Raw genomic sequence first — 57,671 nt, 5'->3', positions numbered from 1 at the left:
CATGACGCGCTGCCAGCGCGGCGTCACCTTGATCGAACTGTTGATCGCCGTGGCGATCGTGAGCCTTCTTGCCGCGATCGCCTATCCGCCCCTTTCCCGCCATCTCGAACGTTCCCTTCGCGCTGATGCCCACGCCGGGCTTTTGAGCGCGGCGAGCGAACTCGAACGCTGTCATGCTCGTCACCTGAGCTACGCGGCATGCGCCATCAGTGCGCGCTCACCTGCTGGTCACTACCAAATACGCTTGGAGCATACGTCTACCGTGCCGCGCGTGGTCGCCACGACCGCCCGCGAAGATGGCTGTCACGATGCCATCGTGCTGACGCTAACGGGCGAGCGCCTGCCCCAGGCGTGCTGGCCATGAACGTTTTTATTGAACGTCAGCGTGGTTTTACCCTGATCGAAGCGCTCGTTGCTTTGACGCTGCTGGCCGTTGGCCTTTTGGGTGTGGCCGCCATGCAGTTGAAGGCGTTCAACGCGGCCGAGCAGGGCTATCGCGATGCCCACGCTCATCTGGCGGCCATCGATGCTCAAGAGCGGCTGTGGGCGGCCTTTGCCGAGCATGGCGGCTGCTACACCATTGCCCTCAGCGCGCTAGAAGCCGATTGGCAGCGGGCTTGGTTCTATGGCAACCGTAATGGGAGTGGCGAGGAGAGTAACGCCCCCGCCGCCTTGGCCAACGGCAGTGGCGCAATGACTCGCCAAGGCTGCCGCTTCGATATCAGTATCATGCCGCAGGCGTCCAACGTAGAGCCGAGCACTCCCTTAAGCTACAGCGTCTTTTTACCCGATCAACTGCCGTTACCGGGGGCCCCATGAGACGGGCATCGCAGGGCTTTACGCTTTTGGAGCTGCTTATCGCCTTAGCGATTGGTACGGTGATCGTACTGGGCGCGGGGCAGCTGCTGCTCGCCTCGCTCAAAGCGTACCGTCACGTGGGCGAAGTCAATCGGCAGCAGGAGGCGCTGGTCTACGTCGCCTCGGTAGTGGTCGACGACTACCGCCGCCACGGCGCATACGCAAGTGTTGACCCGCGTTACTCGCTGGAGTGCAAGCCCGTGCATGAGACGCAAGATTTAAACGAGGAGTGCAGCTGCACGCTGCGCGACCATCAAACGGGCACTAATCCTGAGCCGGTGGTGACGTTCAAAAGCTCGCCCAAGCACTTTGGTGGGCAGTGCGCCTACGACGACGACCTGGTTACCACGGCGACGCCAACCTACCTGACGCTCTTTTTACCCGTAGGCGAGCAGGCGCTAACGCTTCACGTAAGCCATCGCCAGGCGGCACTCGATGCCTGGACGACAAGGCCATGAAGACGCCGAGTATGCGTACGCACAATGCCTTCAACGCACCCTCTCGCGAGCGGGGTGCGGCGCTGCTGCTGGTGTTAATCCTGCTGGTGGGCGCCTTGGCGCTGGGGCTTGCGACCCTACAGGCCGCGATGGTCACCAGCCGGCTGGCGGGGAGTCACGGCGCGCTAGTCCAGGCCCAGGCGCGCGCCGAGCGCGCCGCCTACTATGCGCAGGCGAATTTCGGTACCTTCTCTTGGGACGGAGCGATAGAGATAGATAAGGATGACGACGCTCCAACCTGGCGCGAGGCCATCGCCGAGCCCAAGTCGCAGCGGCCGCCTTCGCTTTGCGAACAGAGTGGGTGCTTGCTGCTCCCGATTCGCATCGATGGAGACGCCTGGATCATGACGCTGGGGGCGGTGGCGGAGGAGGATAGCGCGGGCGTCATCGCAGCCAGCGCGCCGATTTTCGTGCGCGTCGAAGACGTTGTCGAAGGCGAACGTGAGTACAGGCGGGCAGTTTGGCAATAGCGGTACAATAGCGTATTGTTTTTGGCCGTTTATCGTCGATCTACTCCAGCCGGATTCCCTCTCATGCAAGCAACTCAAAAAACCCGCGTTCTCACGGGGATCACCACCACCGGCACGCCCCACCTGGGTAACTATGTCGGTGCCATCAAGCCCGCCATCGAGGCAAGCCAGGATCCCAACGTGCAGTCGTTCTACTTCCTGGCCGACTACCACGCCCTGATCAAGTGCCAGGACCCCGAACGCGTGCAGGCCTCCCGGCTGGAGATCGCCGCGACCTGGCTGGCGCTGGGGCTTGATACCGACAACGCCATCTTCTATCGCCAGTCGGATCTCATCGAGGTGCAGGAGCTTGCCTGGTTTCTCTCCTGTGTTTGCGCCAAGGGGCTGATGAATCGCGCCCACGCCTACAAGGCGGCGGTGGCGGAGAACGAAGAGGCGGGCAATCAGGATCCGGATCGCGGCATCACCATGGGGCTCTTTGGCTACCCCGTGCTCATGGCCGCTGATATTCTGATGTTCAATGCCCATAAAGTGCCGGTCGGACGCGATCAGATTCAGCACATCGAGATGGCGCGGGACATGGCGGGGCGCTTCAACCATCTGTTCAAAGGTGAGTATTTCACTCTGCCTGAAGCGGTCGTCGATCAAAAAGTCGAAGTGCTCAAAGGGCTCGATGGACGCAAGATGTCCAAGAGCTATAACAACACCATTCCGCTGTTTACCCCCGAGAAGAAACTGCTGAAGCTGGTGCGCAAGATCAAGACCAACTCCCTGGAGCCCGGCGAGCCAAAAGACCCGGACGGTTGCACCCTGTTCCAGATCTACTCTGCTTTCGCCAGCGACCAGGACGTGGCCGCGATGCGCCAGCAGTACGCCGACGGCATCGGCTGGGGCGATGCCAAGAACCAGTTGTTCGACTACCTCAATACTCACCTCGAAGCGCCGCGCGAGCGCTACAACGCCCTCATGGAAGACCCAGGCTACATCGAGAGCGTGCTGCAAAAAGGCGCCGAGCGCGCCCGCGAACAGGCCGCTGCCAGCATGGAAAAGCTGCGGGCTGCCGTAGGGCTTGGGCGTTTCGTCTAGCGCCTAACGCCTATCGCTGGCACGACACAGGCGTTCTTACAGGTCCTCTTGCAAGCACTCCAGAGCGTGCGCCACTAAAAAAGCCTTCCCGCTATGGCGAGAAGGCTTTTTCGTAGCTGGATGGCGTAGGCCCTGATGGAGGGCGCGGGCCATTAGCTCTCGATGGGGGCGCGCCAGTCGTCGGAGCCCGAGGTGCCCGCAACGGTGTGTTCCCAGTCGATCTTGCGGTAGGCCAGGGAAACGTCCATCAGCTGAGTGAACTCGGCTTTGGTGATGTCCTGAGCGTGCGGCATACGCAGGTTGATGTCGACGATGGTGGCATCGGTCAGAGTGGTCGTGAAGAAGTGCTCCTGCTTGCCCTCGACCGAGGTGCGATACCACTTCAGCTCGACGTTGGGCAGCATTTCACCGGACGCCAAGGCGTTGTACATCAGCGGCACGGCCTTGTTCAGCGCTACGGTGAAGACGAACGGCTTGTGCGCCCGTTGGCCAGAGGGCTGGCCGGATTGCGGGTCGGTCGGTACCGTTACGACGTGCTTGAATTCCTGCACCAGCATTTGGTCTTCATGACCTTCGACGTAGATGTTGCCCACCGAGTCGGGGGTGAAGGCACCGGCGGTGATGTTGCCCTGCGTCTGGCCTTCGATGCTGATATAGCATGGTGTTGGCATGATCTGCTCCTTGACGAGAAGTGAAAGATGTCACGATGACACCTGACATAGGGCAATCGTCGTGCCAATTAAAAATTAATATATTATTTCAATCGGTTGCGATTTTTATGCGCCAATGGGGTATAGGCGGTGGGCAAAGCATTGCCTGAACCTAAGCAACTCTTTGCTCGACTGGGCAAAGAGTTGCTTAGGTTTATTTCGTTTTAGCATAAGTAAATGCTCGATCTTTAGTTGGCGTAACAAAAAATTTTGTTTTTTATATTTTTGTGTAGTAGTGAATCAAGTGAAACATTGTGTTAAAGAAAATCTGATCAAATCATCAGCAGCGATGTTCTGATTTGACGTTAGAAGTGGTTTCACTTGGAGCTGATGTAAGCAAAAGGCAAAATTTTTTATAAGAGATTGACCATAGTTTTTGTAAGATATTTCTTACAAATTAAAATTAGGTTTTTTTCGTGCGACTAAATGTAGCTAAATGCTATTAAGTTGAGGCTAAATGGTGATTTTATGTTGACTTAGCTGCTTGGCGCTATTTGACCCAGGGTTTCTCTCTGCTACGCCGCATTGGCATCATGTCCTCATCTCGTTTACCTTTTTGTGATCGCTAAAGTCTCTCACTTTACTTGGTTGATCTTTCCGAGGTGTTGCATTATGGCAAAACAAGGGACCGTCGCGCCTAAAGAGCGCATCAATATTAAATACGTGCCCGCGGCCGGCAATCAGAAGGGCGAAACCGAACTTCCGCTCAAGCTGTTGGTGGTAGGTGATTTCAAAGGCGGTGAAGAAGAAACCCCCATCGAAGAGCGCCAAGCGGTATCGGTGGATAAGAACAACTTCCAGTCGGTGATGCGCGAAGCGGGACTTGGCCTGCAGGCGAGCGTTCCCAATCGGCTGCGCGAAGAGAACGACAGCGATGCGCCGGAAGACATCGTCGTCGATCTTAACTTCAAGTCTCTTAACGACTTCTCTCCCGATGCGGTGGCGAAGCAGGTTCCCGAACTACGCAAGCTAGTCGAGCTACGTGAAGCGCTGGTCGCGCTAAAAGGGCCGCTGGGCAACGTTCCGGCCTTTCGTGAACGCTTGCAGAAGCTGCTCGAAAGCGACGAAGCGCGCCAGCAACTGCTCGATGAGCTGGCCCTACTCGACGGCGACGGCGCAAAAGGCCAGTAGGCGTTACGCAAACTTCTTACCCTCAACGTTGATGCTCGATGATGAGGCCGCACCTTTGGTGCAGGCCCATAGGCGCGTCATACGTTGGAAATCGCACATTCTCGGGATGTCACCATGAGCAAGACGGCACAGCAAAAAAACGCAGCGGTCGAGACCGAATCAGAAGTTTCGTTACTCGATCAGGTCATGGCGCAGACGCGTATGGCGCCCGCCGATGAAGGTTACGATGTTGCCAAGCAGGGTGTTGCGGCGTTCATCAGCGAACTCCTCAACGACGACTCGGCGGCGCCTAAGGTCAACAAAGGGCTGGTCGACAGCATGATCGTCGAGCTCGATCGCAAGATCAGCCATCAGGTCGATGAAATTCTTCACCATGAAGACTTCCAGAAGATGGAGTCCTCCTGGCGCGGTTTGAAGCTTCTGGTCGACCGCACTGACTTTCGTGAGAACATCAAGCTCGACGTGCTCCACGCCACCAAAGAGGAGCTGCTGGATGACTTCGAGTTCGCTCCGGAGATCAGCCAAAGCGGGCTCTATCATCACGTTTACAACTCGGGCTATGGCCAGTTCGGCGGCGAACCCATTGCCGGGATCGTAGGTAACTACGACTTCTCGCCCTCCACGCCGGACATGAAACTCTTGCAGTACACCGCTGCCGTCGGCGCCATGGCGCACGCCCCGTTTCTCTCCTCGGTGGCACCCTCGTTCTTTGGTATCGACAGCTTCGAAGAGCTGCCCAACATCAAAGACTTCAAGGCGATCTTCGAGGGGCCCAAGTACGCCCGCTGGCGCTCGCTACGCGAATCCGACGACGCGCGCTACCTTGGCCTGACGGCGCCGCGCTTTTTGCTACGCACGCCCTACGATCCGGAAGAGAACCCGGTCAAGACGTTCAACTACCGCGAAAACGTCAGCGACGATCATAGCCGCTACCTGTGGGGCAATACCGCCTACCTGCTAGCCGAGCGCTTGACCGAGAGCTTCGCCAAGTACCGCTGGTGCCCGAACATCATCGGCCCCCAAAGCGGCGGCGCCGTCGAGAACCTGCCGGTGCACACCTATGAAGCCTTTGGCCAGCTCCAGGCCAAGATTCCGACCGAGGTGCTGATCACCGATCGACGCGAGTTCGAAATGGCCGAGGAGGGGTTCATCTCCCTGACCATGCGCAAGGGCAGCGACAACGCCGCCTTCTTCTCGGCAAACTCGGTGCAAAAGCCCAAGGTGTTTCCCAACACCGCCGAAGGCAAAGCCGCCGAGACCAACTTCAAGCTCGGCACCCAACTGCCCTACATGTTCATCATCAACCGCTTGGCGCACTACGTGAAGGTGCTTCAACGCGAACAGATCGGCTCGTGGAAAGAGCGTCAAGATCTCGAGCGCGAGCTCAACACCTGGATTCGTCAGTACGTCGCCGATCAGGAGAACCCGCCGGCCGACGTGCGCAGCCGCCGTCCGCTGCGCGCGGCCTCCATCCAGGTCTCCGATGTCGAGGGCGATCCCGGCTGGTACCAGGTCTCCATGGCGGTGCGCCCGCACTTCAAGTACATGGGAGCCAACTTCGAGCTCTCGCTGGTCGGTCGTCTCGATAAGGAATAACGGGCGGGCACACGGATGGCAACTGGCAGTAGTGATCTCCTCGGTCGTCGACTGTTCGAGCGCCTGGCGCTGTCGCCCGAGGCGGCCGTGAACGACGCCTCGCGCGCGTTCGATGACCGCCTCGCCGACGCCGTGGAGTCGATCAAACGGCATCTTGTCGATCTTTTGAATAGCCACCCTGGCAACAGCGCCTGCGCGCCGGAGCTTGGGTTGCTGGACTTCAACGACGCCACCATTGGCGTATTGGATCTGAAGTTGAATATCCAAAACGCCATTCGCCAGTGCATCGAGCGTTTCGAACCGCGCGTCCAGCGCGCCGAAGTCGAGCCGCTACCTAACGATGGTGACCCCTTGCAGTTGCGCTTTCAGGTGCACGTCACTATTGCTCTGGGCCGCGATAGCGCGCAAACGACCATCGATCTGCTGCTCAACAACAAGCGCTACCGCTGCGTGAACTGAGCGCATATCGATGGCATGAGTTGCACTAAGCACCAAGGTTCGTGCACCAAGGTTCGTGCAACAAGATTCGTGAGGCCTTCATGCTCAATCGCTACTACCGCGATGAACTCAACTTTCTCAAACGCCAGGGGCGCGAGTTTGCCCAGGCGAACCCAGGGTTGAGTCGTTTTCTCTCCGAGCGCAGCACCGACCCGGACGTCGAGCGCTTGCTCGAAGGCTTTGCGTTTCTCACCGGACGCATGCGCGAAAAAGTCGAGGACGAGTTTCCCGAGCTTACCCACTCGCTGATCGGCACGCTTTGGCCCAACTACCTGCGCCCGGTCCCGAGCATGACCATCATGCAGTTCACCCCGACCTGGCACTCCTTGAGTCAGCGCCAGCGGGTGGAGCGGGGTGCAAAGCTTGCCAGTACCCCGGTCGAGGGAACCGCGTGTCAGTTTCGTACCTGCCATGCGGTCGATCTTCTGCCGCTAGAGCACGCCGGGGTCGACGCGCGCCATACCCGCGAGTCCTCGGTCGTCGAGCTCGCCATGGCGGTGCACGGTGACCAGCCGCTCTCGCTGATCGGGCTCGATACGCTGCGCCTTTACCTGGGGGGAGATGGCTACACTGCGCGTACGCTCTATTTGTGGCTCAACCACTACCTGGAACGGCTCGAACTCGAGATCGACGGACGGTGCGAGCAACTGCCCAAGCGCCTGCTACAAACCGTAGGGTTCGAGCACGACGAGGCGCTTTTGCCCTATCCGCGCAACGTCCACCAGGGCTATCGCATTTTGCAGGAGTACCTCTGCTTTCCTGAGGCCTTTCACTTCTTCGATCTCAAGGGCTTGGGAGAGTATCTGCCGAACTCAACGGGCGAGCGCATGACGCTGCGCTTCACGTTTTCGCGCATGCTGCCCGCCGATGCTCGCGTGCAAGACGAGCATTTGGCGCTCTACTGCACGCCAGCCATCAATCTCTTCGAGCACGATGGCGAGCCCATCGATTTGAACGGTGAGCGTAGCGAATACCGCATTCGTCCCAATAGCCGCAGGCCAGGGCATTTCGAGGTGTTCAGCGTGGATCGCGTCGAAGGACGGCTCGAGAACGCGACGGGCAGCGCCCAGGATGCGCCGCGCGCTTACGTGCCCTTCGAGAGTTTTCAGCACCAGATCGAGCACGACCGCGGTCACGAGTCGCGCTTCTACCGCGTGCGGGTGAAGGATAGCCTGCGCAGCGACGGCTTTGATCACGACATCGCCTTCATTCGCGGCGACGAGCGTGATTACCTCGATCGCCGGGAAACCATTTCGCTGCAGCTAACCTGCAGCAACCGCGAGCTTCCTGAGCAGTTGACCATCGGTGATATCTGCGAGCCGTCGGAGGAGAGCCCCTCCTTCGCCGATTTTCGCAATATCACTCGGCCTACCCCCGTCCTGCGACCGGCGCTCGATGATCGGCTGCTATGGACGCTGATCTCGAACCTGTCGCTCAACTATCTATCGCTGCTTCACCGCGATGCGCTCTGCTCGGTTCTCAGAGCCTACGATTTTCGCGCGCGCATCGACCGTCAGGCCGAGCGCATCGCCCAGAATCGCCTGGCCGGCATTGTCGCCATCGAAACCCAGCCCGTCGACCGCCTGCGGCGTGGTTTGCCGATTCGTGGGCTGCGCTCGGTGATGACCCTGGATCAAGACGCCTTTGGCGACGAAGGCAGTTTGTACCTGTTCGGCAGCGTGCTGGCGCGCTTTTTCTCGCTCTACGCCAGCATCAACTCGTTTCACGAACTGCATGTCGTCAATCGGCATAACCAAGAGCGCTACGCATGGACCTTGCAGCCGGGCCAACAGCCCCTGATGTAGCGCTCGCGCCGGTCATTCACCGCGCCCGACGCTACGACTTTTTTCATCTGGTCGAGCTGCTGCACCGTCATCACGGCGATGATTTGGAGCAGCGGCCTGGCGGTAGCGTGCCCGCGCTTTCGCGTGTGCGCTACCGGGCCTCGGCGTCGCTGGGCTTTCCCGGCAGTGACGTTATTTCGCTACGCGCCGCCGCGCAAAGCCAGCACGAGACCCAGTACGAGATGGAGGTCAGCTTTCTTGGCCTGCAGGGGTCGCAGTCGCCGCTGCCGGGCTATTACCTCGAAGCGCTGGCTCACGAAGCCGCGCACAACGAAGGCGCCACCGGCGACTTTCTCGACTTCTTCAACCACCGCCTGCTTGGGCTCTTGCATCAGGGCTGGCGCAAGTACCGCCACTACGTGCGCTACCGTGACAGCGCCAGCGACGGTTTTTCGGCGGCGGTCTTCGCCCTGGTGGGCCTCGCCGATGACGAGCTACGCGGTGAAACGCCGATCAACTGGAGCAAGATGCTGGCCTATGCCGGGCTTCTGGCCGGGCGTTCGCGCTCGCCCGAGGTGGTCAGCAGCATCGTTAGCCACTGCTTCGACATCGCCAGGGTCGACATCGACCAGTGGCAGCACCGCTGGGTGGAGATTCCTCTCGACCAGCGCAGCCGAGCAGGGACCAGCAGCATGACGCTGGGCGAGGATATGGTCTCCGGGTCACGCGTGGCCGACATTCAAGGCAAGTTCGCGATCTGCCTGCGCGGCTTGAGTCTCGAGCGTTTTCGCGACTTTCTTCCCGACGGCTGCGAACACGCGGCGTTCAAGACCCTGGTGAGCTTCGTGTTGCGCGAACCCATGGCCTACGACCTGGAACTCGAACTGCTCGAAAGCGAAGTCAAACCCATGCGCCTCGGCGACGAGGGCTCCTGCCAGTTGGGGTGGACCACCTTCGTGGACCCTCACGGCGAAGGCAGCTCGCGACGCCGCTGCGTCCGTATTCAGATGGCGAGTTGAACCATGCATCCCACGCAACAGACGGCGATCACCCTGGTGGTGGTCAACAGTGACCGGCTAGAAGGGCGCTCGACCAGTAGCCACGTCTTCTTCGATGAAGGGGGCACACTTGGCAGCAGCCCTTATGACGATTGGCTCTTACAGGATCACGCCGGGCGCATTCGGCCAAGCCACGCCGAGCTTATCCGCATCGATGGGCGTTTCTGCCTGATCGACCGCAGCGGTCATACCTTCATCAATCACGCCACTCTGCCGCTTGGGCGTGACCGCAAAGTAGCGCTGCGCGACAGCGACGAGCTCCTCATCGGCGAGTACCGTCTTCGCGTGCACCTGGGCGATCGCCAGGCGCAAACGCCCGGCATCCACCCCCTCGGCACGCTGATGGGCGAAGAGAACGACGTGGTAGTCGATGACATGCGGCCAAGGGTCGGCGAGCACGAGATCGAACTCAACCCTGCCCCGGTTCAGGACGACCCTATGGACGCGCTCGGCGGGGTGACGCCAGGCGCCGCTCAGCACGACCCGATGACGGCCTTGAACCGCGGTGATGCCGTTCACAGCAGCATCGAAACGCTCGACGATATGCCCTACGCCCGCCCGAACCAGGGAGTGCAGTGGCACCAGCAAGCGCGCCGCGATACCGCCGTGGAACTGCCCGACATCCAGGGAGAGCGCGTCGAGCACGCCACTTTTACCCCAGACGATTCACTGCGACCGCCGTCCTACGCCCGCGCACGGCCGCAGGCGAGCGCGGCGGCAGCGTCTTCACCTTCTTACCCCACTATCGAGACCCACACGCGCGTCGGCACGACGCCCGCCAGCAAGAGGAGCAGTGGCATGGATGAACAGCAATTGAACGATTTGGAGCGCTCCGTCGGTGAGCAGCTCGAAGACCGTTGGCAAAAACCCGCTGGTCGCTCGCTGGGGCACGTCGGTGCCGACCCGCTGCTACGCGGTTTGGGGTTGGACCTGCCGTTTCGCGATAGCGAAGAGCAGCAGGCGTTTCTCGAAGAGGCAGGGCTTACGCTGCGCGCCGCCCTCGAAGGTCTGATCACGCTGCACCATGCTCAAAGCGACAGCCGCTATCCGCTGCGTGATCGTCGCTTGCAGCCCATCGAAGACAACCCGCTGCGGTTGGGCCAGGGCGTCGAGGCGACCGCCGAAACGCTGTTCTCCGCCCAGCGTAGCCCCGTGCATCTCTCGGCACCCGAAGCCGTGGCCGAGTGCCTGCGCCATCAGGGCCAGCATCAGGTGGCGGTCGAAGAGGCCATCGACCAGGCGCTAGAAACCATTCTCGATGCCTTCTCGCCCGAGGCGCTGAGCAAGCGTTTTCACGCCTATCGCGGCGCCAGCAGCCGGATCGACAACGAGAACGAGAACGGCTGGGCCTGGGAGATGTATCACCACTACTACCGTGAGTTGAGCTCCGGGCGCCAGCAGGGCTTCAAGAAGCTTTTCTGGGAAGTCTTCGAGCAGTCCTACGACCACTCCGTGCGGCGTCAGCAGCGGGAGGGCCTATGACCCCCGAGTTGCTTACCGTGAAGGCGACACCTTCGTTGCAGATGCCCACAAGGCTTCTGCGCCTGCTGGCGTTAGCGTTGCTGGCGCTACTGCTGGCGGGCTGTACCACGGCGGGCAAGACCTGGCAGGTCATTCGCGATCCGTCGATTCCGGTCGGCTATCCCGAAGAGCGCCCGACGCTTGTCGACTTGAGCATGATCGCCGAGCCCAACGCCAACCCTAACCTCGAAGGCGAGGGCACGCCGGTGCGCTTTCAGGTGCTGCAGCTCAAGGACGACTCGATGCTGATGGCGGCCGATCTCGATCAGCTCAAGCGCGATCTAGAAGAGGCTCTGGGCACCAACTACCTCACTCACGACGACTTCACCCTGCTGCCAGGGCAGTGGAAGTTCTACGAGCCCTTCGAGATCGATCCAGAGACGCGCTACATCGGCGTCATCGCCTTCTACGCCACGCCTAACGAAGCCGAGTGGAAAAAGGTGGTGCGCGTGCGCAGCCAAGCCGAGCACTACCATCTGCTGCTGCATCTGCGTGAAAACGAAGTGGAGCTTCGAACCGAAGGTGTTAGCACCGCAGACGTTAGAACCGGGGGCGTTAGAACCGGAGACGCTACAGCCGGAGATGCTAGCGCCGAAGGCGTTAGCACCGAAGACGTTAGCACCGAAGACGTTAGTACCGAAGACGTTAGTACCGAAGAAATTGAATCGCAGGCGCGCTCGGAGTCAGCGCTTTCGGCCGCACTAGGGATGAATGAACGATGAGCAGCCGTAATCGCGTCGTTTGGAGCGAGGGGCTGTTCATCAAGCCCCAGCACTTCCAGCAGCAGCAACGCAGCTTGGAGGCGCTATTGGATACGCGCCTCAAAGGCGTAAGCCACTACCTCTATGGCTTTCTCAGTCTCGAGCTCAATCACGAGTTTCTGAGCTTTGGACGCATTGCCCTGGGCCGCGCCAGCGGCGTGATGCCCGATGGCACGGCGTTCAACCTGCCGGAGGACGATCTCGAACCCAAGGCGCTCGAAATCGCTGATGCCAGCGTTACCAATCAGGTCGTCTATCTGGGCATTCCGCTGGCGACCGACGGCGTTGGTGAAGTGCGCTGGCCCGGCGACGAGTTGCCTGCGCGCTACCGGCTAAGCGCCCGCAGCGTGCGAGATTTGCACTCGCGCGAGGGCGATTCGGCCGATCTCGACGTGGCGCGGGTATCGCCGCAGCTGTTGCTCGAAAGCGAGGACCGCAGCGGCTACGCCTGCCTGTCGGTGGCGCGCATCATCGAGCGCCGCCCGGATGGCAGCCTGGTGCTCGACGAGCACTTTCTCCCCACGCTGCTGAACGTTCAGGCCGCTCCCGGGCTGCAGCGCTTCGTGGGTGAGATGGCTGGGCTCATGCGGGAGCGCGCGCGCAATATCGCCCAGCGCTTGGCCACGCCCAACCAGGCTGGCGTCGCCGATGTCGCCGACTTCATGCTGCTGCAGCTACTCAATCGCGCCCAGCCGCGCTTTCAGCACCTGGCCCGGTTGGGGCATCTGCACCCCGAGCGGCTCTACGACACCATGCACGAAGTCGCCTGCGAGCTGGTCACCTTTACCGACGAGTCGCGCCTGCCGCCGGAGTGTCCGACCTACGATCACGACCATCCCGAGCGGGCCTTCCAGCCGCTGATGAAGATGTTGCGCCAGGCGCTCTCGACCGTACTCGAACCGCGCGCGGTGGCGATCCAGCTGCAATCACGCCGTTTTGGCCTGCTGGTGGCGCCGCTTTCCGATGTCAGCCTGATCGGCAGTGCCGAGTTCATTTTGGCGGTGCGCGCCGATATGCCCAACGAACGGCTGCGCAAACTGTTCCAGCAGCAGACCAAGGTGGCCAGCGTCGAGCGCATTCGCGATCTCATCAGCCTGCAGCTACCCGGTGTACCGCTCGAACCGCTACCGGTGGCCCCGCGTGAGCTGCCGTATCACGCCGGTTACACCTACTTCCAACTCGACCGTCAGAGCGAGGCGTGGAGCATGCTCGACGGCGCCAGCGGCTTCGCTTTCCACGTCGCCGGAGAGTTCCCGGGGCTGGAAATGCAGTTCTGGGCCATCAGGAGTTAAGCCATGCAGTATTTGACCTCCGAAGAGACCGCCGCCACCTTTCCCCGCGTTCAGCGCGACAAGGGGCGCCACGAGGACCTGATCAACGAGCGGGGCCTCGAACACCTGATCCATAGCCACGCCGAGCAGCTCAATGCCGACGAGGACTACTGGTTTCGCCTACGCGGCCACAACCTGAACCCCTTGGTCGATGCGGCCAGCAGCCTCTTGGGCATGGTCGTGCGCGTGCGTCAACTCGAAAGCGCCCGCGACATCGAGCGCCTCTACCGCCAGGTAGTCGATGAGATCGCTGCCATCGAGATCGAGCTGACCGAACAGGGCTACGACCGGCCGACGCTGCTGGCTTACCGCTATGTGCTCTGCTCGTTCATCGATGAGGCGGTGATGGGCATGCCCTGGGGGCGCCAGAGCAAGTGGGCCGAGCACTCGCTGCTGACCCGCTTTCACAACGAAACCTGGGGCGGCGAGAAGGTGTTCTCGATCCTTTCCCGCTTGCAGCAAGAGCCCGAGCGCTACCGCGACATGCTGGCGTTCATCTACCTCTGCCTGTGTTTGGGCTTCGAGGGGCGCTACCGCGTGATGAGCCACGGGCGCGATGAGTATGACCAGATCGTGCGCGCCTTGGGTGACCAGCTCGCCGCGCTTGACGATGCCCCCGACGAAGCCCTTACGCACCCGCTCGCCAATGTCGTCAAAGGCCAGCACGGGCGCCGTTCGCGCTTTCCCAACTGGGGCATCTTCGCGCTCTTCGCCGGGCTCATGCTCGCCGTCTACCTCGGGCTCTCCTGGTCGCTCGACCAGCAGGCCGAGCAGATCACCACGCTTCTCAACCAGATTTACCGTTAGGAGAGACCATGCTCAGGGTAGAGCTTTCGGCACTGATTCATCGCCTCAACGCCATCTCCCGCCAGGGGTTGGAGCAGGCTGCACTGCTGTGCGCTCAGCAGCAGGCCCCTGAAGTCACCGCTACCCATCTGCTGGCAGCGCTGCTCGATCAGCCGTTGTGCGACGTGCGCGTACTGTGCGACGGCGTCCATATCGACGCCGCCGAGCTACGCGCGCAGCTAGCCGAAGAGAGTCGCCCGCCGCGCGATCTCGACGTCGCCACACCAAGCTTCTCGCCGCTGCTGATCGAGCTTCTGCAGGACGCTTGGCTGTTGGCCACCACCGAGTACCAGCATGAAGCGCTGCGCAGCGGGGTGATTTTCACGGCCCTGCTGCACAACGCCGAGCGTTATCTTGGCCGTGGCTCGGTGCGCCTGCTTGCCGAGATCAACCGCGAGGATGTGCGCCGGCGCCTGATAACGCTGACGCAGGGCTCCGCCGAAGCGGTACCCGAGCGCGGCGCGGCGCGAGCCGATAACGCGCCTGCCCGCGATGGCGACAGCGCCCTGACGCGCTTTGCGACCTCGCTGACGGCCCAGGCGCGTGCGGGGGAGCTAGATCCCGTGCTCGGACGCGACCCTGAAATCGACCAGATGCTCGATATCCTTGGCCGTCGACGCAAGAACAATCCCATCGTCATCGGCGACGCGGGCGTGGGCAAGAGCGCGGTCGTTGAAGGGCTCGCCGCGCGCATCGTCGCCGGTCAGGTGCCGACGGCGCTCAAGAACGTGGAACTGTTGACGCTCGATCTGGGCGCGCTGCAGGCCGGTGCGGCGGTCAAGGGCGAGTTCGAAAAACGCCTCAAGGCCGTGATCGACGAGGTCAAGAATGCGCCGCGCCCAACGCTTTTGTTCATCGACGAAGCGCATACGCTGATCGGTGCGGGCAACCAGGAGGGCGGTGGCGACGCGGCCAATCTGCTCAAGCCTGCGCTGGCGCGCGGCGAGTTGCGCACCATCGCCGCGACCACCTGGCGCGAGTACAAGAAGTATTTCGAGAAGGACCCGGCGCTGTCACGGCGCTTTCAGCCCGTGGCGCTGAGCGAGCCCAGCGTCGAGCAGGCGCTGGTGATTTTACGTGGGCTGCGCGACGTCTACGAGCGAGCCCATAAGGTACTGATCGGCGATAGCGCCCTGCGCGCGGCCGCCGCCCTCTCGGCGCGCTATCTGGCGGGGCGCCAGTTGCCCGACAAAGCGATCGACGTGCTCGATACCGCCTGCACCCGCCTGGCCCAGGCGCTGGAGACACCGCCGCGTCGGCTGAGCCATCTGCAAAGCGAACATACCGCGGCGCTGCGCGAGCGCGACCAGTTGGCGCGCGAGGCGTTGCTCGGCCGTGAACTCGATCCGGCACGCCGCGACGCGCTCGACACGCGCCTGGCGGCCCTCGAAGAGGAGCTTGCCCAACTCGAAGGCGCCTGGAGCGAGCAGCGCGACTGCGTAGAAGCGATCGTCACGCTGCACCGCCAACTGCTCGAGGATGACAGCACGCTCGACGCCGAGGCGGCAACGACGCTACGCCAAACGCTGGCCGAGCGTGAAAGCACGCTGACAGCGCTGCAGCGCGAGTTTGCCTTGATCAATCCAAGCGTCGAGGAGGCGCAAATCGCCCAAGTGATCGGCGATTGGACCGGCGTGCCGGTCGAGCGCATGACCAGCGACGAACTGACCCGCTTGACTGAGCTACCCGCGCATCTGGGCGCGTCGATCAAGGGCCAGGACATCGCCATCGAGCGCGTGCACCGCCATCTGCTCACCGCGCGCGCCGATCTGCGTCGGCCCGGGCGCCCCCTGGGTGCCTTCTTGCTGGTGGGGCCAAGCGGGGTGGGCAAGACCGAGACCGTGGTACAGATCGCCGAGCAGCTCTATGGCGGGCGCCAATTTCTCACCACCATCAACATGTCCGAATACCAGGAGAAACACACCGTCTCAAGGCTGATCGGCTCGCCTCCGGGCTACGTCGGCTTCGGCGAAGGCGGGCTTTTGACCGAAGCGATTCGCCAGCGCCCCTACTCGGTGGTGCTGCTCGATGAGGTCGAAAAGGCCCATCCGGACGTGCTCAACCTCTTCTATCAAGCCTTCGATAAGGGTGAGCTGGCCGATGGGGAGGGGCGCCTGATCGACTGCAAGAACGTGCTCTTCTTCTTGACCTCCAACCTCGGCTTCGAGGCCATCGTGGCCCACGCCGACGACCCGGCGGCGCTGGACGAAGCGCTCTACCCAACGCTTGCCGCTTTCTTCAAGCCTGCGCTGCTGGCGCGTATGGAGGTCGTGCCCTATCTACCGCTCTCCAGCGATACCCTTGCCGATATCGTCGCCGCTAAGCTCGCGACGCTCACCAAGCGCATCGAGGCGCGTCATCGCAAGGCCGAGGTCGTGCTCGATGAGGGCCTGCAAGCGGCGATTTGCGCGCGCGCCACGCGCAGCGAGAACGGCGCGCGGATGCTCGAATCGATCATCGACGGCGAGGTGCTGCCACCGCTATCGCGTGCGTTGCTCGAACGTATGGCGCGCCGCGAAGCGGTCACCCGGGTAGCGGTAGGCGTCGACGCGGCCCAAGGCCACTTTACGGCGACGGTGGAGTAACGTATGAGGAACGGTGCATGACGGCTCGCGCGTTCGCTTCTCCTGACAAGGGCTTGGAAAAAGCCTCGGTCGACCCGCAGGTGCTCGACTGGGCGCAGTGCCTGGCGGCCATGCCCGCTGCACGGCATCTGGTCGAAAGCACCACGCCCAAGGCGCTGCGCGAGCGGCTGATAGCGCTTTTGTGCCAGGGGCCGGGGCTCGTCTGGGCGAACTGCCTCTATCTTGACGGCAGTGGCCGCTGGCTAGGGCTCGATGGCAGCGACGCGCAGTTCGACTGCAGCGATTTCGGTCACCCTTACGCTCACGTGATTCGTAGCGGTAAGTCGCTATCGCTGAGCGTGCGCGATGCTAGGGCACGTTTGGACTGCCCGGCGTTTCAGGCGCAGGTCGCCGCGCTCGATGGCCAGCTTCGGCTGCAGGTGCGTCCATTGCGGGCCGCCAACGGCGCGCGCACCTGGTTAGGCGCTTTGGCCCTGGTCGGGGAGAGCGAAAGCGTGCGCGCGCTGGCCCACGACGAGGGCTTGGCGGCGCTCGAGGCGCTGACCTGCCAGCTTTGGCACCGCCTGACCCAGCAGCAGGGCGAGCGTCAGCGCTCCCAAGTGCTCAAGGATTCACTCGCCAAGCTCAACGAAGGCGCGCGTCGTCAGGCGCTCGCCGAGCGCTTGGCCGGTGACCTGCTAGGCGGATCAGCGGCCATGCAGCTTTTACGCAAGCAGATGGTACGCGCCGCCGAGACCAATCTCGCCGTGCTCGTCCAAGGTGAAACCGGCACGGGAAAAGATCGCGTGGCGCGGGCCATTCATGGCGCCTCGCAGCGTGCCCAAGGCCCGTTCATGGCGATCAACTGCGCCGCGATTCCCGAAACGCTGCTCGAATCGGAGCTGTTCGGCCATGAGAAAGGCGCGTTTTCCGGCGCCGATCAGGCGCGCGATGGGCTCATCAGCCAGGCCGATGGCGGCACCCTGTTTCTCGACGAGATCGGCGATATGCCCATGGCGCTGCAGGCCAAGCTGCTGCGCGTGCTGGAGAGTGGGCGCTACCGCCCGCTGGGGGCAAGCGAAGAGCGCCGTGCCGACCTGCGCCTTATCGCGGCCACGCACCAGCCGCTACGCGAGCGTATTCAGGAGAAGCGCTTTCGCGCCGACCTCTACTACCGGCTGGGGCAGTTTCCGCTGCAGGTACCGACACTTGCTGAGCGGCGTGACGACATCGCCTTGCTTACCGACGCCTTCATTGCCGATTTCTGTAGCCGCGAAGCGCGTCCGCCAATGGGCATCACTCCTGCAGCGCTGCGCCAACTCAAGGCGCGCCACTACCCTGGTAACGTCCGCGAACTCAAGAACCTGATCGACTACGCCTGCGCCATGACCCCAAGCGGCGGCGACATCGAAGCCTACGCTCTACCGGGCGAGCAAGCACCGCTTGGGGAAGCCCTGGCCGATGGAGCACCGGTTGTGGGAGAGGCCGCGCTGGCGCTGACGGACGACGTGATCGATCTGCGCCAAACGCTGCGCGAGGTCGAGGCCGCGATCATTCGCCAGCGCCTGCAGCGCTTCGACGGTAACCGCACCCAGGCCGCCGAAAGTTTGGGCTTACCCAAGCGCACCCTGGCGCATAAATGCCGATTGCTGGAGCTGGATAGCAAATGAAACGACTGTGGAAACGACTCCTCCTGCCCGTGGCGCTGCTGGCGGCCACGAGTGCCGCCGCCGACGACCAAGCGCTGGTCGAGGCCGCGCGCCAGTGCAGCGACGAGCCTTCGCGGCTCGACCGGCTGGGCTGCTACGACGCGCTGTTCGACACCCGTGCGGCTTTGGAGACCACTGACACCGAACTGCCCGCGCTGTGGCACGCCATCGCCCGGCAGGAGAGCGAACGCGGTGAAACCGAGGGCGGGCTTCTTGTCAGTACGCCCGGCGAAGACGTCCTGCTGAGTACGCCCGCCTTGGGCACTACGCCACCGCGCCCGGTGCTGGTCATGGCCTGCGAGAAGGTCATCACGCGTTTTCAGCTCCATATGCCCACGCCCATCGACGCCACACGGGTGCCGCTCGAACTCGTGGCCGATGGCCAAAGCGTGCCACTCGACTGGCGCGCCCGCGACGACGGCTACGTGATCAGCGGCGGGCGTGGCCTGCCCGCGATCGATACGCTGCGCCCGCTTTTGGGGGCCAGTGAATTTACCCTGCGCAGCGACCTGCCCGAGCTCGATGGCCTGCGCTTCGATGTCACCGACCTGCGCCAGCGTATCCAGCCGCTGCGCAGTGCCTGTCGCTGGTAACCAGGAGGCTCCATGCGTATCACCGCTGAAACGCAGCTGGCGCCTATTCTCGCGCCGCTTGAACCTAACGACGTGGGACAGCCGGTCGAGGAGAGCGCCGACTATCTAGCGCTCGACGAAGAGATGATGAAGGTCGGCTCGCTACAGCACGGCAGCGTCGACTGGGAACGCGCCGAAGGTCTCGCCGTGACCATGCTAAGCGAGCGCGGCAAGGATTTGCGCGTGCTGGCGCACCTGCTGCACTGCCTGCAACAGGAGAGCAACGGGGTGCGCTTTGCCCTCTCGCTGCACCTTTTAGCCCAGTGCCTTCAGGCGCCCTGGTGGGAGAGCGCTTACCCGTTCGCAGGCAAGCGCGGGGCCAAAATGCGCCCACGGCTTTTCCACCAACTCGTTCAGCGCGCGGTGAAGCTTGCCGCAGGGCTCGACTTCGACCACGCCGAGGAGGAGTTCGAGGCCTGCCAGGCGGCGCTGGACGCACTGCAAGCACAAACCGAACGCCAGCAGCTTCCGGGCGAAGCGCTGGGAGAATTGGCCAAACAGCTGATCGCCAAGCGCCCGGCAATGTCGGCACCGGGCACGCCAGCGACGAGCACGACTGCGACGAGCGCGCCTGCGCCTGGGGCCGTCGCACCCGCAAAAGAAGCGGCCTCGACCGCCGCGCCTGACAAGGCGGCGCTCAAGGCGCCGGAAGTGCGCCTGGAAGCGGGCAACGAGCGCGCCAACCGCCAAGTGCTGCTCACCATGGCCGATTTTCTCGCCGAACAGTCACCGGGCGAGCCGCTGGTCTATCGCCTGCGCCGCTACGCGATCTGGCAGGCCATTCAGGCACTACCGGCCGCACGCGATAGCGGCAAGACCGAGCTTGCGCCGGTCTCCGCCGACCGCGTGGCGGATTATCGCGAATCGCTGAGCAAGGGCGCCGACGACGCCCTATGGCAGCGTATCGAGCGTAGCCTGGCGTTGAGCCCCTACTGGCTCGAAGGCCATCGTTTGAGCGCCACCGCTGCGCGCCAGCTGGGCCATGGGCGCTGCGCCGAGGCGATCCGCGAGGAGGCGCTGCGCTTCGTCGAGCGGTTGGCCGGTATCGAGGCGCTGAGCTTCAACAACGGCACTGCCTTCGTCGATGAAGAGACCCAGCGCTGGCTGCACAGTAGCGATACCGCCTCGGGCGCGGCGAGCCCCAGCGGTAACGATGCCTGGCAGGCGGGGCTCGAGGAGGCGCGCGAGCACCTGGACAACGGCGACATGGCCAGCGCCCTCAGCGTGATGGATCAGGGCCTTGCCGCCGCGCGCTCCCCGCGTGAAAGCACCTACTGGCGCCTGGCTAGCGCCGATCTGCTCAACGAGGCAGGGCTTTCGAGCCTCGCCCAGCAGCACTACCGCACCTTACATGAAACGGTCACGGCGCTGGCGCTGGAGCACTGGGAACCCGCGCTCGCCTCCCGGCTGGGCGCGGCGCTAAAGGAGAGCGCCAGCGCATGAATACTGCCATGACCGAGACCGCCGCCAAGGCGGGTCATACCACGCCCATCACCATTACGAACGAGGAATAAAGGCTCATGTGGTCAACGTTGAAATCGAGGTTGAGCCGTTGGGTACCGGGGCTTTCACGTGCCCAGGCTCAGCATAATCGCGCCAAGGGGCAGGTCAATCGGGCCAAGGGGCTCTCGCGAGTTTCGCTGGTGTTATGGGGCGTGCTGGCGCTGCTGTTGCTAGCGGCCATCTGGTGGCTGGGGCCGGGCTGGGAAGTGCGCGGCTATCGGCCACTGGCGCCGCTGGTCAACCGCTGGCTGGCCACGCTTGCCGTGGTGGCGGTGGTAGCCATCGTCTGGGGGGTGCATTTGGCGCGTCGGTTGCGAGCGCTCAACGAGGAGCGTGCCCTTGAAGAGGCGCGCCACGTCGACCCGGCCCTGGCCCATGTCGAACAGCAAGAGCGCGCGCTCAACGGCGTTTTAGAAGAGCTCACCGTAAGCCTTGGCGCCGGGCACGATAGCCGCTACCGGCTGCCCTGGTACCTGGTGATGGGGATCGAAAACGCGGGCAAGACCAGCCTGGTCAACCGCTCGGGGCAAAACTTCGCGCTGACCCACGTCATGAAGGCCTCTGGCCAGAGCGCCAAGCAGGGTCAGCTAGGCTTTGACTGGTGGATCGGCGACAAGGCGGTGCTCATCGACCCCGATGGCGAGCTTTTGACCCAGGGCGCACTAGGCGGCGGCGAGCCCCAAGAGCTGCACCAACGGTTGTGGAATCACTTCGTCGACTGGCTCGAACGCAACCGTTCGCAGCGGCCGTTGGATGGCGTGGTGCTGGTACTCGATCTGGCCCGTTTGAGCCACGCCGAAGTGGCCGTGCGCAAGGCCTATGCGGCGCTGCTGCGCAGTCGTCTGCGCGAACTGATGGAGCAGCACGGTACGCGCCTGCCGGTCTACGTCACCTTTAGCAAGATGGATCTGCTCCACGGCTTCGACGACTTCTTCCGCCACTATTCGCGCTCGGCCCGCCGCGCGCCGCTGGGGTTCACCTTCACGCCTGCCTCGATGCACGCCGCTGGCCAGTGGGAGCGCGAGTTCATCGCCGAGTACGACGCCATGCTCGAGCGTCTCAACCGCCATCTGCCGGGCATGTTGGCGGAAAGCCGCGACCGCGAGGAGCGCGAATCGGTGTTTCGCTTCGTGCGTCAGCTCGCTGGCCTGCGCGACGTTCTGTTTGGCTTTTTGACCGAAGCGCTCTCTAGCGACCGCTTCTCGACCGCCGCCATGGTGCGGGGTACCTACTTCACCTCGGTCTATCAGCAGGGCGTGCCCGACGACCCCTTCGTCGACGCTGCCGCGCGCCGCTACGGCATGGAGGAGGGCGTGCAGTCTGCCCACCGCGCCACCCGCAGTGCGCTCTACTTCACCGAGGAGCTGTTCGATAAGGTCATCTATCCCGAAGCGGGCATCGCCGGAGACAACGCGCGCGTGGCCCAGCGCCACCGGCGCAATCGCCAGCTCACGTTGGCCGCCTGCGCCGTCATGGGGGTGGGGCTGCTCGGCGGCTGGGCGCACTTCTACCAGAAGAACAGCGTCTCGCTTGCTGCCGTCGAGTCGCGGGCCGAGACCTTCCTGGCCACCCAGCCCGAAGCGTTCAGAAGCGACGACCCCTCTGGGCAGGAGTTTCTCGATCCGCTGGATCGCCTGCGCGATGCCTGGCAAACCTTCGCCGAGTACCGCAGCCATACGCCCTATTTCGCCGACATGGGCCTCTATCAAGGGCACGTGATCGGTGAGCAGGTCGAGCGCGCCTATCTGGCCATGCTGGAACATCAGTTCTTGCCTGCGCTGATGATCGGCATCATGGACGACATGAACCGCGCCGAGCCCGGCAGCAACGCCAAGCTCGCCGAGCTGCGTATTCTGCGCATGATGTCGGATGCCAGTGGCCGCCAGCCCGAGCGCGTGCACCGCTACATGGCCGAGCGCTGGCAGGGGTATTTCCCTCAGCAGGGCGACGTGCAGCAGCGCCTGCTCGATCATCTCGATTACGCCATGGCGCATAGCGATCTCGCTGGCAAGGTGGCCGAGGGGCATCAGCGCGCGCAGCAGTCCATGGCGCCGCTCGAGGGCAGCATTGCAGCGGCCCAGGAAGAGCTTTCGCGTCAGCCCATCGACGAGCGCGTGTATGCCACGCTGCGCGAGGCCAGCCGCCGCCAGGGCCAAGACCTGGATCTGCGCCGTGGCGTCGGCACGCTCTTCGATACCGTCTTCATGGCGCGTAACGACGACCCCGAACGGGTACAGCTGCCTTACCTAGTGACCCGCGATGGCTTCGAGAACTACTTCCTGCCCGAACAGGAGCAGGCCGTGGAGCTCGCACTGATCGACATTTGGGTGCTCGGCCAGCGTGACGACATCGACTTCAGCGAGGCCGACAAGGCCCAGCTGCAGGCGGCCCTGCGCGAGCACTACGTGAGCGACTACCACGTCAGCTGGCGCGATGCCCTGCGCGACACCTTCCTGGTGCCGCTGCCGGACATCCATCAGGCCATCGTCGTTGCCGATGCGCTGGTCGGCGCTCAGCGCCCGCTCGAACGCCTGCTCGACGAGGTCGAACGCAACACCAGCCTCTATCCCGAGCTTCCCGCCGACGACGACCAAGCCCGTGAAGCGCTGCGTAGCTCTCCGCGCTACCAGTTGGCCTTTGATATCGAGCAGCCGTTTACGCCGATCAACCAGCTCCGTCAGGCGCAGAACGGCAACCCCTCGTCGCTGGACGAGATCAAGCGTGCGGTGACCGAGCTTCGCGACTACCTGCTCGAAATCGAAGAGTCGAGCAATGCCAGTCAAGCGGCTTTCGTCACCGTGCGTGATCGGCTCTCGCTGCGGGGCAACGATCCAATCGAGAACCTCAAGCGTATCGCCGATAACACCCCGCAGCCGGTTAGCCGCATGCTGCACAGCCTGGCCGACCAGAGCTGGGAGCTGATGGTCGCCAGCGCCACCCGACATTTGGAGTCGCTGTGGCTCGATGACGTTGTCGAGCCCTACCAGCAGAGCCTTGCCGGGCGCTATCCGCTAGTGCCTTCGGCCAGCCAAGAGGTGGCACTGAGCGACTTCGAGGCGTTCTTCGGCCCGGCAGGCATTCTGGACGCCTTCTATGCCGATAACCTCAAACCCTTCATCGAAGGCGCACCGGAGTACCTGGTCGATGCCGACGGCAACTCGCTGCTGCGCGAAAGCCTCTACACCGCCATGGATCAAGCCGAGCAGATTCGCGCGGCGTACTTCAGCCGTGACGGCGCCCTTGACGTCGAGTTCGCGCTGGAGCCGATCAGTCTCAGCGCCGATAAGCGGCGCAGCGTTATCAGCGTGGATGGGCAACTGATCGAGTATGCCCACAGCGCCAGCCAGCGGGTCTCGATGATTTGGCCCAACAGCCTGCGCGGCGGTACCGAAAGCCGCATGACCATGGTGCCGAGCGAGGTGAACCGCTCGCCGCGTAGCGTTTCACGTAACGGCGCCTGGGCCTGGTTTCGCCTGCTCGAAGATGCCGATGTCACCAGCGTTAGCGAACGCGAGCTAGAACTGCGCTTTGCGGTGGATGGCGGCTCCATGCGCTACCGTCTCTACGCCAATGGCGCCCCCAACCCGTTCACCCGGCCGCTGGTCGCCGGGTTCCAACTGCCCACGGCGCTGTACGCAGAGCGAGGTAGCCATGCTGACCCGTCTTAAGCGCCTGTTCACCCCGCAGACCGCAGCGCCCAGGGCGGGCACCCTGCGCCAGCCCGACCGCCGGGCACGGCCGCTGGAAGCCGCCCGCGAAGAGGATATCGACACTTTTATTCAGGCCGTCCGCCAGGCGGATGCCAAAGGGCATTCGCCCTGGGTGCTGCGCAACGCCCAAGCGCTGGAAACTCTGCGCCGCGCGCTGGAGTTCACCCAGCACCGTGGGCTATGGCTGCAGCGAGAGGCGGGTGCCATCGCCCACTGGCAGGGCCGCCTGCTGGCCCTGCGCCACGGCGAAGGGCCGCCGCTGGGCATGGTGCTGGCATGCCGCCCCGACGACGAAGCCGCCTGGCAGCTGCGATTTTTCTATATCAGCCAGGAGTGGAAGGGCAGCGGGCACGGCACGCGGCTGCTGCGCGCGGTACGCCGTAGCCTGAGCGGCGTACCCATCGAGGTGCGCCTACCGCTGGTGTGCACCTCCGCCATCGACAGCCTGGTGGCCGCTGGCTTCACCCGCCAGCACGTGGACGCCTTCGAGGTAGCTAGCTACGCCGCCCCCGCCAAATGGGATGAATAGGCACAAAAGGCAGCAAAGGTAGAAAGACGCGATCAAGGAGCACGACATGGGACAAACATTCGTACTGGTAGGTGATATCGGCACCGATCACGACGGTTTTCCGCCCACCCCGGTCATCGCGGGCAGCCCCAGCGTCATCATGGACGGCAAGCCCATGGCACGCCTCGGCGACCCCCTGGAGCCCCACGACAAACCCAACCACCCGCCACACCCACGCGCCATCGCTGAAGGGTCCGGCACCATCCTGATCGACGGCAAACCCGCCGCGCTCACCGGCCACGCAGTCGACTGCGGCGGCGTGGTCATTGGCTCGGCGAGTGGGGAGGGAAGCTGACATGGCGGCAACCGGCCTACAGTTCACCTTGATCTTACCCGGCGTCGAGGACGCGGCGGTGATCGATTTCACTCACACCGAGGCACTCTCCACGCCCTTCGAGACCCGCATCGCCTTCGCCAGCCGCGAGGGCGGCCTCGATGCCGCGCGTTTGCTCGAACGCGATGCTACTCTCACCATCTGGCAGGCGGGCGAGGCCCTGCGCGCCATCCACGGCGTGGTCAGCGAGTTCGCCCAGGGCGATCGCGGTCACCGGCGCACCTTTTATTCGCTGACCCTACGCCCCGCCCTCTGGCGGCTCTCGCTGCGCCAGAACGCGCGCATCTTCCAGCAGGTCTCGCCGCTCACCATCCTCAACACCCTCTGCCAAGAGCGCGGTATCGAGGACGTTACCTTCGCCGTTACGCGCGAACCCGAGACCCGCGAGTACTGCGTTCAATACCGTGAGAGCGACCTCGCTTTCTTCGAGCGCCTGGCCGCCGAAGAGGGGCTTTTTTACTACCACACCTTCAGTGATGAGGCTCACCGCCTGGTCGTCACCGACGACCCCCGCGCCCAAGGCCACCTGGGCGCGCGCCCCTACCACAGCCGCGCGGGCGGCACGGCCCCCGAGCGTCACGTCCGCGCACTGCGCCAGGTCGCCCGCGTTGCCACCGCCTCGACCACGCTCAAGGACTACAGCTTTAAAAACCCCGCCTATGCGCAGTTGCACGCCCACGAAGGCCCCGACGTCGAAGCCCACGGCCAGCGCAGCGACTACGAACACTTCGACTACCCCGGACGCTACAAACGCGACGCCTCCGGCCAACCGTTCACCCGCGTGCGCCTAGAGCACCTGCGCCGCGAGGCCCTGACCGCCGAGGCCCACACCGATCTCCCCGAACTCGCCCCCGGCGTGCGCTTTCAGCTCACCGATCACGACAACGCCGCGCTCAACCGCGACTGGCAGCCTATCCGCATCACCCACCACGGCGAACAGCCCCAAGCCCTGGAAGAGGACGGCATTCTCCAAACGGACGGCGACAGCACCACGGGCGGCATGACCCGCTACCACAACCAAGTTACCCTCATCCCCGGCGATACCCCCTGGCGCGCCACCCCGACCCCCAAGCCCCGCGTCGACGGCCCGCAAATCGCCTTCGTGGTCGGCCCCGAGGGCGAAGAGATCCACTGTGACGAGCACGGCCGGGTCAAGGTCCAGTTCCCCTGGGACCGCTACGCCGAACCGGATGACACCGCCAGCTGCTGGATCCGCGTCTCCCAAGGCTGGGCCGGGGGCGGCTACGGCAGCGTAGCGCTTCCCCGCATCGGCCACGAAGTCGTCGTCTCCTTTCTCGAAGGTGACCCGGACCAGCCGCTGATCACCGGGCGGACCTACCACGCCGTCAACACGCCCCCATACCCGCTGCCCGAGCACAAGACCCGCACCACCATCCGCACCCAAAGCCACAAGGCCGAGGGCTTCAACGAACTGCGCTTCGAAGACGAAGCCGGGGAAGAGCAGATTTGGCTGCACGCCCAAAAAGACCTGGAGCTACTGACCCTCAACGACCGCACCGAAGAAATCCAAAACGACAGTCATCTCAAAGTGCACAACGACCGCATCAGCGAGATCGACAGCGACGATCATCTGACGGTGCAGGGCCAGCGCTTCACCCAGATCAAAGGCAACGACCACTGCCTCGTCGATGGCACCCACCACGAAAAATTCGGTCAGGCGCAGCTCATCGAAGCAGGGCAAGAGATTCACCACAAAGCGGGGATGAAGATCGTTATCGAGGCCGGTGCCGAAATCACCCTAAAAGCCGGCGGCAGCTTTCTGAAAATCGACCCCAGCGGCGTCACCATCGTTGGCCCACAGGTACGCATCAACTCCGGCGGCAGCCCAGGGAATGGCACGGGGCAGGCAGCGCAGCCTCCTCGGCTGCCGGGAGAGGCCGAAGCTGCGCCCGTATTTAGCCCTATTCCAGCAACGCAGCATGCAGCGCTCTTGAAGGAATCTGCTTTGTGTCCGATTTGTGAGGCGAGTGCTGAATGAGCCGATGGACCTTGAAGACATTGCCCGAAGGTGAGGAAACCCGCTGGCCGACAGAGGCACAGCGGTTTTTGATCTTGGACGGTGTGCGCGTCGAGAAATTAGCCAAGCACTTGTACGCCTGGGCGGGTGATAACGCCTGGGAAGGCGATCTTCTCTATGCGGGCACTCCATGGGCTGCCATGAGTGATATATCCCCTTGGCTCATTGCGCTTTCCGGCCCTCAAGATCCCATTTTAACGCGCTACTTGGATGAAGGTTTGGAAGCCGAATGGGGATATCTGATCGATAGTTCGGCCAGTTTAATGACGTTAAGTCATCATTTACGTCGTCTCCTTCAGGTAAGAAGTGCAGCGGGTACGCCCGTACTCCTACGCTTGGCTGACCCCGCCGTTATGGCGAGCCTTCTCGCTGACGGGAGTGATCCGACTGTCACACCATGGGGTCCTATCGAGCAATTACTTCTACCTGACGACGTGCAAGAGTGCTGGTTGCGCTCTTCCCCGCGAGAGGACACACGCCCCTGCGATAACATCCCGCCAACGGGGTATAGGCTCAATGATACTCAGGAGCAGCAGCTCAAAGCCTGTGATCAACGGCGAGATTTGCGTGCCCTATACCGCTTTACTGATCGTTACTGCCCAGATTGGCTCCCTTCGAATCGATTGGCACGCTATGAGGTACTAAGCGCCATCCTTGGAGAGGCACGCCAGTACGGCTACCTAACCCCTCGAGAATGGGGCGTACTCTGCACGCTCTTTGCGCAGCGACAGTGTCTTTCCTGGGAGGCCCTGAAAACTCAGTGGCCTGCCGTGTATCGTCAATTGACAGCCAATCTTGAAGGTGGCGCCATGGCGCGGCTTGAGCAAGCGCGCTTACTTTCTCACTCTTTTACCAAGACGACATAGGGAGCTCGTCACATGTCCGTATTCGAACGACCCGCCGATGATCGTGAAGATGGTGCGCTTGCTGCCTATGAGCTCTCTTGTCGCGATAGCGAAGAAGGAGCCACGTGTCCCTTGCTTCAAGGGCGGGTGCAATTGTTACCACTTCGCTATGGGCTGGTCGAAGCACTCCAGCCCGGCATATCCACACCGTATGAACTAAGCGCCCGCCCACTTGGCATCCGGATGATACGTAACGGGTATCTCTACGTGCTAGATGGGGAGACGAACGAGCTTGCAGAGTATCGGTTCAGCGATGAGGGGAGTAGCGTTAGTGGGGGCAAGCTTGAGTATGAGACGGATCGTACGCTTTATATCTGCTTTTCCGAGGTCGAGTGGACCGAAGCCAAGCGCTCTCAAGTCATCGATAGCGAAGAAGACCGCAATGCCTTCATGCAGGCTGTCGATTTGGCCGGTGCCAACCCGCTAACCGGCGGTGGCGAGCATCTTATAACGACGGCCCAAGCCGAAGAATGGGTAGCCGAGTTTGCTGAAGACATACAGCTGGAAGTCCCCGAAGGCGGGAACGAGCAGGAAGGTGAAGCCTATCACTGGGAAAACGATCACTATTACCATAAAACGCGTTTAGGCAAGTTGCTCGCGCAGCATGAAGTCGAGGATCGTGACGAATGCCTGTGCTTGATTGTGCGCGATGATATTGGCGTTATGCGTGATCTGGCGCAGTTTCAAGACAATGTCGTGGGTTGGCATGAAGCTTGGGAAACGGAAAACGAGGGAAAAACAAAGCGAGATTATGTACTAGGAAGCTACATAGATTCATTTATCTCCACTAATGAAGATCAGTTATTAACGCGAGCTCAAGCCGGGGATGAAAAGGCCACTGCTCTGTTTGAAGACACGAGTGAGACTCAACGCCAAGCGATTTATGACCACCTAGCTGTCAAACGAGACCATCGTGGAGCGATACCTACGGGCACGGAAGAGCATTGGCGGGAAAGTCGTTATGCAGATAATGAATATGTGCAAACCTATCTGGCAATGAGAGATACCTTGGGCGATGAGCTTTATACAAAACATCGTGAGTTCATCACTCAGTTGAACCTTGAAACGTTCCATACATTGAATGGGCGCAGTCTTGGTCAGCGGGGTATCGATCAACTAATTGATCGAAGCGATATGGAACAAACGCTAGTGGCAGAAGGTACGAAACTGGCAAGATGGAGCAGCCTCCTAGACCAGATTAGTGATGACCGTGCCGATATGCTGTGCCAAAGTCGTTTTCATAAAGCTGCTTGGTATTTCGATGCACAGGAAGAAGAGCAGCAGATTCTTGCTTTTGAAGCCGAGTACGCCTGCACGCGTGATATTTGCCGTAATGACGCAACGATCGATGCTATTAGCAGCTGGTTGGAACAGTATCCTGAGTTTGATCGCCCACTTTTCCATACGCTGACTCTACAAGAACAGGTAGAAATGGCTAATGAGTTGGCTAGTTTGGTGTCTGCCAGCTACGGAATGGGAACCCAGACTGTTCAGCTGCTGGAGGGTTTAAGTGAATGGGCGGATAAGTTATACACATTGGAGCAGGGCAAGCTGCCTGATATTCGCGATTTGCCTGATGAGGCAAACTCGGCGGCGATATTGGCCCGTGAAAACCTGACGCCTGCCGTGGGCCGTGGAATAGCTGTTGCGATGGAAACGATAGCAACGGCAATGGAAGGAAGTGGCTCTCTGCCAACTCTTGACGAACTTTTCCGAGACTTACCTAAGTCACTAGGACCCCGCTTGATGAGTGCCGCTCGGGAGGGCGGGCTTAGTTTTAAAGTCGCGGATGAGTCTGAATTAGCTAATTTTCGTCGCCTCATACAACAGGTCTTGTCAGAAAGGGTTCAGTTGAGTCGATTAAATAGCCAGACCTCACAACTTCGTGATCGCAGGCAGCATGGCACGGATAACTACCGACAACTAGAGCAGGAAAAAAAGCAGGTACAGCAGCGCCTTGAACCTTTGGAGGAAAAGCTTGCTCAGGCGATCAGCCCGGTGGAAGATTTGTCCGACAACGCTGAACAAATAATTGCTCATCGTGGAGCTTCAAGTATTGGAAAGGCTCAAGTCGGCTTATCTATCATGGCCACTGGAACTGGTGTTACCACCAACGCTCACCTACAACAGACAGGGGGCATGATTCGCAGTATGCTCCAAGGATATCGATCAGCTCCCTTAACTGTGAAAGGTGGAGATGCCATTTCTCTACTGGTTTTTATGGCTCAAGCAGTTAATTTATGGGCAACGATACACGAGTCAAACAATTACAATGCAACTAATTCCTTAGTTGAGGATGAGGCATCTAAATATAGGCAGGCCCTGACGGGAACTGCAGCAGCAGGTTTATTAGCAGCCCAATCCATAGGGGATAATGCATTATCAAACTATGCGCGCACGCTAAACAGGGCCAGCGGGGGGAGCTCACAAACTATAAAAACTGCTTATTTTCAGTTGGGGCGTCTGCATGTTATTATTGGAGGCCTTGGTTATTTAGCTAGTTTTGGTGCAGCGCTTTATACCTTAGTGAATGACTTTGATAATTGGCAATCTGCTCTTCGAAATGGTAACCGCGCTGCTCAATATAGTGCGCTTACCGCTGCAAGCGGAAGTGCTGGTTTAGCAAGTAACTTCGGTTATGGTCTTTACAGAACAGCTGATACTGGCATTGCTGTATTACGCCAGCGTGTTACTCTTGAGATAGCAGGTAGGTATTTAGGTCAAGTACTCGGTAGGATAAATATATTGGGCTTAGTCTTCTCTCTTCTTCAACTGGGTGGTACTTGGGTTTATAATCGATATAACCTTGATAGACATGATCAGTGGCTAGAAACGTCTCCTTGGGGAGGCTCAAACCGAGATTTCTCTCTAGAAACTTATGCCGATGAACTAATTTCTATTAATCAAGCGGTACACATCACACTCGCCCAACGTGGCGATCAGTATATCGTCGGTATGATATTGCCAAGCTTAGCGAAAGAGGCATTTCAAATACCCTTAGGTGGTCGGCCTTTAGTGAGAATTTCATTTCAAGCTTGGCAAATACGTCCAGAACCAAGGCATCGTCGCGTTGGCCCTGGCCCAGAGCATCCGGGCGAGCTATGGGTACCCCTTGGCGATGATTTTGGAGCCTCTCTGCGCCTGTTAACCTCCCCAAGTGCAACGGGGGTAGCGATTCGTGGGTTGTTGCCTCCAAGGCATTTTACTCCGGAGCACTATGCCGTTGCCGTTCTTTTTGAACGCTTAAATGATGCCGGGGAATATCAATCTAATGCCCATGATATCCAGGTGATCTATCTCAATCCTTCCTTTGGTACTGGGCCTGAAGCGCAGTATCAGCCAACCGATAGTGTCAACGCGCCGATTGAATCAAACAATTGGTGCGCCATAGACCCACGTACTATGGTAATGAATCCGTAAACAGGAGCTTACATGGCCAAAAAGCATAAGGGTCTTATGGGGCCGGACCCAACTAAACCACAGCGAGCGGGTAACGTAGAGCGCTTACCGTCCGGAAAGATTATCTTTCTAGCTCCTGTCCCTCTTCCAACCGGTGAGCCAGCACTAAATGAAGGTTCAGTAAGTGATCTTAATGATACTTGGCTGGATTATGGTGCCGGATGGTTTGGAGTGTTTGGAAATCAGCTAATCATTGCCTTGTCATTTTGGTCGTTTCTTATTGTTACTTTTTTTTTCCCAATGGTCGTATATCCATTTGTGTCAGAGAGAGTGTTTAATGCTTTTATTGGAGTCTCTATTAGAGACGGTTTTATCGCGATGTTTATAGGGCTTTTATTAGGTCTTTTTATAAATTTAAAGCACCTTTGTGCCCGAAAAAAATATCTTCCAACACGCTTCCATCGCCAGCGCCGAGAAGTATGCTTTGTGCCGGAAAAGAAGGGGGGCGATGGTCATGAGAAACCTGTCTTTGTACCCTGGGAATCACTTCGTGTTTGGGTTTTCGAGACCCGTGGTGTTACCCAGTACGGTGTGCAACAGCAGTATGGCATGGGGATGGGCTATGTGCTGCCAAGCACTGATCAATGGGTAAAAACTGAGTTTATGACGCCCGCACTGCCGTTAGCCTTGGCTGAGTGGGAAGCATTGCGGGGCTATATGGAGTACGAGGTCAACTCTTTGGATGAGATTCAGAGCCCTCTTGCGATTCGAGAAGAAGGCGATCCACCGTGGGAAGGAGCACATACCATCCGTAATGCCCATCGTCGCCTTCATCGCCGTCGTCGTAATGGGGAGGTAGGCTGGCTCTACACGCTGGGTTGGTATCTTTATCATGTGCTTACTTTCTGGACACTTCCAGGCTATTTAGCTGAATGGACGACGCGGTTTGTTCGCCGTTCTGGAGAAAAGGCGTTACCTAAAGAGATGGTAGAGTGGTCAAAACCCTTACCCAAAGAGCAGTGGGCCAAGCCCAGCAAGGCGCTTATAGTAATCTCCGAGGAGGTCCGGCGTATTCGCCAGCAAGCGCCCGATTGGCCTATTGAGAAAGTGTTCGCCGAGGCCTATCGACGGCAGTCGCCAAAAAGTTAACGATGAGCCATGTTTAAAACGACGCCCAGTAAAGCGCTCCCCCCCATGCGCGCAGGTGAACGAGAAAGCCGCGCCGGAGGAGAGCAGTACTGCTTGAGCCCCTTGCCATTACCGGTAAATAGTGAATACGCCATGGATGTGGCCCATATTGATGTGCGTCACGATGATGCCACTATGGATATTCGTCAGGGAGCAAGACCAGATACCATGACGACGGCTGGTCATATGTTGAGTGTGGGTGTTTCAGCTATGATGGCTTTCTTCCTCGTTATATGGGTAGGACTCGGGGGATTTCCACCTGACCCTCAGCTCTCAGCTGCCTGGGCGGGAGGTCTCTATTTCGTTATTCTTTTTACGTTTGTAGCCAGTATCGTTGCGGTTAACTCAATGTTAAAGCGCATGCCGCCTATTCGACTGAACCGACAGCGTCGTGAAGCGGCTTTTGTGATCGGATCCCCCAGGGCGGTTCTGGCTGCCAGCACCTCACAATCTTTGGTTGATTTCAGCTGTTGGGCTTACTGTATGTGCCTCTGGCTTTATGGGCATTATTGAAATAGGCGAGTGGTTGCGCGGTGCCCGTGAGAGTTTCCCTTTCGGTTTTATGTTGTTACATGCTGGCGGTTTTGCCTTTTTTCTCATTTATCCTTCGCTGTATGGCGCTATCTGTCGCCTCTTGAAGCGCGAACGCCGAACCGTTTTAGTACCTTGGGAGGACGTGATCGCGGTGTGCGGCTTCAACCCTAGCTTGGGGCCGGGGGCCATTACTGGTTTTGGCTGGAACTTTGCGTTGTTGCCGCCCGACCCTGAGCGTCCTGGCTATACGCTGCCTGGGGCGGGGATCATCGTGAGCGTAGGGGGGCTTCCGGGGGCGTTGGCGCAGTGGGAGTACATTCGTCGCTTTATGGAAGGCGATGACGCTATTCAGCCTGCGGCTAAAGAGTGGGGCGTTGCGTGGTACGACGCCTACGTGGCTCGTGAAAAAGCCGAGTGTGAGCGCACCAACGACATGGCCCGCTGGCGGCGCTTTCGGCGCAAACGGCTATGGGAGCACGCTCGCTTTGCCCACTGGTACACCGAGTACCGCATGAAGCATGTGCTACCCAAAGCCGTTCCCAAGGACTGGCTGGCCGAGTGGTCGAAGCCCTTGCCGCGTGAGCAATGGGCCACGCCTTCGCGCGCGCTCACCGAGCTGAGTGAGCACTTACGCGCGGCATATCAGCGCGGTGAAACGTTCGTGGAGATGGGCGATATCGAGAAGCGCTTTAATGTGGCGCTCGATGCACATGAGCGCGTCGTTTCGCCCTATCCGTCCATGCCGTTTCGGGCAGGTGCCAACTAACGTTAGCGTTGCGGTTATCGACTCCAACTGGGTTTAGGGCAGCTCTCACTGCCCCGAGTCGGGCCATTCGATGGCGCCTTCTTGGCCGCAGGGGAGCACTTGCCAGAAGCGGTCGGGGTCGTCGCCGGGGTGCCAGCCGCCAAGCGAGCAGCGGATTTCCGTTTGTAGGGCTTCGGCGGCTTGGTGGGCGCAGTCTTGGTCGGTTATCCAAGGCGTGTGGGCGCTATCGAACCATAGGCTGGCGAAGGTATCGGCGGCTTTCTCTACCAGCAGCACGGGCACCGGGTGGCCCTCGTGCTGGCCGGTGGTTTTCCACTTGCCCTTGCCTGCGGGTTTTAGCGGCGGCGCTTGCAGCGTGCGCTCAAGCCAAGCGTTCAGCGCCTCTTGCGACACCCTGGCGAGGTAGATTTCGATATCCGGGTAGCGCTCCATCATGCCGATACCTCAGCCGTGGGGGATGTCTCGCTGACGAACAGCGCCTCAATGGTGGCCTCATACACTTCGCTCAAGGCGTCGAGATCGGCAGCGCGCACGCGCTCGTCTACCTTGTGGATGGTGTCGTTGAGCGGGCCAAGCTCGACCACCTGCGTGCCAAGCGTGGCGATAAAGCGCCCATCGGAGGTACCGCCCGAAGTCGAAAGCGCTGGCCGCTTGCCGGTGATGCGCTCCACGCCTGCCAGCGTGGCATCCACCAGCGCCCCTTCGGCGGTCAGAAAAGGCTCGCCGTTGAGCGTCCACGCCAGGGTGTAGTCCAGCCCATGGGCGCTTAGGATCGCTTCGGTGCGCGCCTTGAGCTCATCGGCGGTCACCTCGGTCGAGAAGCGGAAGTTGAACACCACCTCCACCTCGCCCGGAATCACGTTAGTGGCGCCGGTGCCCGCGTTGACGTTGGAGATTTGAAAGCTGGTGGCCGGAAAGAAGTCGTTGCCGCTGTCCCAGTGCTCGCTCGCTAAGGCGTCGAGGGCGGGCAGGGCTTGGTGGATGGGGTTGCGCGCCAGATGCGGATAAGCCACGTGCCCCTGAATGCCGTGTACGCGCAGCACGCCACCTAGCGAGCCACGGCGGCCATTCTTGATGGTGTCGCCAAGATAAGCGGTGGAGGAGGGCTCACCGACGATGCAGTAATCCACTTGCTCGCCGCGCGCGCGCAGGTGCTCTACCACGGCGCGGGTGCCGTCTACGGCCGGGCCTTCCTCGTCGGAGGTGATCAAAAACGCCAGGCGGCCGGGATGATCGGGATGGGCCGCAACGAAGCGCTCGACCGCCGTCAGCATGGCCGCAAGGCTGCCTTTCATGTCGGCGGCGCCGCGTCCGCGCAGCATGCCGTCGGCGTCGATCATCGGCTCGAAGGGCGGCGACTGCCAGCGTTCGGCAGGGCCGCTGGGCACCACGTCGGTATGCCCAGCAAAGGCGAGCATCGGCCCGCGTTCGCCGCGCACCGCCCAGAAGTTTTTTACCTCACCGAAGGGTAAACGCTCGATTTCAAAGCCCAGCGCTGCCAGGCGCTCGATCATGAGCTCCTGGCAGCCTTCGTCATCCGGCGTCACCGACGGCCGACGCAGCAGTTCGAACGCCAGCGCCAGCGTGGGTGAGTGTTCACCCACCGTGGACTCAGTTGTGGGCATGCAGCGCCTCGTTCAGCGCGATGGCGCTCTTATTGGTGAGGCACTCGACGCGGCCGGTTTGCGAGTTACGCCGCAGCAGCAAATCGCTCTGTCCGGCAAGCTCGCGGCCAGATACGGTTTGAACCTCCTGGCCTTGGTCGTCGAGCAGCGTCACCTTGGTGCCTGCGGTCACGTAAAGCCCCGCCTCGACGGTGCAGCGGTCGCCCAGCGGAATGCCGATGCCCGCGTTGGCGCCGATCAAGCAGCCTTCACCCACCTTGATGACGATGTTACCGCCGCCCGAGAGCGTGCCCATGGTGGAGCAACCGCCGCCCAGGTCCGACCCTTTGCCCACCATGACGCCTGCCGAGATGCGGCCTTCGATCATGCCTGGGCCTTCGGTACCGGCGTTGAAGTTGACGAAGCCTTCGTGCATCACCGTGGTGCCTTCGCCCAAGTGCGCGCCCAGGCGCACGCGTGAAGTGTCGCCAATGCGCACGCCACCGGGCACCACGTAGTCGGTCATCTTGGGGAACTTATCGACGCAGTCCACCGAGAGCGTACGCCCAGCCAGGCGCGCTTTCAGGCGGCGTGCGGGCAGCTCTTCGATATCGATGGCGCCTTCGTTGGTCCAGGCGATGTTACGCAGCAGGCCGAACATGCCGGTCAAATCGAGCCCGTGGGGCTTGACCAAACGGTGCGACAGCAGATGCAGCTTGAGGTACACCTCCGGCGCGCCCTGGGGCGGCAAGTCGCTTTCGATGAAGGTGGCCACCAGCGGGCGCTGGCTGGCGGAAAGCGCCTCGGCAAGCTCCGCCTGTGCGCTGTGACCAGCGGCTTCCAGCGCCTTGGCCAGGTGAACGCAGTCTTCCGGCAGGAAGCTCACGGCGGCATTGCCTGCGGGCACGTCGAGCACCTTCTTAGCCGCTTCGATCAGCGTCGCGTCCGGGTTCAGCAGCGGGGCCGGGTAGTAGATTTCCAGCCAGTCGCCCTGGGTGTTCTGAGTGCCGATTCCAAGCGCAAAGCTCAGCATAGTGGGTCTCCCTGTGAGTGGTGGGTGAATATAGTGAGGCGTGAATCGTGAATCGTGAATCGTGAATCGGGGCCTTACCCGGCGACGTTGTCGTAGTCGCCTTCGCGGTAGCCGACCACCAGCGCGGCGCCGGTATCCAGCAGCGGGCGCTTGAGCAGTGTGGGGTGTTCGAGCAGCAGCGCGCGGGTGGAGTTGGCGTCAAGATCTTCTTTCTGCTCAGCAGGCAGGTCGCGCCAGGTCTTGCTGCGCTTGTTGATCGCCTCTTTTAGCGGCATGCGCTCCAAAAAGCTTTCGAGCAGCCCCGCCGAGAGCCCATCCTTACGCAGATCGTGAACGCGGAAGGGCACGCCGCGCTCTTCCAGCGCCTTGCGCGCCTTACGGCAGGTATCGCAGGTGTTGATGATGTAGAGCGTATGCATAAAACCTCCTGACGAACGTAAGGTGGGGCCGCGAGCGTTGACGATCTTTTAGGCCACCAGGTGTTTAAGCGTTGCGCGTCAGCCGCGCTCGATGAGTCGACGAATGCGTTCGGCGGCCTCGCGCGTGGGGGCGAGCTCCGCCACCAGCGCCAAGCGTAGCCGCCCGCTGCCGGGGTTGAAGCCGTCAGCGTTCTCGCGCCCCATCAGGCTGCCCGGCAAGACGCTAACGTGCACCTCTTCGAACAGGCGCCGAGTGAAGGCGATATCGTCACCGCCCGGCACGGCGGGCCAGAGGTAGAAGCTCGCCTCGGGCCTGGGGAAATCGAGCACCGGGGCGAGAATCTCGGTCACCGCCGCGAACTTCTCGCGGTAGGCGTCGCGGTTGGCGCGCACGTGGGTCTCGTCCTGCCAGGCGGCGATGGAAGCCTCTTGAACCGGCAGCGACATGGCGCAACCGTGGTAGGTGCGGTAGCGCTTGAACGGCTGGATGAGGTCGGCATCACCGGCGACGAAGCCTGAACGCAGCCCCGGCAGGTTGGAGCGCTTGGAGAGCGAATGAAACACGATGCAGCGGCGGTAGTCGTCGCGGCCAAGCTCGGCGCAGGCCTGCAATAGCCCCGGCGGCGGCGCGTTTTCGTCCAGGTACAGCTCGGAGTAGCACTCATCGGAGGCGATGATGAAATCGAACTCATCGGCCAGGGCAATTAGCTGTTTGAACTCATCGAGCGGCGTGACCGCCCCGGTCGGGTTGCCCGGCGAGCAGAGAAAGACGATCTGCGTCTCGCGCCAGGTGTCGGCGCTAATGGCGCTGAAATCCGGGCGGAAGTGCGTCTCGGCGGTGCAATCCAAATAGAGCGGCTCGCCCCCGGCCAGCAGCGTCGCGCCTTCGTAAATCTGGTAGAAAGGGTTGGGCACTGCCACCTTGGCCGGGCGAGTGCGGTCGAGCGCGGCCTGCACGAAGGCGAAAATAGCCTCCCGTGTGCCGTTCACCGGCAGTATCTGGCGCTCGGCATCGAGCCCTGCCAGGCCAAAACGCGCCGTGGCCCAGGCCGCCATGGTCTCGCGCAGCGCCGCAATTCCCGCAGTGGCGGGGTACTTCGCCATATCCAGCTGGTGGCGTACCAGCGCTTCCAGCGCCTTGGCGTAGGGCGCGTGCTGGGGCTCGCCAATGGTCAGCGGAATGTGCGCAAGGCCTGCAGGCGCGGTCAACGACGCCTTGAGCTTGGCCAGCTTTTCGAAGGGGTACGGATGTAGGGCGTCGAGATCGGGATTCATGGGGTCAGGGCGCCAAGCAGGTAAGGGGCGAAAAGTGAGGGTGTAAGAGGGTCGATTATACGCAAAGCCCCGCGATGGGCTCAAATCGCGGGGCTTTGCGGTGTAGACGAGGCGTTGGCGCTTAAGGCACGGCGATGGAGAGACTCTCCAGGCTCTCGAAGGTCAGCCCTGCCTGCACCAGGCCGCGCTGGCCCTGGAATTCGCGCAGCGCGCCCAGGGTTTGCGGGCCAAGGCGGCCGTCGATGGGGCCCGTCAGCAGGCCGTATTGGCGCAGTGCCGTTTGGATGTCTTCGACCAGCATCGGGGTGATGTCGCCATCGCACACCGCTTGACGCATCTGTAGCTCTGGCGTGCCTTGGTAATCCACGCGCTCCAGCCTGCGCACCTCGCGCGGCAAGAACGACTGCGAGGTGCGCGCGGGGGCAACGATGTCTTCTGCTGCTACCAGCTCCTCTTCGGGCTCGTTCCAAATCTCGATGACGCGGGCGGGCTGGTCGATCACTTGGCGCGTCACGGTAGTGTACTCGGCGGGCTCGACCACCACGCGGGTGGTTTCCGGTGACACCATGACCTGCACCGGCACGCGCTCTTCACGCGCAGGGTGCTCCTGTACGCAGAAGCTCATGTTGTTGGAGTAGCCGCCCGCCTGGCACGACTCCAGCGAACGCCGCTCGCCTTCGACCACCACGGTGCGAATCTGCTCTTCGAACACGGCGGGCACTACCTCGAAGCGCTCGACCGGCGGGCGCGTCATCACTTGCTCTTCCACGGTGCGGTAGGTGGGCGGCTCGATACGGTAGGTGAGGGTGCCTTCGCGGGTTTCGACGCGCTTGTAGCCCTGCTCGATCTCGGCCGGGGTCACCTCGATGGTGGCCTGTTGGTCCTTGATCTGAATCTCGACGGTTTCGCGCATCGGCCGTGGGTTCACCGCCCCCACCGCCCAGCACTGCCCGGGCTGAATTTGCGCCAGCGTTTCATCCAGCGACTGCGCCACGGCAGGCAAACTCAAAAGCCCCGCCGCGACCGCCCAAGGCAGCGGCGCACGCAAAACACGCCGCGCTCCCCGGCAGGCAAGGCGCGAAAGAGGAAAGTAGCGAGGCTCAGGCAAGGCGGCAGGCGTTACAGTCATAGCGGTCGTTACCCGTTTATTTCAATAGGTTGCCCGTAGGTGCGCAAAATAGTTGCCACCATATCATGTTCTGGAGGAAAACGGAGATGAAAAACGGCGCTTTTCCTTACAAGGTAGTGATGGTGTAGCCGCGGACCCAAGGGTTACCGTTCGCATCGAGTTGAGGAGGAAAGACGAGTTCACTAGAAAGCCTTAAAGGAGGCACGATAGGCGTGTCCGCTTGAATGCAGATATAAAACTGATAGCGCGCAATACGATTCAGCGGCGTGTTGGGCTCAAGGCGCCAGTAACCATAATCGGTATTGGGAAGAAGTGACCACTCACTACTATCATTGGGAAGTGCGCATTGGTTGCGCCATTGGGGGGGAACCCAGCCTGCATTGATAGTACGCTCTATCTCATGGCCTACGCGTTCGAGCACAGAGCTTTGATCACCGTAATGCGGGTCTACTTTCATCGCGGCCCGACCAGCCTCGACGGCATAGTGCTGAAGCCCCATACGCGTAACGGCAGGAAAGCCAAAGGCTATGGTGGCGTACACCAAAGAGAAAAACAGCAGGAAGATGGCCGCAAACTCGATTGCCACTACCCCCTGTTGCTTTTCTGTACGGGTGCTATTCACTGGCATTTCCCACTAAGGTGGGCACGCCGCAGCTAACGGCATCCACATAGACTTCGCTTCTGCCCGCTTGTGCGCCTAGCGTATCCGCGAGCAAAGTCGTCAGTACACCTCCTACGCCGTTTAGTGCGGGTTTGAGTAAGTTGAGTACAGGGCGAAGAATACTGCAGAGCCCTCCCGAGCAGGCCACCGTATTGGTGTTGGGGTTGGTTATAAGCTGTCCAACCGACTGGAAAGCCGTTGAATTTTCGATATCGGGACTGCTTTTTAGTAGTTTCGTAAGGTTGTGTTTTACGCAGCCGTTCCAGTTCAGGAGCGAACTCAATAACCCTGCACATGATTGATAGCCATTGTCGAACGTGGGTATTCCTACTGCATCGAGTATGCTGTAGGGAGTAGATGTATAAGCACGAAATGCATCTAAAAAACTTCCCCTCGTCCAGTTTGCGGAAGGCCTTACGTAGAGGCCTAGCAAACCGGTAGTAGGAATGGCCCTATCAAAAGTCCAGTTACGGGTAAGGGGCGATAGTTCTCCATTGCCATTGAGTATCAGCGTAGCCACAGCATTAACATCATAGCGCCCATTACTGCTCTTCGTTTGTTCGAGATAGTATTCGGCAAGATACTCGATCTGCCTGTCTCGATTGATATTCGATTCTAGGCCTCCGCCATGATCACGTACCGTAGGACGAAAGAGACCGGCAAGAAGGTCGAGTAGGCCCGCTGTGATATTATCGACGGTATTGCCAAGGGCAAGTTGATTTGGCTGGGTGAAGCGGGTTTCGCCTACCTGCATACCATTGAGTCTCTCTGTGCTTTCCAGTGCGGGAATGACCGATTTGCCAGAAAGAATAGACTCGCCAAATAGGCTGATGAGCTCTGTATTGCGCACGTAAGCCGAGCAACTTTCGGTACCCGACCAGAGATCGCCTTCATCGATCTCGCCTATGCACACGTTGAGTACCGATGAGGTAACCTCGATATCAGCCGTCGATTGGCTGCTACTGCACTGTGTAGCCATGAGCTCGCCTCGCGCCGAGGCAAGGTCCACGGTAATAGGAAGGTGAATTCGTAGCCCTAGTAATAAGCGTAGGACTGGGCCAATCAGAGGAATGTCGTTGGTATCGATATCGATATGAGCGCGTACCTGCCCGCTATAGGCCGTGGTACCCACGGGCCCGGTGGCCCAAGCGGGCGGCTCGGTAACGCTGGCCTCTACATCAATGCCCAGAAGGCTCAAACTATCGACGGCTACGGCATGGCCCCGCGTACCCGCAAGAATGGCGCCCGATAAAAGATTGCCCAAACTCAGCTCGCTTTCGAGTGCGGGGCGCACGGTGCCGTCATTCCCTGCGCCTACACTCAGTAAACCACCTTCTCCCAGTAAGTTGATATTTGCATTGCGAATATCACTAGAGAGAATTTCTGCGCGTACCACTCCTATCTCGGCGGCAACCGCGCTATCGCTTATCAGTTCTAGGCTGGCTGTGATCAATCTATCGAAGCCTATGGCCCCAATGTCTGTTTCGATGCGCTCCAACAGTCCTTGAGGGGTGAGGAGCGCTAACTCATTGACTGATATTTCAACTCCCAATGCTTGTAGCAAACCAGCTGGGGTGACTTTGGCATTGAGCAGGCCGTCCGAGTCCAGCACGGTTAGACGCGAAGGGTTGATTCCAACGCCTTCGAGTAGCTTACCTACCAGGGCGTTTTCACTGAGATTGAGAAGCTGGCTTCCCACCGAAAAGGTGGTTACCGACTCGCTATTGCGCTGCGCTGACGCTGTGGCTTGCAAGTTGACGTTGCCCTCGAAGCCATCACTAAAAAGGGCACCACCACGCAGTACGATGCTGGCTGGATGAGACTCGCTGACCGTCACGCTTACCGCCGTGCCGCTGGGGGTTTCGGTCACGGTGCGCAAGCCCTCTTCATTGGTGGCTACCGTTGCACAGCGGGTAATCACATCGGCGTTGAATCCATGTAGCCTGGCGGATTCGGTGGCGAAGGCTGCGGCCATGGAGGGGTTATCGCCACAGTTTCCACGTGGCAAGCGGGCGCTGGCATCGAGCGCGGCCATATCGGCGATTTTTTGTAGGTTACGTTGCTCGAGATAGAGTCGTCCCGTGTCGACGACCAATGCGAGCAGGGCCAGCATCATGACGAGTAGAAAGGCGGTAAGAATGCTGACCACGCCCCGTTGCCGAGCTGAGCCGCTAAAAGAGGTGAAAGAGGCTGTGGCCATGGTAAGCGTCCTAAAACGGGCAGCGGCGTCAATCGATGCGGCTAGGGTATAACAGCCACCTCACGGGTATGCATCATGGCCATTCCCGCGATCTGTTCGGGTAAAACGGGAAACTGCAGATCCATCAATCTGATGGGGGGGAGAATGGTGTCAGGCGAGGAGTGGCGTAAGCACACTTCCCAGCTACCGGTCGTTGGATTGATCGTCAAAAATCGGCTTCTTTCCTCACAGTGTTCTGCCCACCCGTGAGGGATCCAAGAGTCAGCAATAAGCGCATCGATATAGTTATGAAGGTCTGCCTCGGAGGCATTGCGATGGCGTTGCCAACTAAGCCCTTCACGCAATGCATCCGACGCCACCTGCTGATAGCTCGAGCCCAACAAAACCGGCATCGCGTAGCCCGCGATGCCGTAGAAGAGCGCCAGTAAAATCACGAAGCTAAATGCAAACTCTATAGTGGCGATACCTTTCTGTTTAATTGCATGAGGCATAATGAAATGCTCCACTGCATAGGGCTATTCACCAGTTCTAGAATTTTAATTACTAGCCTTCGCCACCTTCGCCACCACCGAATCCAAGGTTGCCCACAATTTCAGTGAAAAACTCTTGGAGACCCTCACCTAGCGTTGCCAAGACGAGGATTAAGCCTGCAGCAATCAAGCCAGCAACAATTGCATACTCGATGGCAGAAGCACCTGTGGTATCGCGATGAAGGGTAGCAAGGTAGCTTTGTACGAAAGTGATCAGGTTCATGATGCGTTCCTCCGGAGGAGAAAGTTGTGTCGAGGTATAGTCAGGGAGAACTGTTTTTACCGGTTGGTGATTTGAATTCTACGCATGGCTATTAGTGTTTCGCTAGTGCTTTTTTACTTTTTTTTATGCTTTTTTAAATTATTTTTCACTGTTTTTTTAAGTTGTTGATAGGAAATGGCTTTATTTCAATAATAATGGTTTTTAAAGGGTGTTTTATTTAGCGTGGCGGCATTTTATCGGGCTATTTAAAGAGTGTTTTTTCTAGCGTAGGTTATTTTTTTAGTTGTGTTGATTGTTATTGGTCTTATGGTTTAAAAGAGATTTTATTAAATGCCATCAATTTAGAGTTGCAAAAAATATTTGCGCGATTGAAATTGAGTAATAAAAATTCGATTAGAGGTAGCGCAGCAGGGGGGAGGTGAGGTAAAAACAGAAACATTAAAATGCGATAGGGAAGGCGAGTTTCAATAACGCTGACGCCTTACTCAAGAATGGTAAGAAAAATAGTTAGATAGCAATGGGTTTTTTACAAGAAATATGGCGAGAGTAAGCGCAACAACGCCATGGGTAACGCTGATGGCAACGACACAATCGTTCGTAATGGTCATTCGTAACAGGGGAGCCGGGTCTTGAACAGCCGAATGATGATGGTGCTGGCCATGCTGCTGGTCGTTGCTGCCGTGGTGGTGGGGTATTTGGGGGTATCGATGGGGCGCGAGGCGCCTGCGCCGATGACGACGAGCGTTGAGGCACCTAGCGTTGGCGAACCCGAGGCGGTGAGCGAGCCCGAGCCGGTAGCACAAACGCCCGATGATGTAGATCGCGTGCCGGTAGTGGTGCTGGCGCGCAGCGTACCCGCCTACCACGTGCTCCAGCCCGAAGACCTGCAAAGCGAACAGCTGCGCTTGCAGCCCCCCGGCAGCTATACCGACCCCGCGCCGCTGATTGGCCAGCGCATATGGCGCGATATTCCTCAGGGCACGGTGCTCAACGAAAGCCATTTCGAAAGCGGCGGCCCCCTTGCCCGGATGATTCGCCCCGGCGAGCGCGCTTTGGCGCTGCAGTACGATCAGGTCTTGGGGGCAGGCGGCCATCTGGCCCCTGGCGACTACGTCGATGTGCTGCTGTTTCTCGATCAAGATGAACTCAATACCGACCGCACGGTGCAGGTCGCGGTGCCTGCACTGCGCGTGCTGAGCGTGGGCGATACCTTGGGGCTCACCACCACCGGCGAATTTGCTGCCCCCCGCGCGCCGGAAGGCAGCCCGCCGCCAAACAGCGCTCGCCCCGAAACCGTGGTCCTGGCCATTCCCGAAGCGTTGCTAACCCGCTTTGCCCTTGCCGCCGAAGTGGGCAGGCTGCGCCTGGCCGTGCGCGCCGCCGAAGAGGGCCGTTTGAACGACTACTACCAGCACGAAGCGGGCGCTACCGACGAGCTCAACCAACAGCTGTTCCAGTTCGAGATATTCGCACTAAGCCAAGCCGAACGCCCGCAGCCGGGGCTGGTGGCGCAATCGGCGCGCGTGCAGCCTGCCGTGGCGTCAAGCGGTGGCCAGGCTGCCGCGCCGCCAACGGTGCCGGTGATTCGCGGCGCGGTAACCAGCCTGGAAACGCCTTGATGGGGCCGCAGAAGACAACAACGCGCAACGACGAGATTCAACAGGGGGCAACGGGCATGAAGCGAGTGAGTAAGCGGTGGCCAACACGTTGGACGGGGGCGCTTCAGGGCAGCGCGCTGCTGTTGGCGGGGCTTTTGTGGCTGCCCCAGGCGCAGGCCCAGCAGGCGTGCGCCGAGCTTGCGCGGCTGCCACAGGCGCTCGAACTAGCGCCGGGCATTCACCGCGAGATACGCCTGCCGGTAGATATCGAGCGCCTGGCGGTGGGTAATCCCGGTGTTGCCAACGTGCAGCTCACCTCTGACCGCGCCTTTTTGATCTCCACGGCCGATCAGGGCGCCACCAACATCACCTTCTGGACGGCCTGCGCCGCCGACCCCGCCGAGATCACCCTGATGGTGATGGGACAGGCGAGCCAGGCGTTGAGCGGCTACGCCCAGCGCGCGCCGGATATCGTCCCTCAGGTGCAAACCGATATTCGCTTTATCGAGGTCAACCGTACGCGCCTGCGCGATGTGGGGGTTTCTCTGTTCGGCAGCTCCAACAACAACCTCTTTGCCTCTCCAGGCGTGGGGCCGGGCTCAGTAGGCGTGGGTAACATTGGTAGCCTGACGCCGGGGGCTAACGTGCCGCTCTCCAGCAGCGGATTCAACCTCGTGGTAGGCGGCGGCAGTAGCCGGGTCATGGCGGCCTTGAGCGCGCTGGAAACCAGCGGCTTCGCCTATACGCTAGCGCGCCCGAGTCTGGTGGCGCTGAGCGGCCAGAGCGCGAGCTTTCTTGCCGGGGGCGAGTTCCCCATTCCGGTGCCGAGCTCGGGCAGCGATAGCGTCTCCATCGAGTACAAGGAGTTCGGCGTGCGCCTGACGCTGACACCCACGGTGATCGACGAGCGGCGCATTACCCTGCGCGTGGCCCCCGAGGTGAGCGAGCTCGATTTCGTCAACGGCATCACCATCGAAGGCACTACCGTGCCCGCGCTTTCGGTGCGCCGTTCGGATACCAGCGTGTCGCTCGCCAGCGGCGAGAGCTTCATCATCAGCGGTTTGATCAGCACCAACCGCAGTGCCCAGGTCAACCAGCTGCCGGGGCTTGGAAGCCTGCCGATCATCGGCGCTTTCTTCCGCAATAGCCAAACCCGCTCAGAGGAGCGCGAACTGTTGATGATCGTCACCCCGCACCTGGTGCAGCCCATTGCCGCCGATGCGGTGCTGCCGACCATGCCGGGCGAATCCCTGCGCACCTATGACCCCAGCGTGCACGAGCTGCTATTGTTCGAAGATGGCTCGTTCAATCGCACCTCTGGGCTTTCGCGCTAACGAGGATCGACATGCCGATACAAACGTTCTTGGTGAGTGACTGCTCCGACAAAGCCATCGGCTGGCTGGAGTCGACCCTGGGCGATCAGGCGCGGCTGGTCACGGTGGCAAGCCAGCTCGAAGCCATTTTGGGGCTGGTCGATCAGATGGGCGTGAGCATCGTCTTCGTCGGCATTAGCCGCCAGACGTTCAACGAGACGCTCTCGGTGATCGAGGGGCTTAGCGAATCGCGCCCGCTGGTGGCGGTGGTGGCCTTGAGCGAAAGCGACGATAGCGAACTGGTGCTGGGCGCCATGCGCGCCGGGGCCAAGGATTTTCTCACCATCGGCCAGCGCGGCAGCGACGTACAAAGCCTGGTGCGCCGCTTGGGCCGCCGCCAGCCCACGCCCGGCGAGGCGCCCCAGGGCCAGCGCGCGCGTGTTGTTACGCTCTACGGCGTGGACGGCGCCGAGGGCGCGACCTTCGCGGCCTGCCACTTGGGGTTGGCATTGGCCTCCAAGGCCGAGCCGGTGCTGCTGCTCGATGTGGCGCCCAAGCTTGGGGAAGTGGAAGCACTTTTGAACATCAAGTGCACCTTCGGCGTGGAAGACGCCATGCGCGCCGCGCAGCGCTTGGATAGCGCGGTGATCTCCAGCGCCTTCACCAAACACTCAAGTGGGCTCTACGTGCTGCCGTTGGTGCAGGATGAGCGCTACCCTGAGGCCTATAGCTACGCCGAGGCGATCTTGCTGCTGGGCGTGCTGCGCCCGCACTTCTCGACCATTCTGATCAACGCCTGCGGCCAAGCCGATAGCGGCTGCTTGCGGGCGCTGGTGAGCGCGTCGGACCAGCTGCTGTGGTACCTGACCCAGAGCGTACCCGGCAGCCGCCGTAGCCTTTTGCGGCTACAGCGCTGGCGCGCCGATGCGGTGACGCTGAACGACGTTGGCCTGCTGGTGGACGACTACCGCAAGCGCTTAGCGCCGGAACCCTCGGTAATCGCCAACCTCTTCGGCCTGCCGGTGGTCGCAACGCTGCCGGGGCACCAGGAGCAGCGCCTGAACGCGCTCAACCAGGGCATACCGCTGTATGAGCTGGCACCCAAGGACGAGCTGGGGCGTGCGCTTAAAGCGCTCGCCAAGGCACTCACCCCCGAGGCGCGCGCCGCCAAGCGCTCGCGTGGGCTCTTCGCGCGCTGGCGGCGCTAAGGGGCGGCTAACGTGATGGAGCGCAACCAAGCCGCGCCCTTCGGCCATCAGGTGGGTATTCAGAAGGAGCGCCTGCACCGCTACCTCATCGACCAGTTGGGCGATGAAAGCACCAACCTCTTGGAGGGTAGCCGCCCCGAGCTCAAGCGCTTTATCGCTGCCCACGTGCAAACCTTCACCCGGCTTCATCAGCTCGCGCTCTCGGGCTACGAGACCGATCGGCTGACCGAGGAGATGGTCGACGAGCTGGTCGGCTTTGGCCCGCTGGAGACGCTGCTGCACGATCCCTCGGTCACCGAGATTCTGGTCAACGGCAGCGCGCGTATCTTCGTCGAGCGGCGCGGGGTGCTGTCGCTGAGCGATCTGCAGTTCGTCGATGATCAGCATCTGCAGCGGGTGATTCAGCGCATCATCGCGCCGATTGGGCGGCGCTTGGACGAGTCTTCGCCGATGGTCGATGCGCGCCTGCCCGATGGCAGCCGCATCAACGCGGTGATTCCGCCCATCGCGCTGGATGGCGCTTGCCTCTCGGTGCGTAAATTTCGCCAGGACATGCTGCAAAGCCAGGAGCTTTTGGCCTCAGGCGCGCTTAGCGAGGAGATGCTGCGCTTTCTCCAGCACGCCGTGAGTGAGCGCTGCAACATCATCATCAGCGGCGGCACCGGCACCGGTAAGACCACCATGCTGAACCTTCTGAGCAGCATGATCGACTACCGCGAACGCCTGGTGACCATCGAGGACACCGCCGAGCTACAGCTCAAGCATGGCCACGTGGTGCGGCTTGAAACGCGCCCACCCAACGCCGATGGCCACGGCGAAGTGACCGCGCGCAGCCTGGTGCGTAACGCCCTGCGTATGCGCCCTGACCGCATCCTGCTGGGCGAGACGCGCGGCGCCGAAGTACTCGACGTATTGGCGGCGATGAACACCGGCCACGAAGGCTCGATGACCTCGATTCACGCCAACAGCGCCACCGATTCGCTGCTGCGCATGGAGACGCTGGTGGGGCTTTCGGGCGTTCAGGTGCCGGAGAAGACTATGCGCCAGTCGATTGCCTCGGCGCTGGAGGTGATCATTCAGCTGGTGCGCCTGCCCAGCGGACTGCGCTGCATCAGCGAGATCATCGAACTGAGCGGCACCCAGCAGGGCGAATACCGCACCAACGTGCTGTTTCATTACGACCGCTTGAACAACGTTTTCGTGCGTCAGAGCGATAAAGCGCTCAACGCCAAGCTTAGGGGCGCGCTCGACGCCGCCCAAGGAGAGACGCCATGAGCGCGGGCGCGTGGGGGTGGCTAAGCGCTAGTGTGCTTTTGTGGCTCGCCGCCGGGATGATGATGCTGGCAAGCCGCCGCAAGCGCGTAGACGAGCGCGTCCGCGCACGGCTGAACCAGGACGGTGAGTTTCTGGATAAACGCAGGCGGCGCAACGCCGGGCTTACGCGCTGGCTGCAGCAGGCGGGCATCACCCTGCCGACTTGGCTGCTGTTGCTTCTCGTGGGCGCTGCGCTGCTCATCGCGCTCTTGCTGCTGCCGCTTGGGTGGTTCATGCCGTTGATCGCGCTGGGGGCGATGGCGCTGGTGGTCTATCTCATTGGCCAGTGGCGGGCGCAAAAACGCGTCGACCGGATGATCGCCCAGATGCCGGGCTTTCTCGATCACATGGTGCGTAGTATCAAGTCCGGGCGCACCATGGGCGATGCCATGCTGCTGGCGATGCGCCGCGCTGCCGACCCGCTGCAAACGGCGATGGTGCCGGTGCGCCGCGATATCGAGCTCGGCGTGCCCATGGCCGAGGCGGTGAGCGAATTCGCCACGCTCTATGAGCGCGAGGAATTTCATGTGCTGGCGCTGGGCGTGCGCATCAACCAGCGCTACGGCGGCAACTCCTCGGACATGCTCAAGAGCCTGATTGGGATGATTCGCGACCGCGAACGCGCCAGCCGACAGCTTAGCGCCATGACCGGCGAAACACGCATCAGCGCCTTCGTGCTGGCGGGGCTGCCGCTGGCGCTGGGAGCCTACATTCTGATTAGCAACCCGGACTTCCTCATGGGCATGTGGGAGTCGGGCACCGGGCGGATACTGCTGCTGGTGGCCCTGGCGCTCCAGCTAACGGGCTGTTTCATCCTTTGGCGCATGCTCAAGAGCATTTAAACACCAGGTTTAAAAACTTAGAGAGAGGCGATCATGACGCTGCTGGGATTGAGTGCACTGCTTCTGCTAGCCGCTGGCGGGCTGCTGTTTTGGGCCGTGCTCAAGCGCCAGCGTGATTCGCTCTTAGTGGCCCAGCGCATCACGCTGGAGGCGCCGAGTACCCTGGCCCAGGAACGACGCAAAGGCGTATGGCTTGGCCTTGGCCGCCTGGATGGCAAGTTAGACGCCGAGGTGCCGCGCCTGCTCGATCAGCTCGGCTGGCGCTCTACCGAGCAGCGGGCGCGTTTCTACGCCCTGCAAATTGGCGTGCCGCTGCTGGCCTTGGGGGCGGCGGCGCTAGTGGGCATGGCGCTCTCGGGTTCGCCTTCGCCGTTAATGATGCTGGTAGCGGGGGGCATCGGCTTCCTGTTGCCCAAGCGCTGGCTGCGCGGGGCGGTAAAAAAACGCCAGGCGCGAATTGCCGATGAGGTCTCGTCGATGCTGCCCTTGATGCGCATGCTCTTCGAGGTGGGGATGACCGTGGAGCAGTCGCTGCGCGCGTTGGCGCTAGAGGGCCAAGACATTCTGCCCGAGCTCTCCATCGAGTTTCGCCGCGTGCTAGGGCGGGTCGACGTGGGCCTGGATTTGGCCACCGAGCTTACCAGCATGGCCGAGCGGCTGGATATCGATACCCTGACCGACTGCGTAGTGATTCTCGAGCAGTTGATTCGTCAGGGGGGCGGAGCGGTGGCCTCGCTAATCTCACTCAAGGAGCTGTTCGACGACCGGCGCGTCACCGGTTTGCAGGAAAAAGTCTCGAAATTGTCGGCGAAAATGTCCGGCACCATGGTGGCCTTCCTTTTCCCGGCGCTGTTGATTATCTTGGCAGGACCGGGCTTTATAGCCATTTTTCGGGCGTTGTCAGGAATGAACCAATAATGAAGTACACCGTCACCTTTGCGCTGTTAGGCGCTACCTTATTGCTCTCCGGCTGTGCCACTAGCGGCGGCTCGTCGCTTGGTTCCAACAATGAGTGCCGGCCGCTGGAGCCCGAGCAGCAGCTCGCCGTGCAGCTGGCAAGCGACATGGCAGACCAAGGCCGTATGCATGCCGCACTGGCGCACTTAGAGCGCTTGCCCGAGACGCTGCCCGAGGTGCGCCTGCAAAAGGCGATGATCATGCGCCAACTGGGCGACCCCGCTGCCGTGGAGCTCTACCGTTCGCTGCTCAAGAGCTGCGTGGCCGCCGAAGCGCACCATGGCCTGGGACAGATCGCCGCCATGCAGGGCAACCTCGATGAGGCGCTGAACCAGATGCAAACCGCTGCGTCGCTCTATCCGTCGAGCTATACCATTCGCAATGACCTGGGCTTCGTTCACCTGCAGCGCCGCGAGCTCGACAAGGCGCGCTTCGAGTTTCTCACCGCGCTTGAGCTCAGTCAGGACGATCCGCTGCCGCTCGAAAACATGATTACGCTGCTGATCTACCAAGGCCAGTGGCAAGAGGCCAGCGCGCTACTGCGCGAAGGCCGGGCCACGCCCGCGCTCTACCAGCGCGGTGAAGAGCGCGCGCGCCAGCTACAGCAGGAAGACCAGCAGCGCCAATAACGGCGCTGTCGCATATAACGAAAGGGGGCGGTATGAACGCAGGCAGGGGAATCAATGATTCGTCGTCAGCCAACGCGCACTGGGCGTTAAGGCCGCTGGCAGGAGCGGCCATGCTCCTCATCCTATCTGGCTGCGCCCAGCCCGCCATGCAAACGGCCAGCAGCGCCGACGACACCGAGCGGCGCATGCTGACCAAAGGCGACACCCAAGCCGACGAGTGGCTGCAAGTGCAGCGCGAAGGCAGCCAAGCCTCCAGCACGCCCCAACGCCTCTCGGTCGCCGAACACGAACGCGCCCACCAACGCTGGCTCGACAGCTTCACCTACCCCATCCCTGAATTCTTCGACCGAGAAGCAGGCGGCGGTTTTACCACCGATTGATCTTTGTGGCGCTGGCTGGGCGGCTTTTGGCCGCCTTCGCGCCGGGCCGTCGCTACGGGTGCCTCGCTGGCGCTCGTTACCCACGCTACAAGGTTTTGATGTGGGCTGGGCGGCCTATGGTCGCTTTCGCGGGTGGAGCGCTGTGCTCGTTACCCACGCTGCGGGTTTTGTGGTGTGGTCTGGGCGGCCTTTGGCCGCTTCGCGGGTGCCTCGCTGTGCTCGTTACCCACGCTACTGGGCTTTGGGCGTGCTTGGGCTTTGGGTATGGGGGATGTAGCGTGGGTAAGCGGTAGCGCACCCGCGAATGCAGTGCGTAGCGCTGCTTGTTTGTTGGAGGCGTCAGGAGAGCCGGGCGAAGGCGTAGAGGGCGCTTAGGGCGAGGAATACGAAAGGGCCGTACGCTAACCGGCCTTCGAGGTGGGAGAGGCCGGGGGTGTGGGTGGCGATGGCGCGGTTTAGCGAGGCGGGCAGGGCGCGGGCGATGAGCGCCCAGAGCGCGAGCAGAAGCGCAGCGCCGACGACCACCAAAAGCATCACCAGCGTGCCCGCGCCAAGGCCGATGGCGGCGAGGAGCTTGACGTCGCCGCCGCCCAGCACGCCTTTGATGTGCCCAGGAATGGTCAATGCCAGCGCCAATACCAGCGCCACCAAGGCGTCCAGAGGACGGGCGCCGCTCAGGCTTTCGCCATTGAGCACCAGCCAGCCCAGCGCAAAGGCAAGAAACGCGTAGGCGAGGCCGTTGCCGATATGCCTAGCGCGTAGATCCTGCAGCGCGCAGAGGGCGGTCCACAGCAGCAGGATCAGCACGCGCTAAACGCTCAGCACATCGACCAGCCGTTCGCGCAGGCGCTGCTGGCGTTCGGGGTCGGTGAGCGGCTCGCCCGCCTTGGTGGTGATGAAGAAAACGTCCTCTACCCGCTCGCCAAGCGTTGCGATCTTGGCCGCCGAGAGGGCGATGTCCTGCTCCATGAAGATCCGCCCCACCCGTGCCAGCAGGCCTGGGCGGTCGGGGGCGGTCAATTCCAGCAGTGTGCGCTCGTTGGCCGGGTCCTGTTCGATGGCAACTTCGGTGGGCACCTTGAAGTGCTTCAACTGGCGCGGCGTGTGGCGAGTGACGATCTCGGGATAGTCGTCGGGGTCGTCGAGCTCTTCGACCAGATGGCGGCGCATCTCCTCGATGCGTTCGGCGTCGCGAATCGGCAGACCGTGGCTATCGAGCACGATGAAGGTGTTGAGCGTCCAGTCGTTGCGCGAGGTCGCGATGCGGGCGTCATGGATCGAGAGGCCCAACTGCTCCATGGCCGCCGCCGTGGCGGCGAAGAGATCATCGACCGAGCGGGTGTGGATAAAGACTTTGGTGCCGCCCTCGGCCATGTCGGCGGTGGGGGCGCTGATCAACACCAGCGGCAGATCCGAGCCCCGGTGGGCAAGAATGCCTTGCGTCTGCCAGACGATTTCGCTGGGCGCGTACTGGAGGAAGTAGTCTTCGCCCAGCGACTCCCACAGCGTATCGATCTGATGGCTATCGACGCCGATCACCTGTAGCAGCGAGCGCGCTTCGGTGCGTGTCTCCTGCACCCAGTCGTCGCGATCCGGCGGGTTGTTTAGCCCCCGGCGCAGGGCGCGCTTGGTCTCGGCGTGTAGCTGGCGCAAGAGCGAGGCGCGCCAGCCGTTCCATAGCGTTGGGTTGGTGGCGTTGATGTCGGCGACGGTAAGCACGTAGAGATAATCCAGCCGCGTTTCATCGCGCACGCTGAGGGCGAAATCGGCGATGACGTCAGGGTCGCTGATGTCGCGCTTCTGGGCGGTCATCGACATCAACAGGTGCTGCTCGACGAGCCAGCTGACCAAGTTGGTGTCGTGGGCCGAGAGCGCGTGGCGAGCGCAGAACTGGCGCACGTCTTCGGCGCCGATCAGCGAGTGGTCGCCGCCGCGGCCCTTGCCGATGTCGTGAAAAAGCCCGGCGATCCACAGCAATTCGAGCTTGGGCAGCTGCGCCATGATGGTGACGGCGACGGGGAACGCCTCTTTGGCCTCGGGTTTGCGAAAGCCGTGGAGAAACTTGAGCAGGCGCAGGGTGTGGGCGTCGACGGTGTAGATGTGAAACAGATCGTGCTGCATCAGCCCTACGGCGCGGCCAAACTCGGGCAGGTACTTGCCCAGAATGCCGTAGCGGTTCATCCGCCGTAGCTGGCGCGGCACGTTGCCGGGCGCACGCATCAGCGCCATGAAGAGCTGCTGGTGAGCTGGGTCGTCGCGGTAGTGGTCGTCGATCTGATGGCGATGATCGCGAATCAGGCGAATGGTGTCGGCGCGGACGCCTTCGATCTCTGGATGCTCGGCCATGAGCAGGAAGAGTTCGAGCATGGCGGCAGGCTGTTCGCGAAACAGCGAACGCGAGCGCGCCTGAATGTAGCCACCTTTGGTTTCGAAGCGCTCGTTGAGGGTGACCGTTTCCAGCGCTTCACCGGCGCGCAGGATCACCTCGTCGAAGTGCTGAAGCAGCATGTCGTTGAGCCCAGCAAGTGCGGTTACGTGGCGGTAGTAGCGCTTCATGAACTGCTCGACCGCCAGGCGCTCCGGGGTATCCTTGAAGCCGAAGAGCTCGGCGATGGTGCGCTGGTGGTCGAACAAAAGACGGTCTTCGGCGCGCCCGGCGAGGGTGTGCAGGGCGTAGCGCACCTGCCAGAGAAACGACTGCCCCTGGCTTAGGATGCGCAGCTCGGCGTCGTTCATAAAGCCGTTGGCGACGATGTCGGTGTACTGTTCGGTGCCGAAGTGACGCTTGGCCACCCAGCCGATCATCTGAATGTCGCGCAGCCCACCGGGCGAGCTCTTGAGATTGGGTTCGAGGTGGTACTCGGAGTTGTTGTAGCGGTAGTGGCGGGTGATCTGCTCCTGCCACTTGGCCTCGAAGAAACGATCGGATGGCCATAGTCGTGACGGGTCGAGTCGTTCGCGCATGGCCTCGCGCAGCGACTCGGCCCCGCTGATCAGGCGCGATTCGAGCAGGTTGGTGATCACCGTGACGTCGGCTTCGGCCTCGCGCGCGCAGTCGTTGAGCGAGCGCACGCTGTGGCCTATCTCAAGGCCAATGTCCCACAGAAAGGTGATGAAGGCGGTGAGCGGCTCGCGATAGGGCGTGTCGTCGTCGGCCTCTAGCAGCAGCAAGAGGTCGATATCGGAGTGCGGATGCAGCTCGCCGCGCCCGTAGCCGCCCACGGCGAGCAGGGCAATGCCGTCGTCGGGCCAGGCGTGGAGCGACCAAGCAATGGCTAGTAGTTGATCCATGTACCAGGCGCGCCCGCGCACTAGGTCGCGAATGTCGGCCCCGGCGTAGAAGCGCTCGTCCAGGCGTGCCTGAATGTCACGCAGCGCCGCTTTGAACGGCACGACCGGGGAGCGTGACCCCTGGAGTTCGGCGCGAAAGCCGTCGAGATCGAAAAGCGTCCGGTCGGGCTCGAAGCGGTGGTGGTGAAGCAGCATCAGCGTGCCAGGAAGCTCAAGTCTTCGTCGCTGCGCGCGGTGAGCACTTCAACGCCGGTGTCGGTGACCAGCAAGGTGTGCTCCCACTGCGCCGAGAGGCTCTTGTCCTTGGTCACGGCGGTCCAGTTATCGCGCAGCACCTTGGTTTTGTAGCTGCCGACGTTGATCATCGGTTCGATGGTCAGGCACATGCCCGCCGCCAAGGCGATGTCTGCTTCGGGCGCGTAGCCGTCGTAGTGCAGCACCTGGGGTTCTTCGTGGAAACCGGCACCAATGCCGTGGCCGCAGAAATCGCGCACCACCGAGTAGCCGTTGCTTTCGGCGTGCTGCTGAATCACGCGGGCGAGCTCGGAGAGGCGCACCCCCGGCTTGACCAAGGCAATGCTCTTGTAGAGGCACTCCTGGGTCACGCGGCACAGGCGCTCGCCCTGGATGGTCTCGCCGATCACGAACATCACGCTTGAGTCGCCGTGGTAGCCATCGGGCGTCTTGACGGTGATGTCGAGGTTCATGATGTCGCCATTTTTGAGCTTCTTGGCGTCATCGGGAATGCCGTGGCACACCACATGGTTGATCGAGGTGCACACCGACTTGGGGAAGCCGTGGTAGTTGAGCGAGGCGGAAATGGAGCCGAGCTCGTTGACGATGTAGTCGTTGCACAGACGGTCGATTTCGCCGGTGGAGACGCCCGCTTGGACGTGGGGCGCGATCATTTCCAGCACGCTTGCCGCCTGGCGACCGGCTTCGCGCATTTTTTCGATTTCAGCAGGCGTCTTGATAGGAACGTTCATGGAAGCTCGATATGCCTTCGGTATGGAGGACGTGAAGCGTGCGTGACGGGCGGGGAACGACGGTGCGTACGCGCCGTGGCGCTTCATCTTGACAGTGATCTATGGTATAAAGCCGCGCGCTCTACTGCAATGTGCAATCTGATCAGGTGAGGATCGTGCGGTACTCGATCACTGCCGGGTTCGGTCAGCCTACCGCAGCGGCGCAAAAACTGCACTGCCCATAGGGGGTTGTGCGGCAGACAGCCTAAAACACACATGCACCGGCACATGGTCCCGGGTGCCGTGGGCAGCCTTCGCTGCTAGCGGTCGGATCCATGGGGTGCGTGGAGGCCTAACCCGAGTTTCAGGAGTTTTACCATGTCTCACGTCAATATGCGTGACCTGCTCAAGGCAGGCGCTCACTTCGGTCACCAGACCAAGTACTGGAACCCGAAGATGAGCAAGTTCATCTTCGGCGCGCGTAACAAGATCCACATCATCAACCTTGAGCACACTCTGCCTGCTTTGAACGAAGCGGTCGACGTGGTCGAGAAGATGGCGGCGTCCAACAACAAGATCCTGTTCGTTGGCACCAAGCGCAGCGCTGGCAAGATCATCAAAGAAGAAGCGAATCGCGTTGGCCAGCCGTTCGTCAACCATCGCTGGTTGGGCGGCATGCTGACCAACTTCAAGACGATCCGTCAGTCGATCAAACGTCTGCGCGAGCTGGAAACCATGCGCGAAGACGGTACTTTCGACAAGCTGACCAAGAAAGAAGTCCTGATGGCCACGCGTGAGCAAGAGAAGCTCGAGCGTTCCATCGGCGGTATCAAGAACATGGGCGGCCTGCCGGACGCGCTGTTCGTGATCGACGTCGACCACGAGCGTATCGCCATCAACGAAGCCAACAAACTGGGTATCCCGGTCATCGGCGTGGTGGACACCAACTCCAACCCCGATGGCGTTGACTACGTGATTCCGGGCAACGATGACTCCATCCGCGCCATCCAGATCTACGTCAAGGCAATCGCCGACGCCTGCGCACGTGCCAAGTCTGGCCGTCCCGACGAGTTCGTCGAAGTAACCGACGAAACCGCCGAGGCCGACGCCGCTGACGCGCAAAGCGCTGCCGAGTAAGGCCGCGCGGGTGCGGCGCCGCCGTGTCGCATCGTGATACCGAGGGGGCCTATGCCCCCTTTTTCCCGCTAGCGAATTATTTCCGAGGTGAATTCTCATGGCAGCTATCAGCGCCTCTCAGGTCAAGGAACTGCGCGAACGTACCGGTCTTGGCATGATGGAGTGTAAGAAAGCCCTGACCGAAGCCGATGGTGACATCGACGTCGCGATCGAAAACCTGCGTAAGAGCTCAGGCCTCAAGGCCGCCAAGAAAGCCGGTCGTACTGCCGCCGAAGGCGCCGTGGTCACTCGCGTTGCCGAAGGTGGCAGCTACGGCGTCATGGTCGAGATCAACTCCGAGACCGACTTCGTCGCCCGTGACGACAACTTCAAAGCGTTCACCGACAAGGTGGCCGAGGCTTTCTTCAACGCCAAGAGCGACGACGTGGCCGCGGTCATGGCGGGCGATCTAGAATCGGCGCGCGAGCAGCTGGTGCAGAAAATCGGCGAGAACATCGGCGTGCGTCGTGCGGTCGTGGTCGAAGCGGGTGAAGGCAACCTGGTGGGCGAATACGTCCACGGTGGCCGCATCGCCGTGCTGACCGTGCTCAAGGGCGGCACCCAAGAGGCAGCTAAAGACGTCGCCATGCACGTTGCTGCGATCAACCCGGCGGTGGCCCATCCGGCCGACATGCCGCAAGAGCAGCTCGACAAAGAAAAAGCCATCATCCTGGCGCAGCCGGATATGGCGGGCAAACCCGAGCAGATCGCCGAGAAGATGGTCGAAGGCCGTCTCAAGAAGTATCTGGCCGAGAACAGCCTGACCGAGCAGCCCTTCGTCAAAGATCCCAACCAGTCGGTTGCCGAGTTCGTCAAGGCTGCCGGTGGTGAAGTAATCGGCTTCACTCGCTTTGAAGTGGGCGAAGGCATCGAGAAAGAAGAAGTCGACTTCGCCAAAGAAGTCATGGAACAGGCTGGCCGTCGTTA

General features: G+C 61.2%; 51 protein-coding genes (2 of these 51 cut by a window edge). 37 read left to right on the top strand and 14 right to left on the bottom strand.

The genetic code is table 11. The features are described from left to right. The 5 genes from LLY24_RS16080 to LLY24_RS16060 form a co-directional block, all read left to right on the top strand. Positions 1-364: the 3' portion of a type IV pilin protein gene (locus tag LLY24_RS16080; RefSeq protein WP_259037324.1), read on the top strand. The gene continues 29 nt to the left of window position 1, outside the view; the window shows 364 of its 393 coding nt (coding positions 30-393); the start codon falls outside the window, past its left edge; the stop codon is at positions 362-364. Next, entirely contained in the window at positions 361-819 is a 459-nt protein-coding gene (locus LLY24_RS16075) for a prepilin-type N-terminal cleavage/methylation domain-containing protein (RefSeq protein WP_259037323.1), read from the top strand. Before LLY24_RS16080 ends, LLY24_RS16075 begins: the two co-directional genes overlap by 4 nt. Continuing rightward, positions 816-1,316: a prepilin-type N-terminal cleavage/methylation domain-containing protein gene (locus LLY24_RS16070; protein WP_259037322.1), complete on the top strand. Its 501-nt coding sequence runs from the start codon at positions 816-818 to the stop codon at positions 1,314-1,316. Before LLY24_RS16075 ends, LLY24_RS16070 begins: the two co-directional genes overlap by 4 nt. Continuing rightward, positions 1,313-1,825 carry a hypothetical protein gene (locus LLY24_RS16065; protein ID WP_259037321.1) on the top strand — a complete coding sequence of 171 codons (513 nt, stop codon included), beginning with the start codon at positions 1,313-1,315 and terminating at the stop codon, positions 1,823-1,825. The genes LLY24_RS16070 and LLY24_RS16065 overlap by 4 nt, the downstream gene beginning before the upstream one ends. A 63-nt stretch (positions 1,826-1,888) precedes the next feature. Further along, a complete protein-coding gene (locus LLY24_RS16060; RefSeq protein ID WP_259037320.1) occupies positions 1,889-2,911 on the top strand; it encodes a tryptophan--tRNA ligase in 1,023 nt (340 codons plus the stop codon). Between the two features lie 152 nt (positions 2,912-3,063). On the opposite strand, the gene LLY24_RS16055 is transcribed toward LLY24_RS16060, so the two are convergent. After that, positions 3,064-3,582, bottom strand: coding sequence for an Hcp family type VI secretion system effector (locus tag LLY24_RS16055; RefSeq protein WP_259037319.1), 519 nt, complete (start codon positions 3,580-3,582; stop codon positions 3,064-3,066). A 651-nt stretch (positions 3,583-4,233) separates the two neighbouring features. Here LLY24_RS16055 and tssB point away from each other — a divergent pair. The 22 genes from tssB to LLY24_RS15945 all read left to right on the top strand — a co-directional run bounded on the left by tssB (position 4,234) and on the right by LLY24_RS15945 (position 33,997). Beyond that, positions 4,234-4,752 carry a type VI secretion system contractile sheath small subunit gene (gene tssB / locus LLY24_RS16050; RefSeq protein WP_259037318.1) on the top strand — a complete coding sequence of 173 codons (519 nt, stop codon included), beginning with the start codon at positions 4,234-4,236 and terminating at the stop codon, positions 4,750-4,752. A gap of 114 nt (positions 4,753-4,866) precedes the next feature. Then, a complete protein-coding gene (gene tssC, locus LLY24_RS16045; protein ID WP_259037317.1) occupies positions 4,867-6,348 on the top strand; it encodes a type VI secretion system contractile sheath large subunit in 1,482 nt (493 codons plus the stop codon). Positions 6,349-6,363: 15 nt separating this feature from the next. Further along, positions 6,364-6,807 carry a type VI secretion system baseplate subunit TssE gene (gene tssE / locus LLY24_RS16040; RefSeq protein WP_259037316.1) on the top strand — a complete coding sequence of 148 codons (444 nt, stop codon included), beginning with the start codon at positions 6,364-6,366 and terminating at the stop codon, positions 6,805-6,807. Positions 6,808-6,887: 80 nt separating this feature from the next. Next, positions 6,888-8,651 carry a type VI secretion system baseplate subunit TssF gene (gene tssF, locus LLY24_RS16035; protein WP_259037400.1) on the top strand — a complete coding sequence of 588 codons (1,764 nt, stop codon included), beginning with the start codon at positions 6,888-6,890 and terminating at the stop codon, positions 8,649-8,651. Further along, on the top strand, positions 8,615-9,649 hold the full coding sequence (gene tssG / locus LLY24_RS16030) for a type VI secretion system baseplate subunit TssG (RefSeq protein ID WP_259037315.1): 1,035 nt from the start codon (positions 8,615-8,617) through the stop codon (positions 9,647-9,649). The genes tssF and tssG overlap by 37 nt, the downstream gene beginning before the upstream one ends. Positions 9,650-9,652: 3 nt before the next feature. Continuing rightward, positions 9,653-11,170, top strand: coding sequence for a type VI secretion system-associated FHA domain protein TagH (gene tagH, locus LLY24_RS16025; protein ID WP_259037314.1), 1,518 nt, complete (start codon positions 9,653-9,655; stop codon positions 11,168-11,170). Next, positions 11,167-11,931 carry a type VI secretion system lipoprotein TssJ gene (gene tssJ, locus LLY24_RS16020; RefSeq protein WP_259037313.1) on the top strand — a complete coding sequence of 255 codons (765 nt, stop codon included), beginning with the start codon at positions 11,167-11,169 and terminating at the stop codon, positions 11,929-11,931. Before tagH ends, tssJ begins: the two co-directional genes overlap by 4 nt. Next, entirely contained in the window at positions 11,928-13,262 is a 1,335-nt protein-coding gene (gene tssK, locus LLY24_RS16015) for a type VI secretion system baseplate subunit TssK (protein WP_259037312.1), read from the top strand. Before tssJ ends, tssK begins: the two co-directional genes overlap by 4 nt. Positions 13,263-13,265: 3 nt before the next feature. Then, on the top strand, positions 13,266-14,108 hold the full coding sequence (gene icmH / locus LLY24_RS16010) for a type IVB secretion system protein IcmH/DotU (protein WP_259037311.1): 843 nt from the start codon (positions 13,266-13,268) through the stop codon (positions 14,106-14,108). A gap of 8 nt (positions 14,109-14,116) precedes the next feature. Then, positions 14,117-16,732, top strand: a complete 2,616-nt coding sequence (gene tssH, locus LLY24_RS16005) for a type VI secretion system ATPase TssH (RefSeq protein WP_259037310.1) — start codon at positions 14,117-14,119, stop codon at positions 16,730-16,732. Between the two features lie 17 nt (positions 16,733-16,749). Beyond that, positions 16,750-18,381 (top strand): sigma-54 interaction domain-containing protein, encoded by a 1,632-nt coding sequence (locus LLY24_RS16000; protein ID WP_259037309.1) that lies wholly within the window; start codon positions 16,750-16,752, stop codon positions 18,379-18,381. Further along, entirely contained in the window at positions 18,378-19,013 is a 636-nt protein-coding gene (gene vasI / locus LLY24_RS15995; protein WP_259037308.1) for a type VI secretion system-associated protein VasI, read from the top strand. The genes LLY24_RS16000 and vasI overlap by 4 nt, the downstream gene beginning before the upstream one ends. 12 nt (positions 19,014-19,025) lie before the next feature. Next, a complete protein-coding gene (tssA, locus tag LLY24_RS15990) occupies positions 19,026-20,495 on the top strand; it encodes a type VI secretion system protein TssA (protein ID WP_259037307.1) in 1,470 nt (489 codons plus the stop codon). A gap of 77 nt (positions 20,496-20,572) precedes the next feature. Then, the gene (tssM, locus tag LLY24_RS15985; RefSeq protein ID WP_259037306.1) at positions 20,573-24,223 is read left to right on the top strand and encodes a type VI secretion system membrane subunit TssM; all 3,651 of its coding nucleotides are present in this window, start codon (positions 20,573-20,575) and stop codon (positions 24,221-24,223) included. Continuing rightward, a complete protein-coding gene (locus tag LLY24_RS15980) occupies positions 24,207-24,794 on the top strand; it encodes a GNAT family N-acetyltransferase (RefSeq protein WP_259037305.1) in 588 nt (195 codons plus the stop codon). The genes tssM and LLY24_RS15980 overlap by 17 nt, the downstream gene beginning before the upstream one ends. A gap of 46 nt (positions 24,795-24,840) precedes the next feature. Next, complete coding sequence (locus tag LLY24_RS15975; RefSeq protein WP_259037304.1) at positions 24,841-25,128, top strand: type VI secretion system PAAR protein; 288 nt, start codon at positions 24,841-24,843, stop codon at positions 25,126-25,128. Position 25,129: 1 nt separating this feature from the next. Beyond that, positions 25,130-27,166 carry a type VI secretion system Vgr family protein gene (locus tag LLY24_RS15970; RefSeq protein WP_259037303.1) on the top strand — a complete coding sequence of 679 codons (2,037 nt, stop codon included), beginning with the start codon at positions 25,130-25,132 and terminating at the stop codon, positions 27,164-27,166. Then, positions 27,163-28,071, top strand: a complete 909-nt coding sequence (locus LLY24_RS15965) for a DUF4123 domain-containing protein (RefSeq protein WP_259037302.1) — start codon at positions 27,163-27,165, stop codon at positions 28,069-28,071. The genes LLY24_RS15970 and LLY24_RS15965 overlap by 4 nt, the downstream gene beginning before the upstream one ends. Before the next feature lie 12 nt (positions 28,072-28,083). Next, a complete protein-coding gene (locus LLY24_RS15960) occupies positions 28,084-31,530 on the top strand; it encodes a toxin VasX (RefSeq protein ID WP_259037301.1) in 3,447 nt (1,148 codons plus the stop codon). 12 nt (positions 31,531-31,542) lie between these two features. After that, positions 31,543-32,658: a hypothetical protein gene (locus tag LLY24_RS15955; protein WP_259037300.1), complete on the top strand. Its 1,116-nt coding sequence runs from the start codon at positions 31,543-31,545 to the stop codon at positions 32,656-32,658. A gap of 93 nt (positions 32,659-32,751) precedes the next feature. After that, the gene (locus LLY24_RS15950; protein ID WP_259037299.1) at positions 32,752-33,210 is read left to right on the top strand and encodes a hypothetical protein; all 459 of its coding nucleotides are present in this window, start codon (positions 32,752-32,754) and stop codon (positions 33,208-33,210) included. Between the two features lie 163 nt (positions 33,211-33,373). Continuing rightward, positions 33,374-33,997: a hypothetical protein gene (locus tag LLY24_RS15945; RefSeq protein WP_259037298.1), complete on the top strand. Its 624-nt coding sequence runs from the start codon at positions 33,374-33,376 to the stop codon at positions 33,995-33,997. Between the two features lie 45 nt (positions 33,998-34,042). Here LLY24_RS15945 and LLY24_RS15940 read toward each other — a convergent pair whose 3' ends face one another. The 10 genes from LLY24_RS15940 to LLY24_RS15895 form a co-directional block, all read right to left on the bottom strand. After that, a complete protein-coding gene (locus tag LLY24_RS15940) occupies positions 34,043-34,432 on the bottom strand; it encodes a hypothetical protein (RefSeq protein ID WP_259037297.1) in 390 nt (129 codons plus the stop codon). Continuing rightward, on the bottom strand, positions 34,429-35,622 hold the full coding sequence (dapE, locus tag LLY24_RS15935) for a succinyl-diaminopimelate desuccinylase (RefSeq protein ID WP_259037296.1): 1,194 nt from the start codon (positions 35,620-35,622) through the stop codon (positions 34,429-34,431). The genes LLY24_RS15940 and dapE overlap by 4 nt, the downstream gene beginning before the upstream one ends. Beyond that, positions 35,609-36,634, bottom strand: coding sequence for a 2,3,4,5-tetrahydropyridine-2,6-dicarboxylate N-succinyltransferase (gene dapD, locus LLY24_RS15930; protein ID WP_259037295.1), 1,026 nt, complete (start codon positions 36,632-36,634; stop codon positions 35,609-35,611). The genes dapE and dapD overlap by 14 nt, the downstream gene beginning before the upstream one ends. 74 nt (positions 36,635-36,708) lie before the next feature. Further along, entirely contained in the window at positions 36,709-37,053 is a 345-nt protein-coding gene (locus LLY24_RS15925; RefSeq protein WP_259037294.1) for a Spx/MgsR family RNA polymerase-binding regulatory protein, read from the bottom strand. 78 nt (positions 37,054-37,131) lie between these two features. Further along, on the bottom strand, positions 37,132-38,328 hold the full coding sequence (dapC, locus tag LLY24_RS15920; protein WP_259037293.1) for a succinyldiaminopimelate transaminase: 1,197 nt from the start codon (positions 38,326-38,328) through the stop codon (positions 37,132-37,134). A 121-nt stretch (positions 38,329-38,449) separates the two neighbouring features. Then, positions 38,450-39,457 (bottom strand): peptidoglycan-binding domain-containing protein, encoded by a 1,008-nt coding sequence (locus LLY24_RS15915; protein ID WP_259037292.1) that lies wholly within the window; start codon positions 39,455-39,457, stop codon positions 38,450-38,452. 106 nt (positions 39,458-39,563) lie between these two features. Further along, complete coding sequence (locus LLY24_RS15910; protein WP_259037291.1) at positions 39,564-40,079, bottom strand: TadE/TadG family type IV pilus assembly protein; 516 nt, start codon at positions 40,077-40,079, stop codon at positions 39,564-39,566. Continuing rightward, on the bottom strand, positions 40,072-42,318 hold the full coding sequence (locus LLY24_RS15905; RefSeq protein WP_259037290.1) for a pilus assembly protein TadG-related protein: 2,247 nt from the start codon (positions 42,316-42,318) through the stop codon (positions 40,072-40,074). The genes LLY24_RS15910 and LLY24_RS15905 overlap by 8 nt, the downstream gene beginning before the upstream one ends. Positions 42,319-42,359: 41 nt before the next feature. Continuing rightward, entirely contained in the window at positions 42,360-42,809 is a 450-nt protein-coding gene (locus LLY24_RS15900) for a TadE family protein (RefSeq protein WP_259037289.1), read from the bottom strand. Positions 42,810-42,861: 52 nt separating this feature from the next. Further along, the gene (locus tag LLY24_RS15895; RefSeq protein WP_259037288.1) at positions 42,862-43,071 is read right to left on the bottom strand and encodes a Flp family type IVb pilin; all 210 of its coding nucleotides are present in this window, start codon (positions 43,069-43,071) and stop codon (positions 42,862-42,864) included. Between the two features lie 629 nt (positions 43,072-43,700). Between LLY24_RS15895 and cpaB the strand changes: the two genes are divergently transcribed. The 8 genes from cpaB to LLY24_RS15855 all read left to right on the top strand — a co-directional run bounded on the left by cpaB (position 43,701) and on the right by LLY24_RS15855 (position 51,312). Continuing rightward, positions 43,701-44,690 carry a Flp pilus assembly protein CpaB gene (gene cpaB / locus LLY24_RS15890; RefSeq protein ID WP_259037287.1) on the top strand — a complete coding sequence of 330 codons (990 nt, stop codon included), beginning with the start codon at positions 43,701-43,703 and terminating at the stop codon, positions 44,688-44,690. A 56-nt stretch (positions 44,691-44,746) separates the two neighbouring features. Further along, positions 44,747-46,003, top strand: coding sequence for a type II and III secretion system protein family protein (locus LLY24_RS15885; protein ID WP_259037286.1), 1,257 nt, complete (start codon positions 44,747-44,749; stop codon positions 46,001-46,003). An 11-nt stretch (positions 46,004-46,014) separates the two neighbouring features. Next, positions 46,015-47,190, top strand: a complete 1,176-nt coding sequence (locus LLY24_RS15880) for a CpaE/TadZ family protein (protein ID WP_259037285.1) — start codon at positions 46,015-46,017, stop codon at positions 47,188-47,190. 15 nt (positions 47,191-47,205) lie between these two features. Next, the gene (locus LLY24_RS15875; RefSeq protein ID WP_282563430.1) at positions 47,206-48,465 is read left to right on the top strand and encodes a TadA family conjugal transfer-associated ATPase; all 1,260 of its coding nucleotides are present in this window, start codon (positions 47,206-47,208) and stop codon (positions 48,463-48,465) included. Continuing rightward, entirely contained in the window at positions 48,462-49,346 is an 885-nt protein-coding gene (locus tag LLY24_RS15870; protein WP_259037284.1) for a type II secretion system F family protein, read from the top strand. Before LLY24_RS15875 ends, LLY24_RS15870 begins: the two co-directional genes overlap by 4 nt. A 33-nt stretch (positions 49,347-49,379) precedes the next feature. After that, the gene (locus LLY24_RS15865; RefSeq protein WP_259037283.1) at positions 49,380-50,264 is read left to right on the top strand and encodes a type II secretion system F family protein; all 885 of its coding nucleotides are present in this window, start codon (positions 49,380-49,382) and stop codon (positions 50,262-50,264) included. Beyond that, on the top strand, positions 50,264-50,932 hold the full coding sequence (locus LLY24_RS15860; RefSeq protein WP_259037282.1) for a tetratricopeptide repeat protein: 669 nt from the start codon (positions 50,264-50,266) through the stop codon (positions 50,930-50,932). Before LLY24_RS15865 ends, LLY24_RS15860 begins: the two co-directional genes overlap by 1 nt. Before the next feature lie 110 nt (positions 50,933-51,042). Further along, a complete protein-coding gene (locus tag LLY24_RS15855; RefSeq protein ID WP_259037281.1) occupies positions 51,043-51,312 on the top strand; it encodes a DUF3613 domain-containing protein in 270 nt (89 codons plus the stop codon). Positions 51,313-51,651: 339 nt separating this feature from the next. Here LLY24_RS15855 and LLY24_RS15850 read toward each other — a convergent pair whose 3' ends face one another. Genes LLY24_RS15850 through map form a run of 3 tightly spaced genes read right to left on the bottom strand, consistent with a single transcriptional unit; the run spans position 51,652 to position 55,589 of the window. Beyond that, positions 51,652-52,119: a prepilin peptidase gene (locus tag LLY24_RS15850; protein WP_259037280.1), complete on the bottom strand. Its 468-nt coding sequence runs from the start codon at positions 52,117-52,119 to the stop codon at positions 51,652-51,654. 3 nt (positions 52,120-52,122) lie between these two features. Further along, on the bottom strand, positions 52,123-54,798 hold the full coding sequence (locus LLY24_RS15845) for a [protein-PII] uridylyltransferase (RefSeq protein ID WP_259037279.1): 2,676 nt from the start codon (positions 54,796-54,798) through the stop codon (positions 52,123-52,125). Further along, on the bottom strand, positions 54,798-55,589 hold the full coding sequence (map, locus tag LLY24_RS15840; protein ID WP_259037278.1) for a type I methionyl aminopeptidase: 792 nt from the start codon (positions 55,587-55,589) through the stop codon (positions 54,798-54,800). Before map ends, LLY24_RS15845 begins: the two co-directional genes overlap by 1 nt. Positions 55,590-55,946: 357 nt before the next feature. Between map and rpsB the strand changes: the two genes are divergently transcribed. Both rpsB and tsf read left to right on the top strand, forming a co-directional pair. Continuing rightward, positions 55,947-56,705, top strand: coding sequence for a 30S ribosomal protein S2 (rpsB, locus tag LLY24_RS15835; RefSeq protein ID WP_259037277.1), 759 nt, complete (start codon positions 55,947-55,949; stop codon positions 56,703-56,705). 97 nt (positions 56,706-56,802) lie between these two features. Next, positions 56,803-57,671: the 5' portion of a translation elongation factor Ts gene (gene tsf, locus LLY24_RS15830; protein ID WP_259037276.1), read on the top strand. The gene runs 1 nt beyond the window's last position; only the first 869 of its 870 coding nucleotides appear in the window; it begins with the start codon at positions 56,803-56,805; only part of the stop codon is in view: it crosses the right edge, with 2 bases visible at positions 57,670-57,671.

Source organism: Halomonas dongshanensis, from assembly GCF_024790395.1.
Taxonomy (GTDB): Bacteria; Pseudomonadota; Gammaproteobacteria; order Pseudomonadales; family Halomonadaceae; genus Vreelandella; species Vreelandella dongshanensis.
This window is presented reverse-complemented; position numbering and strand designations above follow the sequence as displayed.

Bases quoted from the DNA above. Each gene is read 5' to 3' on its own strand.
- rpsB (WP_259037277.1), top strand. From the start codon at position 55,947: ATGTCTCACGTCAATATGCGTGACCTGCTCAAGGCAGGCGCTCACTTC.
- dapD (WP_259037295.1), bottom strand. From the start codon at position 36,634: ATGCTGAGCTTTGCGCTTGGAATCGGCACTCAGAACACCCAGGGCGAC.
- map (WP_259037278.1), bottom strand. From the start codon at position 55,589: ATGAACGTTCCTATCAAGACGCCTGCTGAAATCGAAAAAATGCGCGAA.
- LLY24_RS15865 (WP_259037283.1), top strand. From the start codon at position 49,380: ATGACGCTGCTGGGATTGAGTGCACTGCTTCTGCTAGCCGCTGGCGGG.
- tssH (WP_259037310.1), top strand. From the start codon at position 14,117: ATGCTCAGGGTAGAGCTTTCGGCACTGATTCATCGCCTCAACGCCATC.
- LLY24_RS15975 (WP_259037304.1), top strand. From the start codon at position 24,841: ATGGGACAAACATTCGTACTGGTAGGTGATATCGGCACCGATCACGAC.
- LLY24_RS15860 (WP_259037282.1), top strand. From the start codon at position 50,264: ATGAAGTACACCGTCACCTTTGCGCTGTTAGGCGCTACCTTATTGCTC.
- LLY24_RS15885 (WP_259037286.1), top strand. From the start codon at position 44,747: ATGAAGCGAGTGAGTAAGCGGTGGCCAACACGTTGGACGGGGGCGCTT.
- LLY24_RS15900 (WP_259037289.1), bottom strand. From the start codon at position 42,809: ATGCCTCATGCAATTAAACAGAAAGGTATCGCCACTATAGAGTTTGCA.
- tssA (WP_259037307.1), top strand. From the start codon at position 19,026: ATGCGTATCACCGCTGAAACGCAGCTGGCGCCTATTCTCGCGCCGCTT.
- LLY24_RS15870 (WP_259037284.1), top strand. From the start codon at position 48,462: ATGAGCGCGGGCGCGTGGGGGTGGCTAAGCGCTAGTGTGCTTTTGTGG.
- LLY24_RS15855 (WP_259037281.1), top strand. From the start codon at position 51,043: ATGCTCCTCATCCTATCTGGCTGCGCCCAGCCCGCCATGCAAACGGCC.
- LLY24_RS16065 (WP_259037321.1), top strand. From the start codon at position 1,313: ATGAAGACGCCGAGTATGCGTACGCACAATGCCTTCAACGCACCCTCT.
- tssB (WP_259037318.1), top strand. From the start codon at position 4,234: ATGGCAAAACAAGGGACCGTCGCGCCTAAAGAGCGCATCAATATTAAA.
- LLY24_RS15880 (WP_259037285.1), top strand. From the start codon at position 46,015: ATGCCGATACAAACGTTCTTGGTGAGTGACTGCTCCGACAAAGCCATC.
- LLY24_RS15875 (WP_282563430.1), top strand. From the start codon at position 47,206: ATGGAGCGCAACCAAGCCGCGCCCTTCGGCCATCAGGTGGGTATTCAG.
- LLY24_RS15940 (WP_259037297.1), bottom strand. From the start codon at position 34,432: ATGATGGAGCGCTACCCGGATATCGAAATCTACCTCGCCAGGGTGTCG.
- tssG (WP_259037315.1), top strand. From the start codon at position 8,615: ATGGACCTTGCAGCCGGGCCAACAGCCCCTGATGTAGCGCTCGCGCCG.
- LLY24_RS16070 (WP_259037322.1), top strand. From the start codon at position 816: ATGAGACGGGCATCGCAGGGCTTTACGCTTTTGGAGCTGCTTATCGCC.
- LLY24_RS16060 (WP_259037320.1), top strand. From the start codon at position 1,889: ATGCAAGCAACTCAAAAAACCCGCGTTCTCACGGGGATCACCACCACC.
- LLY24_RS16075 (WP_259037323.1), top strand. From the start codon at position 361: ATGAACGTTTTTATTGAACGTCAGCGTGGTTTTACCCTGATCGAAGCG.
- tagH (WP_259037314.1), top strand. From the start codon at position 9,653: ATGCATCCCACGCAACAGACGGCGATCACCCTGGTGGTGGTCAACAGT.
- LLY24_RS16055 (WP_259037319.1), bottom strand. From the start codon at position 3,582: ATGCCAACACCATGCTATATCAGCATCGAAGGCCAGACGCAGGGCAAC.
- LLY24_RS15980 (WP_259037305.1), top strand. From the start codon at position 24,207: ATGCTGACCCGTCTTAAGCGCCTGTTCACCCCGCAGACCGCAGCGCCC.
- tssJ (WP_259037313.1), top strand. From the start codon at position 11,167: ATGACCCCCGAGTTGCTTACCGTGAAGGCGACACCTTCGTTGCAGATG.
- LLY24_RS15965 (WP_259037302.1), top strand. From the start codon at position 27,163: ATGAGCCGATGGACCTTGAAGACATTGCCCGAAGGTGAGGAAACCCGC.
- dapE (WP_259037296.1), bottom strand. From the start codon at position 35,622: ATGCCCACAACTGAGTCCACGGTGGGTGAACACTCACCCACGCTGGCG.
- LLY24_RS15970 (WP_259037303.1), top strand. From the start codon at position 25,130: ATGGCGGCAACCGGCCTACAGTTCACCTTGATCTTACCCGGCGTCGAG.
- tssM (WP_259037306.1), top strand. From the start codon at position 20,573: ATGTGGTCAACGTTGAAATCGAGGTTGAGCCGTTGGGTACCGGGGCTT.
- LLY24_RS15895 (WP_259037288.1), bottom strand. From the start codon at position 43,071: ATGAACCTGATCACTTTCGTACAAAGCTACCTTGCTACCCTTCATCGC.
- LLY24_RS15955 (WP_259037300.1), top strand. From the start codon at position 31,543: ATGGCCAAAAAGCATAAGGGTCTTATGGGGCCGGACCCAACTAAACCA.
- icmH (WP_259037311.1), top strand. From the start codon at position 13,266: ATGCAGTATTTGACCTCCGAAGAGACCGCCGCCACCTTTCCCCGCGTT.
- LLY24_RS15960 (WP_259037301.1), top strand. From the start codon at position 28,084: ATGTCCGTATTCGAACGACCCGCCGATGATCGTGAAGATGGTGCGCTT.
- LLY24_RS15905 (WP_259037290.1), bottom strand. From the start codon at position 42,318: ATGGCCACAGCCTCTTTCACCTCTTTTAGCGGCTCAGCTCGGCAACGG.
- LLY24_RS15925 (WP_259037294.1), bottom strand. From the start codon at position 37,053: ATGCATACGCTCTACATCATCAACACCTGCGATACCTGCCGTAAGGCG.
- tssK (WP_259037312.1), top strand. From the start codon at position 11,928: ATGAGCAGCCGTAATCGCGTCGTTTGGAGCGAGGGGCTGTTCATCAAG.
- LLY24_RS15845 (WP_259037279.1), bottom strand. From the start codon at position 54,798: ATGCTGCTTCACCACCACCGCTTCGAGCCCGACCGGACGCTTTTCGAT.
- tssF (WP_259037400.1), top strand. From the start codon at position 6,888: ATGCTCAATCGCTACTACCGCGATGAACTCAACTTTCTCAAACGCCAG.
- tssC (WP_259037317.1), top strand. From the start codon at position 4,867: ATGAGCAAGACGGCACAGCAAAAAAACGCAGCGGTCGAGACCGAATCA.
- LLY24_RS16000 (WP_259037309.1), top strand. From the start codon at position 16,750: ATGACGGCTCGCGCGTTCGCTTCTCCTGACAAGGGCTTGGAAAAAGCC.
- vasI (WP_259037308.1), top strand. From the start codon at position 18,378: ATGAAACGACTGTGGAAACGACTCCTCCTGCCCGTGGCGCTGCTGGCG.
- tssE (WP_259037316.1), top strand. From the start codon at position 6,364: ATGGCAACTGGCAGTAGTGATCTCCTCGGTCGTCGACTGTTCGAGCGC.
- LLY24_RS15915 (WP_259037292.1), bottom strand. From the start codon at position 39,457: ATGACTGTAACGCCTGCCGCCTTGCCTGAGCCTCGCTACTTTCCTCTT.
- dapC (WP_259037293.1), bottom strand. From the start codon at position 38,328: ATGAATCCCGATCTCGACGCCCTACATCCGTACCCCTTCGAAAAGCTG.